56 protein-coding genes and 3 tRNA genes (1 of these 59 cut by a window edge) are annotated in these 54,100 nt (G+C 61.3%); 26 read left to right on the top strand and 33 right to left on the bottom strand.

Features of this window, described 5'->3' with window-relative positions; genetic code table 11:
- Window positions 1–868, top strand: partial view of a tRNA 2-selenouridine(34) synthase MnmH gene (gene mnmH, locus ACTJK9_RS25755; protein ID WP_440817125.1) — the 3' portion only. 236 nt of this gene lie to the left of the window's left edge; the window shows 868 of its 1,104 coding nt (coding positions 237–1,104); its start codon lies off the left edge, out of view; the stop codon is at window positions 866–868.
- 27 nt (window positions 869–895) lie between these two features.
- Here mnmH and ACTJK9_RS25750 read toward each other — a convergent pair whose 3' ends face one another.
- A complete protein-coding gene (locus ACTJK9_RS25750; protein WP_221397725.1) occupies window positions 896–1,570 on the bottom strand; it encodes a histidine phosphatase family protein in 675 nt (224 codons plus the stop codon).
- Window positions 1,571–1,865: 295 nt separating this feature from the next.
- Here ACTJK9_RS25750 and ACTJK9_RS25745 point away from each other — a divergent pair, with 295 nt between their 5' ends.
- Complete coding sequence (locus ACTJK9_RS25745; RefSeq protein WP_064597941.1) at window positions 1,866–2,564, top strand: glutathione S-transferase family protein; 699 nt, start codon at window positions 1,866–1,868, stop codon at window positions 2,562–2,564.
- Between the two features lie 142 nt (window positions 2,565–2,706).
- On the top strand, window positions 2,707–3,681 hold the full coding sequence (gene hemB / locus ACTJK9_RS25740; protein WP_085648205.1) for a porphobilinogen synthase: 975 nt from the start codon (window positions 2,707–2,709) through the stop codon (window positions 3,679–3,681).
- A gap of 4 nt (window positions 3,682–3,685) precedes the next feature.
- On the opposite strand, the gene ACTJK9_RS25735 is transcribed toward hemB, so the two are convergent.
- Window positions 3,686–5,221, bottom strand: coding sequence for an FAD-dependent oxidoreductase (locus ACTJK9_RS25735; protein WP_440817120.1), 1,536 nt, complete (start codon window positions 5,219–5,221; stop codon window positions 3,686–3,688).
- A 187-nt stretch (window positions 5,222–5,408) separates the two neighbouring features.
- Between ACTJK9_RS25735 and ACTJK9_RS25730 the strand changes: the two genes are divergently transcribed.
- A complete protein-coding gene (locus ACTJK9_RS25730; RefSeq protein WP_085612745.1) occupies window positions 5,409–6,497 on the top strand; it encodes a DUF1615 domain-containing protein in 1,089 nt (362 codons plus the stop codon).
- A gap of 78 nt (window positions 6,498–6,575) precedes the next feature.
- Here the strand turns inward: ACTJK9_RS25730 and ACTJK9_RS25725 are convergent, their stop codons facing one another.
- The 12 genes from ACTJK9_RS25725 to ACTJK9_RS25670 form a co-directional block, all read right to left on the bottom strand.
- Window positions 6,576–7,016 carry a hypothetical protein gene (locus ACTJK9_RS25725; protein WP_011335081.1) on the bottom strand — a complete coding sequence of 147 codons (441 nt, stop codon included), beginning with the start codon at window positions 7,014–7,016 and terminating at the stop codon, window positions 6,576–6,578.
- A 112-nt stretch (window positions 7,017–7,128) separates the two neighbouring features.
- Entirely contained in the window at window positions 7,129–7,824 is a 696-nt protein-coding gene (locus ACTJK9_RS25720; RefSeq protein WP_440817118.1) for an anti-sigma factor, read from the bottom strand.
- Complete coding sequence (locus ACTJK9_RS25715) at window positions 7,821–8,354, bottom strand: sigma-70 family RNA polymerase sigma factor (RefSeq protein ID WP_178076492.1); 534 nt, start codon at window positions 8,352–8,354, stop codon at window positions 7,821–7,823. The genes ACTJK9_RS25720 and ACTJK9_RS25715 overlap by 4 nt, the downstream gene beginning before the upstream one ends.
- 42 nt (window positions 8,355–8,396) lie before the next feature.
- Window positions 8,397–8,918, bottom strand: a complete 522-nt coding sequence (locus tag ACTJK9_RS25710; protein ID WP_085686629.1) for a DUF3455 domain-containing protein — start codon at window positions 8,916–8,918, stop codon at window positions 8,397–8,399.
- A gap of 118 nt (window positions 8,919–9,036) precedes the next feature.
- Complete coding sequence (locus ACTJK9_RS25705; RefSeq protein ID WP_440817114.1) at window positions 9,037–10,650, bottom strand: ABC transporter ATP-binding protein; 1,614 nt, start codon at window positions 10,648–10,650, stop codon at window positions 9,037–9,039.
- Between the two features lie 14 nt (window positions 10,651–10,664).
- On the bottom strand, window positions 10,665–11,687 hold the full coding sequence (locus tag ACTJK9_RS25700) for an ABC transporter permease (protein WP_221397722.1): 1,023 nt from the start codon (window positions 11,685–11,687) through the stop codon (window positions 10,665–10,667).
- Window positions 11,687–12,751, bottom strand: coding sequence for a microcin C ABC transporter permease YejB (locus ACTJK9_RS25695; RefSeq protein WP_085612740.1), 1,065 nt, complete (start codon window positions 12,749–12,751; stop codon window positions 11,687–11,689). The genes ACTJK9_RS25700 and ACTJK9_RS25695 overlap by 1 nt, the downstream gene beginning before the upstream one ends.
- A 1-nt stretch (window position 12,752) precedes the next feature.
- A complete protein-coding gene (locus ACTJK9_RS25690) occupies window positions 12,753–14,624 on the bottom strand; it encodes an extracellular solute-binding protein (RefSeq protein WP_440817111.1) in 1,872 nt (623 codons plus the stop codon).
- A gap of 110 nt (window positions 14,625–14,734) precedes the next feature.
- The gene (locus ACTJK9_RS25685) at window positions 14,735–17,440 is read right to left on the bottom strand and encodes a TonB-dependent receptor (RefSeq protein ID WP_440817109.1); all 2,706 of its coding nucleotides are present in this window, start codon (window positions 17,438–17,440) and stop codon (window positions 14,735–14,737) included.
- Between the two features lie 208 nt (window positions 17,441–17,648).
- A complete protein-coding gene (locus ACTJK9_RS25680) occupies window positions 17,649–18,050 on the bottom strand; it encodes an ExbD/TolR family protein (protein WP_011335072.1) in 402 nt (133 codons plus the stop codon).
- Window positions 18,050–18,754, bottom strand: coding sequence for a MotA/TolQ/ExbB proton channel family protein (locus tag ACTJK9_RS25675; protein WP_039770206.1), 705 nt, complete (start codon window positions 18,752–18,754; stop codon window positions 18,050–18,052). The genes ACTJK9_RS25680 and ACTJK9_RS25675 overlap by 1 nt, the downstream gene beginning before the upstream one ends.
- Before the next feature lie 49 nt (window positions 18,755–18,803).
- The gene (locus ACTJK9_RS25670; protein ID WP_440817107.1) at window positions 18,804–19,622 is read right to left on the bottom strand and encodes a TonB family protein; all 819 of its coding nucleotides are present in this window, start codon (window positions 19,620–19,622) and stop codon (window positions 18,804–18,806) included.
- A 1,090-nt stretch (window positions 19,623–20,712) separates the two neighbouring features.
- Between ACTJK9_RS25670 and ACTJK9_RS25665 the strand changes: the two genes are divergently transcribed.
- Window positions 20,713–21,336, top strand: coding sequence for a glutathione S-transferase N-terminal domain-containing protein (locus ACTJK9_RS25665; RefSeq protein WP_440817104.1), 624 nt, complete (start codon window positions 20,713–20,715; stop codon window positions 21,334–21,336).
- On the opposite strand, the gene ACTJK9_RS25660 is transcribed toward ACTJK9_RS25665, so the two are convergent.
- Complete coding sequence (locus ACTJK9_RS25660) at window positions 21,337–21,777, bottom strand: CBS domain-containing protein (RefSeq protein ID WP_011335068.1); 441 nt, start codon at window positions 21,775–21,777, stop codon at window positions 21,337–21,339.
- Window positions 21,778–21,966: 189 nt separating this feature from the next.
- On the opposite strand from ACTJK9_RS25660, the gene ACTJK9_RS25655 reads away from it, so the two are divergent.
- Complete coding sequence (locus tag ACTJK9_RS25655; protein ID WP_440817101.1) at window positions 21,967–24,327, top strand: DNA polymerase II; 2,361 nt, start codon at window positions 21,967–21,969, stop codon at window positions 24,325–24,327.
- On the opposite strand, the gene ACTJK9_RS25650 is transcribed toward ACTJK9_RS25655, so the two are convergent.
- From ACTJK9_RS25650 to ACTJK9_RS25640, 3 genes are all read right to left on the bottom strand, one after another.
- Window positions 24,292–24,762 carry a DUF1810 domain-containing protein gene (locus ACTJK9_RS25650; RefSeq protein WP_085612734.1) on the bottom strand — a complete coding sequence of 157 codons (471 nt, stop codon included), beginning with the start codon at window positions 24,760–24,762 and terminating at the stop codon, window positions 24,292–24,294. The genes ACTJK9_RS25655 and ACTJK9_RS25650 overlap by 36 nt on opposite strands.
- 29 nt (window positions 24,763–24,791) lie before the next feature.
- On the bottom strand, window positions 24,792–25,613 hold the full coding sequence (locus ACTJK9_RS25645; RefSeq protein WP_221397717.1) for an aldo/keto reductase: 822 nt from the start codon (window positions 25,611–25,613) through the stop codon (window positions 24,792–24,794).
- A gap of 90 nt (window positions 25,614–25,703) precedes the next feature.
- The gene (locus ACTJK9_RS25640) at window positions 25,704–26,852 is read right to left on the bottom strand and encodes an aldose epimerase family protein (protein WP_221397716.1); all 1,149 of its coding nucleotides are present in this window, start codon (window positions 26,850–26,852) and stop codon (window positions 25,704–25,706) included.
- A 247-nt stretch (window positions 26,853–27,099) separates the two neighbouring features.
- On the opposite strand from ACTJK9_RS25640, the gene ACTJK9_RS25635 reads away from it, so the two are divergent.
- From ACTJK9_RS25635 to ACTJK9_RS25625, 3 genes are all read left to right on the top strand, one after another.
- Window positions 27,100–27,849, top strand: a complete 750-nt coding sequence (locus ACTJK9_RS25635) for a hypothetical protein (protein ID WP_440817097.1) — start codon at window positions 27,100–27,102, stop codon at window positions 27,847–27,849.
- A 95-nt stretch (window positions 27,850–27,944) separates the two neighbouring features.
- Window positions 27,945–28,730, top strand: a complete 786-nt coding sequence (locus ACTJK9_RS25630) for a sulfite exporter TauE/SafE family protein (protein WP_011335062.1) — start codon at window positions 27,945–27,947, stop codon at window positions 28,728–28,730.
- A gap of 209 nt (window positions 28,731–28,939) precedes the next feature.
- On the top strand, window positions 28,940–29,506 hold the full coding sequence (locus tag ACTJK9_RS25625; protein ID WP_085612729.1) for a DUF4174 domain-containing protein: 567 nt from the start codon (window positions 28,940–28,942) through the stop codon (window positions 29,504–29,506).
- 170 nt (window positions 29,507–29,676) lie between these two features.
- On the opposite strand, the gene ACTJK9_RS25620 is transcribed toward ACTJK9_RS25625, so the two are convergent.
- Together ACTJK9_RS25620 and ACTJK9_RS25615 are read right to left on the bottom strand one after the other, a co-directional pair.
- Window positions 29,677–30,063 carry an AAA family ATPase gene (locus ACTJK9_RS25620; protein WP_440817094.1) on the bottom strand — a complete coding sequence of 129 codons (387 nt, stop codon included), beginning with the start codon at window positions 30,061–30,063 and terminating at the stop codon, window positions 29,677–29,679.
- A gap of 87 nt (window positions 30,064–30,150) precedes the next feature.
- The gene (locus ACTJK9_RS25615) at window positions 30,151–30,825 is read right to left on the bottom strand and encodes an AAA family ATPase (protein WP_440817091.1); all 675 of its coding nucleotides are present in this window, start codon (window positions 30,823–30,825) and stop codon (window positions 30,151–30,153) included.
- Window positions 30,826–31,306: 481 nt separating this feature from the next.
- Here ACTJK9_RS25615 and ACTJK9_RS25610 point away from each other — a divergent pair, with 481 nt between their 5' ends.
- Window positions 31,307–31,639 (top strand): hypothetical protein, encoded by a 333-nt coding sequence (locus tag ACTJK9_RS25610; RefSeq protein WP_371857745.1) that lies wholly within the window; start codon window positions 31,307–31,309, stop codon window positions 31,637–31,639.
- 61 nt (window positions 31,640–31,700) lie between these two features.
- On the opposite strand, the gene ampC is transcribed toward ACTJK9_RS25610, so the two are convergent.
- Complete coding sequence (gene ampC / locus ACTJK9_RS25605) at window positions 31,701–32,867, bottom strand: class C beta-lactamase (protein ID WP_221397714.1); 1,167 nt, start codon at window positions 32,865–32,867, stop codon at window positions 31,701–31,703.
- A gap of 160 nt (window positions 32,868–33,027) precedes the next feature.
- On the opposite strand from ampC, the gene ACTJK9_RS25600 reads away from it, so the two are divergent.
- Entirely contained in the window at window positions 33,028–33,903 is an 876-nt protein-coding gene (locus tag ACTJK9_RS25600; protein ID WP_085612726.1) for a LysR family transcriptional regulator, read from the top strand.
- Here the strand turns inward: ACTJK9_RS25600 and gudD are convergent.
- Window positions 33,900–35,243: a glucarate dehydratase gene (gene gudD, locus ACTJK9_RS25595; protein ID WP_085608310.1), complete on the bottom strand. Its 1,344-nt coding sequence runs from the start codon at window positions 35,241–35,243 to the stop codon at window positions 33,900–33,902. The genes ACTJK9_RS25600 and gudD overlap by 4 nt on opposite strands.
- Before the next feature lie 24 nt (window positions 35,244–35,267).
- The gene (locus ACTJK9_RS25590; protein ID WP_440817084.1) at window positions 35,268–36,614 is read right to left on the bottom strand and encodes an MFS transporter; all 1,347 of its coding nucleotides are present in this window, start codon (window positions 36,612–36,614) and stop codon (window positions 35,268–35,270) included.
- Window positions 36,615–36,978: 364 nt separating this feature from the next.
- Here ACTJK9_RS25590 and ACTJK9_RS25585 point away from each other — a divergent pair, with 364 nt between their 5' ends.
- Both ACTJK9_RS25585 and ACTJK9_RS25580 read left to right on the top strand, forming a co-directional pair.
- A complete protein-coding gene (locus ACTJK9_RS25585) occupies window positions 36,979–37,692 on the top strand; it encodes a FadR/GntR family transcriptional regulator (RefSeq protein ID WP_221397711.1) in 714 nt (237 codons plus the stop codon).
- 94 nt (window positions 37,693–37,786) lie between these two features.
- Window positions 37,787–38,017 carry a hypothetical protein gene (locus ACTJK9_RS25580; protein WP_064597887.1) on the top strand — a complete coding sequence of 77 codons (231 nt, stop codon included), beginning with the start codon at window positions 37,787–37,789 and terminating at the stop codon, window positions 38,015–38,017.
- Between the two features lie 37 nt (window positions 38,018–38,054).
- Here ACTJK9_RS25580 and trhP read toward each other — a convergent pair whose 3' ends face one another.
- On the bottom strand, window positions 38,055–39,383 hold the full coding sequence (gene trhP, locus ACTJK9_RS25575; RefSeq protein WP_064597885.1) for a prephenate-dependent tRNA uridine(34) hydroxylase TrhP: 1,329 nt from the start codon (window positions 39,381–39,383) through the stop codon (window positions 38,055–38,057).
- A 156-nt stretch (window positions 39,384–39,539) separates the two neighbouring features.
- Here trhP and ACTJK9_RS25570 point away from each other — a divergent pair, with 156 nt between their 5' ends.
- Complete coding sequence (locus tag ACTJK9_RS25570; RefSeq protein ID WP_039767635.1) at window positions 39,540–40,601, top strand: AI-2E family transporter; 1,062 nt, start codon at window positions 39,540–39,542, stop codon at window positions 40,599–40,601.
- On the opposite strand, the gene ACTJK9_RS25565 is transcribed toward ACTJK9_RS25570, so the two are convergent.
- From ACTJK9_RS25565 to ACTJK9_RS25555, 3 genes are all read right to left on the bottom strand, one after another.
- Complete coding sequence (locus ACTJK9_RS25565) at window positions 40,598–40,780, bottom strand: hypothetical protein (RefSeq protein ID WP_064597883.1); 183 nt, start codon at window positions 40,778–40,780, stop codon at window positions 40,598–40,600. The genes ACTJK9_RS25570 and ACTJK9_RS25565 overlap by 4 nt on opposite strands.
- 102 nt (window positions 40,781–40,882) lie before the next feature.
- A complete protein-coding gene (locus ACTJK9_RS25560) occupies window positions 40,883–41,077 on the bottom strand; it encodes a hypothetical protein (protein ID WP_007951579.1) in 195 nt (64 codons plus the stop codon).
- A 259-nt stretch (window positions 41,078–41,336) separates the two neighbouring features.
- Window positions 41,337–41,687 (bottom strand): hypothetical protein, encoded by a 351-nt coding sequence (locus tag ACTJK9_RS25555; RefSeq protein ID WP_007951578.1) that lies wholly within the window; start codon window positions 41,685–41,687, stop codon window positions 41,337–41,339.
- 254 nt (window positions 41,688–41,941) lie between these two features.
- On the opposite strand from ACTJK9_RS25555, the gene ACTJK9_RS25550 reads away from it, so the two are divergent.
- Together ACTJK9_RS25550 and ACTJK9_RS25545 are read left to right on the top strand one after the other, a co-directional pair.
- Window positions 41,942–42,760, top strand: coding sequence for a shikimate 5-dehydrogenase (locus ACTJK9_RS25550; protein ID WP_221397709.1), 819 nt, complete (start codon window positions 41,942–41,944; stop codon window positions 42,758–42,760).
- Between the two features lie 187 nt (window positions 42,761–42,947).
- Entirely contained in the window at window positions 42,948–43,466 is a 519-nt protein-coding gene (locus ACTJK9_RS25545; protein ID WP_085612723.1) for a cupin domain-containing protein, read from the top strand.
- A 17-nt stretch (window positions 43,467–43,483) separates the two neighbouring features.
- Here the strand turns inward: ACTJK9_RS25545 and ACTJK9_RS25540 are convergent, their stop codons facing one another.
- A complete protein-coding gene (locus ACTJK9_RS25540; protein WP_085612722.1) occupies window positions 43,484–44,134 on the bottom strand; it encodes a YceH family protein in 651 nt (216 codons plus the stop codon).
- Window positions 44,135–44,260: 126 nt separating this feature from the next.
- On the opposite strand from ACTJK9_RS25540, the gene ACTJK9_RS25535 reads away from it, so the two are divergent.
- Entirely contained in the window at window positions 44,261–44,770 is a 510-nt protein-coding gene (locus ACTJK9_RS25535; RefSeq protein ID WP_007951572.1) for a DUF1993 domain-containing protein, read from the top strand.
- 65 nt (window positions 44,771–44,835) lie between these two features.
- Here the strand turns inward: ACTJK9_RS25535 and sstT are convergent, their stop codons facing one another.
- Window positions 44,836–46,068 (bottom strand): serine/threonine transporter SstT, encoded by a 1,233-nt coding sequence (gene sstT / locus ACTJK9_RS25530; protein WP_064600897.1) that lies wholly within the window; start codon window positions 46,066–46,068, stop codon window positions 44,836–44,838.
- A 338-nt stretch (window positions 46,069–46,406) separates the two neighbouring features.
- Between sstT and ACTJK9_RS25525 the strand changes: the two genes are divergently transcribed.
- Entirely contained in the window at window positions 46,407–47,567 is a 1,161-nt protein-coding gene (locus ACTJK9_RS25525; RefSeq protein ID WP_440817075.1) for an MFS transporter, read from the top strand.
- Here the strand turns inward: ACTJK9_RS25525 and nhaR are convergent.
- Window positions 47,564–48,463 carry a transcriptional activator NhaR gene (gene nhaR / locus ACTJK9_RS25520; protein ID WP_064380824.1) on the bottom strand — a complete coding sequence of 300 codons (900 nt, stop codon included), beginning with the start codon at window positions 48,461–48,463 and terminating at the stop codon, window positions 47,564–47,566. The two genes, ACTJK9_RS25525 and nhaR, sit on opposite strands and share 4 nt — an antisense overlap.
- Window positions 48,464–48,609: 146 nt before the next feature.
- Between nhaR and ACTJK9_RS25515 the strand changes: the two genes are divergently transcribed.
- Together ACTJK9_RS25515 and ACTJK9_RS25510 are read left to right on the top strand one after the other, a co-directional pair.
- Window positions 48,610–48,849 (top strand): hypothetical protein, encoded by a 240-nt coding sequence (locus tag ACTJK9_RS25515; RefSeq protein ID WP_085608319.1) that lies wholly within the window; start codon window positions 48,610–48,612, stop codon window positions 48,847–48,849.
- Between the two features lie 29 nt (window positions 48,850–48,878).
- A complete protein-coding gene (locus tag ACTJK9_RS25510; RefSeq protein ID WP_039767626.1) occupies window positions 48,879–49,628 on the top strand; it encodes a TerC family protein in 750 nt (249 codons plus the stop codon).
- A gap of 74 nt (window positions 49,629–49,702) precedes the next feature.
- Here ACTJK9_RS25510 and ACTJK9_RS25505 read toward each other — a convergent pair whose 3' ends face one another.
- Entirely contained in the window at window positions 49,703–49,870 is a 168-nt protein-coding gene (locus tag ACTJK9_RS25505; RefSeq protein WP_178076488.1) for a hypothetical protein, read from the bottom strand.
- A gap of 231 nt (window positions 49,871–50,101) precedes the next feature.
- Here ACTJK9_RS25505 and ACTJK9_RS25500 point away from each other — a divergent pair, with 231 nt between their 5' ends.
- The 3 genes from ACTJK9_RS25500 (at window position 50,102) to ACTJK9_RS25490 (ending at window position 51,292) form a co-directional block, all read left to right on the top strand.
- The gene (locus ACTJK9_RS25500) at window positions 50,102–50,773 is read left to right on the top strand and encodes a peptidase C39 family protein (RefSeq protein ID WP_085612720.1); all 672 of its coding nucleotides are present in this window, start codon (window positions 50,102–50,104) and stop codon (window positions 50,771–50,773) included.
- Between the two features lie 93 nt (window positions 50,774–50,866).
- Window positions 50,867–51,073 (top strand): DUF6021 family protein, encoded by a 207-nt coding sequence (locus ACTJK9_RS25495; RefSeq protein WP_041475356.1) that lies wholly within the window; start codon window positions 50,867–50,869, stop codon window positions 51,071–51,073.
- A gap of 12 nt (window positions 51,074–51,085) precedes the next feature.
- Entirely contained in the window at window positions 51,086–51,292 is a 207-nt protein-coding gene (locus ACTJK9_RS25490) for a hypothetical protein (RefSeq protein WP_007951563.1), read from the top strand.
- Window positions 51,293–51,345: 53 nt separating this feature from the next.
- Here the strand turns inward: ACTJK9_RS25490 and pbpG are convergent, their stop codons facing one another.
- Together pbpG and folD are read right to left on the bottom strand one after the other, a co-directional pair.
- Complete coding sequence (gene pbpG, locus ACTJK9_RS25485) at window positions 51,346–52,284, bottom strand: D-alanyl-D-alanine endopeptidase (protein WP_011335039.1); 939 nt, start codon at window positions 52,282–52,284, stop codon at window positions 51,346–51,348.
- Window positions 52,285–52,513: 229 nt separating this feature from the next.
- Window positions 52,514–53,368 (bottom strand): bifunctional methylenetetrahydrofolate dehydrogenase/methenyltetrahydrofolate cyclohydrolase FolD, encoded by an 855-nt coding sequence (gene folD, locus ACTJK9_RS25480; RefSeq protein ID WP_011335038.1) that lies wholly within the window; start codon window positions 53,366–53,368, stop codon window positions 52,514–52,516.
- 274 nt (window positions 53,369–53,642) lie between these two features.
- On the opposite strand from folD, the gene ACTJK9_RS25475 reads away from it, so the two are divergent.
- From ACTJK9_RS25475 to ACTJK9_RS25465, 3 genes are all read left to right on the top strand, one after another.
- Window positions 53,643–53,719 (top strand) — tRNA-Arg (locus tag ACTJK9_RS25475).
- 32 nt (window positions 53,720–53,751) lie between these two features.
- Window positions 53,752–53,827, top strand: a tRNA-His gene (locus tag ACTJK9_RS25470).
- Between the two features lie 57 nt (window positions 53,828–53,884).
- Window positions 53,885–53,969, top strand: a tRNA-Leu gene (locus ACTJK9_RS25465).
- The last annotated feature ends 131 nt before the right edge of the window (window positions 53,970–54,100 follow it).

Genomic DNA, 54,100 nt, shown 5'->3' with positions numbered 1-54,100 from the left:
GGCTTGGGCGGCGTTTGCCCGGACGCATCCCGAGGGTTATCTGTATTGCTTTCGTGGCGGCCTGCGTTCGCAAATCGTGCAGCAGTGGCTGAAGTCGGAAGCCGGCATCGATTACCCGCGTATCGGCGGTGGCTACAAGGCGCTGCGGGGTTTTCTGATCGACACCCTCGAATCAACCTTGGCCGACTGTGATTTCGTACTGCTGGGCGGCATGACCGGCACCGGCAAGACCGAAGTGCTGGTGCAACTGCGCAACAGTGTGGATCTGGAAGGCCATGCCAATCACCGGGGCTCGAGTTTCGGCAAACGCGCCACCGGTCAGCCGTCGAACATCGATTTCGAGAACCGGCTGGCCATCGACTTCCTGAAAAAGCGTGCCGCCGGCATCGATCAATTTGTGCTGGAGGATGAGAGCCGGGTTGTGGGGAGCTGCGCGCTGCCCTTGCCGCTGTATCAGGGCATGCAGCAATACTCGATGGTCTGGCTGGAAGATCGTTTCGAGCAGCGCGTCGAGCGAATCCTGCGCGATTACGTGGTGGATTTGTCTGCCGAGTTTCAGGCTGTGCATGGCGACGAGGGTTTCGCGCGGTTTTCCGAGCGCTTGCTGGAAAGCCTCGACAACGTGCACAAGCGCTTGGGCGGCGAGCGGCATCGACGGATGCGGGGGTTGATGGAAGAGGCGCTGGCGGAGCAGGGCCGCAGCGGGGCGGTGGAGTTGCACCGCGCGTGGATCGAAGGTTTGCTGCGTGAGTATTACGACCCGATGTATGTGTTTCAGCGCGAGAAGAAGGGCGGGCGGATCGAGTTTGCGGGGGAGCGGCAGGCCGTTATCGAGTACCTGCGTGAGCGGGTCAAACCCAAGGCCTGACGGGACCCGAGCGGGCCCCGGACAAACTCAGGTCGGACAGCTTTCCTGGCCGTTATCCAGTCCCTGTTTGTAGCTGTGGCTCTGCAGGCTGGCCTTGCCGTTGTGCCAGGTCAGGGTCAGCACATACAGCGAGTCGTAATCGCTGGATTCCCAATCCTCTGTGATCTTCTGCTTCCCGCCGACCGCCTTGTCCGCCACCTTGTTGATCAGCTCCGGCAGGTAGCCATGGGACCACGCGGTGTAGATTGTCGAGTTGTGGTACTTGTCGTCGATCAGCTCCCGGGCCAGGTCACTGGTGTCGTTGGCCGAGAACTCGATGTTCACCGGCAGGCCGAGTTTGATCGCGGCGGGGCTGATGGTCATCAGCGGGCGGATGTAGCTGTAGGAGTTGTCCAGTTCGCCTTCCTCGACGTTGCGCGTCGGATTGGCGGCGAACACGTAGTCGGCCTTGCCGAATTTTTCCGGCAGCAGGGTCGACAGGTCGATGGCCCGGTTCAGGCCCTGGCAGTTGAGCTGGCCGAGACCACCGGCCGGTTTCTCCGCATGGCGCAGGAACACCAGGGTCTGGGTGCCGTCCACCGGTTGCGCACGGCTTTCGCTGGATTCCAGCGACAGGAACAGCGCGCTGACCGCCAGCAGGGTGGGCAGGGCCACATACGCGCGATGTTTGAAGCGTCTGGCGACTTTCATCAAGTTCGTCATGAGATAAGGGTTCTTCAGTCTGTTCGGTTAAGGCTGACAAACCTCTGCACCGGTAAATGCGCGCCGGCTGTTTTCCCTGTCATCACTGGCTTGCTTGGAGCCCCCTGAGGCCCGTTTGGTTCGATCCGCTTGAGTGCGCCGTACTTTACCGTTGAGGCTGTGCGGTTGGAGGGAAGGTTAACCACAGGATGTTGCGGATTTAAGTAAGCCGGCGGGCGAGGGTGTAAAGAACCCGAGCCAGAGCGCTGATCGTGGATTATGCTCAGGCCTTTCATTTTGTGACTGGATGCTACACATGACTGATCTGTCCGCGTTCCCGATCACCCAGAAATGGCCGGCGCAGTACCCTGACTGGATTCAGCTCTATTCCCTGCCGACCCCCAACGGCGTCAAGGTCTCGATCATGCTTGAAGAGATCGGCCTGCCCTACGAGCCGCACCGCGTGGGCTTCGACACCAATGACCAGATGTCTGCGGAGTTCCTGTCGCTGAACCCGAACAACAAGATTCCGGCGATCATCGACCCCCACGGTCCAGAGGACAAACCGCTGCCGTTGTTCGAGTCCGGCGCGATCCTGATCTACCTCGCCGACAAAAGCGGCCAGTTGCTGGCCCAGGAAGGCGCGCTGCGCTACGAAACTCTCCAGTGGCTGATGTTCCAGATGGGCGGGATCGGCCCGATGTTCGGCCAGCTCGGTTTCTTCAACAAATTCGCCGGCAAGGACTACGAAGACAAGCGTCCCCGTGACCGCTACGTCGAAGAAAGCCGCCGCCTGCTCAGCGTCCTGAACACCCGCCTGGAAGGGCGCGACTGGATCATGGGCGAGCGCTACACCATCGCCGACATCGCCACGTTTCCGTGGGTGCGCAACCTGATCGGCTTCTACGAGGCGGGCGATCTGGTCGGCATCGACAACTTCCCGAACGTCACCCGGGTGCTGGAGCGCTTCCTCGCGCGGCCGGCGGTTGTGCGCGGGCTGACCATTCCTTCCTGACCCGGCGGGAACCGGGTGCGCAGATTGTTGCGTGCCCGGTAACGCACTGTTGATTGATCCAGGTTTGTACCCCGATCCCCGCAAGGCATAAGCTTCGCCCCCTACGACTTTCGTCTCATCCGCTGTTTTCAGGAAAGGCCCCATGTCCAGTCAGTTCCCCGAAGCACGTCCACGCCGTCTGCGCCGCAATGCGAGCCTGCGCAGCCTGTTCCAGGAAACCGAGTTTTCCCTCAACGATCTGGTGCTGCCGATCTTCGTCGAAGAAGAGATCGACGATTTTGTGCCGATCAAGAGCATGCCCGGCGTGATGCGCATTCCCGAGCGCAAACTGGCCGGCGAAATCGAGCGTTACGCTCGGGCCGGAATCAAGTCGGTGATGACCTTCGGCGTGTCCCATCACCTGGACGCCAACGGCAGCGACACCTGGCGCGAAAACGGCCTGGTGTCGCGCATGTCGCGGATCGCCAAGGACGCCGTGCCGGAAATGATCGTGATGTCCGACACCTGCTTCTGCGAGTACACCGACCACGGCCATTGCGGCGTGATGCACAACCATGAAGTCGACAACGACCAGACCCTGATCAACCTCGGCAAACAAGCGGTGGCGGCAGCCCGTGCCGGCGCCGACGTGATCGCGCCGTCGGCGGCGATGGACGGCCAGGTGCGGGCGATTCGCCGGGCACTCGACGACGCCGGCTTCACGCAGATTCCGATCATGGCCTACTCGACCAAATTCGCCTCGGCGCTCTACGGCCCGTTCCGCGAGGCCGGTGGCAGCGCGCTGAAGGGCGATCGCAAAAGCTATCAGATGAACCCGATGAACCGCCGCGAAGCCCTGCGCGAATCGTTGCTCGACGAACAGGAAGGCGCCGACGCGCTGATGGTCAAACCGGCCGGCGCGTACCTGGACATCATCCGCGACATCCGCGAAGCCTCGAACCTGCCGCTGGCGGCGTATCAGGTCAGCGGCGAGTACGCGATGATCAAGTTCGGCGCCCAGGCCGGGGCCATCGACGAAGATCGCGTGGTGCGTGAAAGCCTCGGCGCGATCAAGCGCGCGGGTGCGGATCTGATCTTCACCTACTTTGCGATGGACCTGGCCCTGGCCGGGATCTGACCTTTCAGGGGCAATTGAAAAACGGCCGGATCCCGTGGTCACGGAAATACCGCTCGATCACCTTCGGATCCGCGCTGTTGTCGGCAATCGCCACGTAGGTATCGGGGCGCAGCAGGTAAAAGCCGTTGCGCCCCAGGCCCGCCGTTTCAAACGCCGGACGCCAGTCGAACACGTGCAGCGGCAAGTGATGTTCATTGCACCAGGCGATCATCTCGTCGCTGGTGTCGCCGTACACATGCACCTGCCAGCACGGCTGGCGCAACGGCTCGTAATTGTCCCCCTCGCCATCATGGGCCCACGGCAAGCGGTCGCCGCCGTGGACGTGCCCGGCCACGCCTTCGCTCAACGCCATGCCCCGATAGTTGAGGGTGATCTGCGACACCGTGCGAAACAGGAATTCGCGGCTGCTCTCGAATGAGGCCATTTTCGGAATCAGGAACGGCGCCAGCCGTGTGCGCAACAGGTCGGCCATGCGGCCTTCGGCGGTGACGAAGCTGAAGACCTTGTCGGTGGTCGACACCAGTCGCCGGGCGAAGGCGATGCGTTCGGTTTCGTAGCTGTCGAGCAGCCCGGGCGTGGCTGCGCCGCCGAGCACTGCCGCGAGTTTCCACGCCAGGTTGATCGCATCGCCGATGCCGGTGTTCATGCCCTGACCGCCGGCCGGGCTGTGCACGTGCGCCGCATCGCCGAGCAGAAACGCCCGGCCCTTGCGAAAGTGATCAGCCACCCGGTGATGCACGCGGTAGGTGGAGAACCAGTTGACGTCCTCGACGTGCACGTTCAAATGTTCGATGGCGCGATTGCTGACGTCGGAAAACTCGAGGGTTTCGGCACGATCCGCACGCTCGTCGCGCACCGTGCCAATCAACCGCGCGCGGCCTTCGCCGGCCAGCGGGAACACCGCGAGAAAGTCCGCCTCATCCAGGTCCAGATGCAACTCGCCATTGAGCGCCGGACCGCTGGCCCGCACATCGGCGACATAGAAAATCTGCTGATAGGTGCCGCCGGGAAAACCGGTGTCGAGGGTCTTGCGCACGATTGAACGAGCGCCGTCGCACCCGGCCAGATAGCAGGCCTGGCAGATTTCCTGCTCGCCATCCGGCAGGCGCAAGTGCGCGGTGAGGCCGTCACCGTTTTCGGTGAAACTCTCCAGCGTCGTGTTGCGCTCGACGGTCACGTCGTAGTCTTCGAGTCGGTCGATCAACAGCCGCTCGTGTTCGTCCTGCGGGTACATTTCCAGAAAGGCATAGGGCGTCAGGCCTTCGCCGATCCGGTTCAACGGCAACTGCGCCACCGGTTTGCCCTTGACCCAGAAATTCGCCGCGGCCACCCGATGACCGTTGCGCACCACCGTATCGGCCAGATCCAGTTGCCGGTACAGCTCAAGGGTCCGCGCCTGCACCGCCAGCGCCCGCGAGGTGGTGCCGGGGGCGGAGGTCTTGTCGATGATACGTACGCGCACGCCCAGTTTGCTCAGCCACAGGGCCAGCACCAGCCCGGTGGGGCCCGCGCCGATGATCAGAACATCACTGCGGTTCATGGTCTGTGCTCCTCGCGTGTCCTGATCCGAGACTTGCCACTGCAGCAGCAAGTATGGATCAGACGGCGAGGGCGGCCAGTCGGCCTGCCAAACGGGGCGATGGAACAGCGCCGCCGGCCCGCAGTCCTATCCTGCACCCTGCGATTGAGCGTAGGGTTAACCCGGCTCAACGGACTGGATGAAGCGTATGCACACCCCTCGATTATTCGTCAGCCTCGCCGCGCTGCTGGTGCTGGCCGGTTGCGCCGGTCAACGCAGCGAAGAACCGGCGCCGCGCCCGCCCGCCGAGGTCAAGGCGCAGATCGTGCGCCTGCTGCCGGCAAAAACCGCCGACCGTCAGGGCTGGGCCACTGACATCTACGCCGCGTTCGCCGCCCAGGGCATCAGCCCGACCACGCAGAATCTGTGTTCGGTGCTGGCCGTCGCCGAGCAGGAATCCACTTTCCAGGTCGATCCGCCGGTGCCTGGCCTGGGCAAAATTGCCCGTGACGAAATCGATCGCCGCGCCGCCAAGGTGCACATCCCAAGCCTGTTGGTCAGCGGCGCCTTGCAGGTGCGCTCGCCCAACGGCAAGACCTACAGCGAACGCCTGAGCGCCGCCCGCAGCGAAAAGGAATTGAGCGCGATTTTCGATGATTTCATCGGCTCGGTGCCGATGGGTCGTACGCTGTTCAGCGGTTTCAACCCGGTGCACACCGGCGGGCCGATGCAGGTCAGCATCGAATTCGCCGAGCAGCACGCCAAGGACTATCCGTACCCGGTGGACGGGACCATTCGTCGCGAGGTGTTCAGCCGTCGGGGCGGCATGTACTTCGGCATCGCCCATTTGCTCGGTTATCCGGTGAGTTATCGCGAACCGCTGTACCGCTTCGCCGACTTCAACGCCGGCTGGTACGCCAGTCGCAACGCAGCGTTTCAGAACGCGGTCAGCCGCGCGTCGGGGATTCCGCTGGCGCTGGATGGCGACCTGATCCGCCCGGGTGCGATCATGCCGGGCAGTACCGAACTGGCGGTGCGCACCCTCGGCAAATCCCTGGGCATGCGCAATCCGGTGATCCGCGATCAACTGGAGAAGGGCGATAGCCTGGCCTTCGAGGAGACCAAACTGTATCAACGGGTCTTCGAACTGGCGGAGCGTGCGGAAGGCAAGACATTGCCCCGTGCGGTGTTGCCGGGCATCGTGCTGCAGAGCCCGAAGATCACCCGCAAACTGACCACGGCGTGGTTTGCCAAACGGGTCGACGAGCGTTATCGGCGCTGCATGGCCAAGGGCTGAGGACGATCAAAAAGGTATAAAAAAACCCGGCTGACGGGAGCCGGGTTTTTTCTGGGTTGTTGCGGTCAAGCCATTCATTCAGGCAACGCGACGTTCAATCAGACGATCCGAACCACCTTCAGCAACGCGACGTTCAATCAGACGATCCGAACCACCTTCGGCAACGCGGCGTTCGATCAGTCGATCCGAACCACCTTCAGCAACACGGCGTTCGATCAGACGATCCGAGCCACCTTCGGCAACGCGACGTTCGATCAGACGATCCGAACCACCTTCAGCGACGCGGCGTTCAATCAGACGATCCGAACCACCTTCAGCAACGCGACGTTCAATCAGACGATCCGAACCACCTTCGGCAACACGGCGTTCGATCAGACGATCCGAGCCACCTTCGGCAACGCGGCGTTCAATCAGACGATCCGAACCGCCTTCGGCGATCATGGTGTGGGCCGGTTTGGCGGCAAATGCGTTGAAGGCCAGAACCGAAAGGGCAATGCTGAGGATGACTTGGCGTTTCATGATTTTTGCTCCGGGGGTGTTGTTTGTTTGGTATGGAGCGGATGTTACGCCCGGGATTTTTTAAGAGAACTTCATTGACGTGATGGTGAACATCGACGCCGATGATGGTTTGTCACAGCACCTTCACCGCGCGGCCAATCGCCTGGATCGGCCCGGTAGGTTTGCCGATCGGCGAACCGTTGGCGCCTTCCAGCGTCAGCTCGAACAACTGGTTGGGTTGCAGCGGCGGCAGCTTGTCCAGCGGGATCGATAGCGCCTGGCCCGGTTTGACCAGCCCCAGCGACACCGGCCCCTGCCAGCCGTCGGCCTTGGTCCAGAACTCCAGCGCCTTGTCAGCCGGCACTTCGACCACGCCCAGCGGAATCAACTGAATCTCCCGTGGATTGCTGGCCTGGATCACCCAGCCCGGCGCCTTGTCCTGCGGGGCGACCAGCACCACCAGAAAGCTCGGTTTCGGCGTGGTCTGGGTCAACAGGATCGAGCCCAGCAACAAGGTCGCGGCCAGCCCCGCAGCGCTCAAGCCGCGCCACAGTGACAGGCGGTTCCACCAGGAAATCTCGGGCGCCACTTTATGGGCGAGTTGCCCGACACTGCGCTCGATGCGTTGCCACAGCTGCGAAGAAGGTTGATGCGCCGGGGCGAGGTCGGTCAGTTCCAGCAGACGTCGCTCCCAGGCATCCACGGCCGCTTGCAGCTCGGGCTCGTTGGGCAAGCGTCGTTGCACTTCGGCGCGCGCTTCGGCCGAGAGGGTGCCGAGCACGTATTCGCTGGCCAGTTCATCGCGGTCCTGCGCCGATTCGGTGGTCATCCCATGCACTCCCGCAACGCATTGAGGCTGCGTTTGATCCAGGCTTTGACGGTGCCCAGCGGGGTGTCGAGGCGCTGGGCGATCTGCGCGTGGCTGTAACCGTCGACGTAGGCGTGAAGGATGCAGCGGCGGCGTTGCGGTTCCAGTTGATGCAGGCAGCGATGGATGCGGGTCGATTGCGCCAGCGCCTCGAACCCGTCATCAATCGCCGGAAATTCGTTGCTGTCGTTCAGCGGCGTTTCCTGATGGTGATTGCGCAGCACATTCAGCGCCAGATGCCGGGTCACGCTGAACATCCAGCCCCGGGCCGAACCGCGCGCCGGATCGAAACCCGCCGCGCCGGCCCAGATCTTCAGGAACGCATCGTGAACGATGTCTTCGGCCAGCGCCGTGTCACGCACCAGACGCCGGGCCACACCCAGCAGCCGCGGACTTTCCTGCACATACAATTCGCGCAGGGCCCCGCGCTCGCCGCGGGCACAGGCGGCGAGGCGGGCTTCGTAATCGAACGCGGTTTCGGGTAATGGCATGTCCTGCAATCTAGCAAGCATCGGCCAAACGTCCAGTCAGGCTCAGTTCGCCGCCCAGAAAATGTAGTCGGCCTGGTACTTCACCACTTCCTGTTTACCCTTGTTCGCCGCCGTGCATTCGCTACCCGGCGCCACGCCGCCCTTGAGCGCCACGCGCTGGATGTAGCTCACGCCGCTCATGGCGCCTTTGCCTTCGGCGGGGTTGGCCTTGACCAGTTGATAGGGCAGGTTGCCCGGGCTCGACGGCGCAACGGCCAGCTGTGTGCCGGTGACTTTCGAACCGTCCTGCGCCTGCCAGGTGGCGGGCGGGCCGAAGTAGGTGCCAACCTGTTTGCCGCTGCGATCGTTGAGCACCGCTTTCGGGCCGACGAACACCCACTCGGTCTGGCCGGCGACATTGGCCTTGTCCCGGCATTCGTAGGTGATCTCGCCGACCCCGGTGGTTTCCATCGCGATCTTGTGGCCGTCCGGCACCTTGATCGCGTCGGGATAACTGCTTTGGGCAAAGCTTGTCGAAGCGACGGCGAGCAAACCGGTGAGGCCAATCAGTTGGGTGATGTTCATCAGTGTTTCTCCGAAAAGGGTAAACCGCTGACAGCCGAAAGAGGGCTGTTACAGGGACTACCCGTGACGGAGGCATTTGGATGCAGTGGCCGGAAAATAAATCTGAGAGCACTGAAAGTCAGATTGTTGTAACCAGCTCTTTCCCGGTTTTTGCCAATGCCAGGCCGGAGGCTTTCAGCAGTTCCTGGGTATAGGCATGCTGCGGCGCCGCAAAAATCTGGCGCGAGGCTCCCTGTTCCACCACCTTGCCGTCCTTGATCACCATCAAGTCGTGCGCCAGCGCATGCACCACCGCCAGGTCATGGCTGATGAACAGGTACGTCAAGCCATGGCGGATCTGCAACTGCCGCAACAACTCCACCACCTGTTTCTGCACCGTGCGATCCAGTGCCGAGGTCGGTTCGTCGAGCAGAATCAGCGCCGGTTCCAGCACCAGCGCCCGGGCGATGGAAATGCGCTGGCGCTGGCCACCGGAGAACTCGTGGGGATAGCGATGGCGGCTCTGCGGGTCGAGGCCGACTTCCTCCAGCACGCGGATCACCGCTGCCTCACGTTCCTCAGCCGTGCCGATGCCGTGGGTCAGCAGGCCTTCGGCGATGATCTGCTGCACCGACATCCGTGGGCTGAGGCTGCCGAACGGGTCCTGGAACACCACCTGAATCTGCCGGCGCAACGGGCGCATCAAGCGCTGATTGAGCAGGCTCAAATGCTTGTTGCCGAAGCGAATATCGCCCTCGGATTCCACCAGCCGCAGAATCGCCTGGCCCAGCGTCGACTTGCCCGAGCCGGACTCGCCGACAATCCCCAGGGTCTTGCCCCGTTGCAGCCGGAAACTCACGCCGTCCACAGCCTTGATGTATTGCTGGGTGCGGCTGAACAACGCCTTGGGCAGCGGGAACCAGACTTTCAGATCGTCCACCTCCAGCAGGTTGTGATCGTAGCGACTCGGCACCGGTGCGCCCGACGGTTCCGCCTCGATCAGCAGGCGGCTGTAAGGATGCTGCGGGGCGCGGAACAGCGTTTCGCAATCGGCCTGTTCGACGATTTCCCCATGGCGCATCACGCACACCCGCTGGGCGATGCGCCGCACCAGATTGAGGTCGTGAGTGATCAGCAGCAGCGACATGCCGAGGCGTTGCTGCAGCTCGATCAGCAACTCCAGAATCTTCTGCTGCACGGTCACGTCCAGCGCCGTGGTCGGTTCGTCGGCGATCAGCAATTGCGGCTCGTTGGCCAGCGCCATGGCGATCATCACCCGTTGCCGCTGGCCGCCGGAGAGCTGGTGCGGATAAGCCTTCAAACGCTGCAACGGTTGGCGAATACCCACCAGCTCCAGCAGCTCCAGCGTGCGCTGGCGCGCGGCGCGGCCTTTGAGCCCCTTGTGGATCTCCAGCACTTCGCTGATCTGTTTTTCCACCGTGTGCAGCGGGTTCAGCGAAGTCATCGGCTCCTGGAAAATCATTGCGATGCGGTTGCCGCGCAAGCCGCGCATCTGCTGTTCGCTGGCATGGAGCAAGTCCACGCCGTTGTAGCGGATGCTGCCCGTGCTGCTGACGGTCTTGGCCGGCAGTAAACGCAGGATCGAGTGCGCTGTCACCGACTTGCCCGAGCCGGACTCGCCGACCAGTGCCAGGCATTCGCCACGGCGGATGTCGAGGTTCACGCCGTGCACCACTTCGTGCCCGGTGAAGGCGACGCGCAGGTCGCGGATTTCAATCAGGTTATCGGTCATTTCAGCTCCGGGGATCAGGATCGCGGATCGAACGCGTCACGGCAGGCTTCGCCGATAAACACCAGCAAGGACAGAATCAGCGCCAGGGCAAAAAACGCCGTCAGCCCCAGCCACGGCGCTTGCAGATTGCGCTTGGCCTGGCCGATCAGTTCCCCCAGCGACGCGGTGCCGGCGGGCATGCCGAAGCCGAGAAAATCCAGCGCGGTGAGGGTGGCGATGGCGCCGGTCAGAATGAACGGCAGGTAGGTCAGGGTGGAGGTCATGGCGTTGGGCAGAATGTGCCGGCGCATCAGCTCGCTGTCCGTCAGGCCCAGGGCCCGCGCGGCCTTGACGTATTCCAGGCTGCGCCCGCGCAGGAACTCGGCGCGCACCACGTCCACCAGTGCCAGCCAGGAAAACAGCGCCATGATCCCTAGCAGCCACCAGAAACTCGGCGAGACGAACCCCGACAGAATGATCAGCAGGTACAGCACCGGCAGCCCCGACCAGATCTCCAGCACCCGTTGCCCGAGCAAGTCGACCCAGCCGCCGTAATAACCCTGCAACGCTCCGGCGACGATGCCGATCAGCGCACTGACCGCGGTGAGAATCAGCGCGAACAGGATCGAAATCCGCGTGCCGAAAATCACCCGCGCCAATACGTCCCTGGCCTGATCGTCGGTGCCCAGCCAGTTGCTCGAGGACGGCGGGCTCGGTGCCGGTTCCGTGAGGTCGTAATTGACCGTGTCGTAGCTGAACGGGATCGGCGGGAACAGCATCCAGCCACCCTGATCCTCGATCAGTTTGTGCACGTACTGGCTGGCGTAATCCGGCTGGAACGGCAGTTCGCCGCCGAAATCGGTTTCCAGATAATCGCTGAGGATCGGGAAGTAGAAGGCGTGGTGATAGCGGATCACCAGCGGTTTGTCGTTGGCGATCAGTTCGCCGCCGAGGCAGATCAGGCACAGTCCGATGAACAGCCACAGCGACCAGCGCCCGCGACGGTTGGCCTTGAATTGGGCGATGCGCCGCCGGCCCAGAGGGGAGAGTGTGAACATCAGGCAGTCCTCGCCGAGAAGTCGATGCGCGGGTCGAGCAGGGTGTAGCAGAGGTCGCCGATCAGCTTGATCAACAGGCCGAACAGGGTGAACAGAAACAGCGTGCCGAACACCACCGGGTAGTCCCGAGACACCGCCGCTTCGTAGCTCATGCGCCCGAGGCCGTCGAGGTTGAAGATGGTTTCGATCAGCAGCGAGCCGGCGAAAAACACCTCGATCAATGCTGACGGCACACCGGCCACCACCAGCAGCATCGCGTTGCGAAACACATGGCCGTAGAGCACGCGCCTTTCGGTCAGGCCCTTGGCGCGCGCGGTGATCACGTACTGGCGGCTGATCTCGTTGAGGAAGCTGTTCTTGGTCAGGATCGTCAGCGTCGCAAAACCGCCGATCACCAGCGCCGTCACCGGCAACACCAGGTGCCAGAAGTAGTCGCCGACCTTGCCCCACAGGCTCAGGCTGTCGAAGTTGTCCGAGACCAGCCCCTGTACCGGAAACCAGTTGACGTAGCTGCCCCCGGCGAACACCACGATCAACAGGATCGCGAACAGAAACGCCGGCATCGCGTAACCGACGATGATCGCCGTGCTGCTCCAGACATCGAATGCGCTGCCGTTTTTGATCGCCTTGCGAATGCCCAGCGGGATCGAAATCAGGTAGGTGATCAAGGTCGCCCACAGGCCGAGGGACAGCGACACCGGCAGCTTCTGCACGATCAGATCGGTGACCTTGGCACCGCGAAAGAAACTGCTGCCCAGGTCCAGTTGCGCGTAATTCTTGAGCATCAACCACAGGCGTTCGTGCATCGGCTTGTCGAAACCGTAGTGGTGCTTGATCTCTTCGATCAGCGCCGGGTCCAGGCCACGGCTGCTGCGCCCGGCACCGCCGATCGCGGTGACCTCACTGGCGCCGCCCATGCTGTGCCCGCCGAAGCCTTGCAGGCGGGCGATGGCCTGTTCCACCGGGCCGCCGGGCGCGGCCTGCACGATGACGAAGTTGACCACCAGAATGCACAGCAGCGTCGGGATGATCAGCAACAGACGTCGACTCAGATAACGCCACATGTCACTGGCCCCCCGCGAGCTGGCGCAGGGCGCTCATCTGCTGGTTGGTCAGCGGCTTGGCCGAAACCTCCCACCAGGTATCGAGGCCTTCGCTGTAGATCGGCTGCACCGGCGGCCTGCCGAAGCGGTTCTGAAACACCGTCGGCGTGCCTTTGGAGTAGTAGTTGGGAATCATGTAGTCACCCCATTGCAGCACCCGGTCGAGGGCGCGGGCGTAACGCACCATGGCGTCGCGGGTATTGGCCTGAACCAGGCCGTCGATCAGCCGGTCCACCGCAGGGTCCGCCAGCACCATCGAATTGGAACTGCCGACCTGCGTGGCGCTCTGTGAGGCGTACAGGCTGTACAACTCGCGGCCCGGCGAGACGATCGGATCGCCGCTGCGCGGGAAACTGGTGACGATCATGTCGTAGTCCCGGGCGTTGAGCCGGTTGATGTACTGCGCCGAATCGATGCGCCGCAGATTGAGGGTGATGCCGATCTGCGCCAGGGTGCGTTTGTACGGCAGCAGCATGCGGTCGAAGCCGCCCTGGCCGTCGAGGAAGGTGAATTCGAAGGGCTCGCCGGCGGCGTTCACCAGTCGATTGTTCTTCGGCGTCCACCCGGCTTCGGCCAACAGCTTCAGGGCCTGCAACTGCTTGTCGCGGATGTAGCCGCTGCCATCGGTTTTCGGCGCCTGATAGACGCGGCTGAAAACCTCGTCCGGAATCTGTCCGCGCAACGGTTCGAGGATCGCCAGTTCTCCGGCGTCGGGCAGTGCGGTAGCGGCCATTTCACTCTTCGGCCAGTAGCTGTTCTGGCGCACGTAGAAGCCGCGCATCATCTGCTTGTTGATCCACTCGAAATCCCATAGCAGGCTCAGCGCCTGACGCACGCGGCGATCCTTGAACAGCGGATTCTGCAGGTTGAACACGAAACCCTGGGCGCATGTCGGTTTGTCCGGGGCGAGAATCGCCTGTTGCAGGCGACCGTCACGCAGGGCCGGGCTGTCGTAGCCGACCACATAACCGGACGAGGAAAACTCGCGGTTGTAGTCGAACGCGCCGGCCTGCAGCAGTTGCCGGGCGACGTCGGTGTCGCCGTAGAAATTCACGGTCAGGCTGTCGAAGTTGTACATCCCGCGACTGACCGGCAGGTCTTTGCCCCACCACTGCGGGTCACGCTGGAAACTGATGCTGCGTCCCGCATCGACCTTGCTCACCCGGTACGGGCCGCTGCCCAGCGGGGGTTCGAAACCGCCGCCGTTGGCGAAGTCGCGGGTTTTCCACCAGTGCTCGGGCACCGGTCGCAGCGACGCCAGATCCAGCGCCAGGGTGCGGTTGAGGTTGTTCTTGAAGGTGAAGCGAATCTGCCGCGGGCCTTCGATCAGCACGTCCTGCACGTCGGCGTATTGCTGGCGATAACTCAGGCTGCCCTTGGTCATCAACAGCTCGAAGGTGTAGCGCACATCCTCGGCGGTGATTGGCGTGCCGTCGGCGAAACGCGCCTCGGGATTCAGGTTGAAGCGCACCCACAGACCGTCGGGATCGCGCTCCATGGTTTGCGCCACCAGACCGTAGACGGTGTAGGGCTCGTCCAGCGAGCGGAACGCCAGCGGCGAATACACCCAGTCGTTGACCTGCACCACGGAAATGCCCTGATCGGCATACGGGGTGATGTAGTTGTACTGACCGATCTCCATCGAAGCGCGGCTGAGCGAGCCACCCTTGGGGGCGTCGGGATTGACGAAATCGAAGTGCCGGAAACCGGCGGCGTATTTCGGTGCTTCGCCGTACACCGTCATCGCGTAGCTGCCGCCGGCCAGCGCAGATGCCGCGTTGCACAGCAGCGCGCTGCCGAGCAGCAGGCCGGCCATGTTGCGCATGAATGTCATGAAGTCGTTCCTCTGAGCCGGAAAAACCCGAAGCGGCGGCAGGCCGCTGCGGGATGCGAATTCGCAAGGGGAAGGGGCCGGCCGGAGTCTTGCGCGGCCCCGACCGGGACTCAGAAGTGGTACGTCATGCGCGCAAACAGCGTGCGGCCCAGCGGATCGGTGTAGCGCGGGTCATAACCGCTCTGGAAGTTGTAGGCCTGGTTGGAGAACGGCGGATCGCGGTCGAACAGGTTCTTCACCCCGGCATCGACGTCCAGCACCTTGTCGAAGGTGTAGCCGGCCGACAGGTCCCACACCGAATACGACGCGACCCGCGCATTGGTCTCGCGATCGTAGTCGTTGTAGCCGGTGGTGAAGCGGTTGGTCAGTGCCGCACGGGCCGCGCCGAAGGTCCAGGAACCGGTCAGGTTGTGTTTCCAGCGGGCGATCACACCGTCACCCCGGAAGTCGCCGACCTTGTCGGTGAACGGGCCCTTGATGGTGCTCTGGAAGTCGTACTCGTCGACATAGGTGCCTTGCAGGCCCAGACCGAATTGACCGTACGGCGTGTTCGGGAAGCGATAGTCCAGCGATACATCGACGCCGTTGGTTTCAACGATGCCCAGGTTGGCGTTGCCGGTGACGATGTAGTTGAGCGTGCCGTCGGCGTTGCGCACGAAGCGGTCAGGGTAGCTGCCGGCCTGATCGAACACGGTGGATTCCGGAAACGGCTGGATCTGGTTGGAGATGTGAATCCACCAGAAATCCAGGCCCACGGACAGGTTGCTGACCGGCTGATAGACAAAGCCCAGCGTCACGTTGCGCGCCTTCTCCGGGGCCAGGTCTTCGTTGCCGCCGATCTGGTTGAGGAACTGCTGACCGCAATCGCGCCCGCCGTTGCCGCCCGGTTGCACCACGCCGCCGGTACACAGTACCGGGTCGTTGTAGTAGCCCTGGGTGTAGGTGATGCTGCGCGGCGAATACAGCTCATACAGCGACGGCGCGCGGAAGCCTTCACTGTAGGCGCCGCGCACCACCAGCTCCTTGAGCGGCTGATAACGGAACGAGTATTTCGGGTTGGTGGTGCTGCCGAAGTCGCTGTATTTGTCGTGACGCACGGCGGCGGACAATTCCAGGCTGTCGAGCACCGGCACGTTGATTTCCGCGTAGGCGGCTTTCACGCTGCGGTCGCCCTCGACGCTGCCGGCCGGGTCGATGCCCAGGCTCTGGATGTCGCCGGCAAAGGCTTCGAAGTCCTGGTGGAATTTCTCTTTGCGGTACTCGCCGCCCAGGGCCAGGCCGGACGGACCGGCACCAAACCAGTCACCGATTTCGCGGCTGATCCGCCCGTCGAAACCGGCGACCCGACCGACCGCCGTGGAATAGGCGCCGTGGTACGCGGCCTGATCGATGTACTGCTGACCGGCGCTGCTCTGCGGGCCGAACGGGTTGAGCAGACCGCTGGCCAGACCGTCGATCATCGCCTGATCGCTGACGTAGCCGCTGGTGACGCTGGAGACGATCTTGTTCTGGTTGTACGAGGCGCCGACGTTGTAGTCCCAGCCGCCGACCAGACCGTCGAAGCTCAGCAAAAAGCGTTGGCTGGTGTTCTGGTCTTTCGATTCACGCGGGCCGGCGGCGGTTTCGCGCCAGTTCACGTCCACCGGTTGCGTCGGGTCGAGGGCGAAACCGGTGGGCGCCGGGGTGATGCCGTTGCCAGGGTAGTAGGGCGAGGACGAATCCAGGCTCAGGCCGGTCAATGGCGCCGGGCCGACGGCGGTGGCGTTGTTGTTGCGCGACCAGAAGTATTCGAGGTTGACGTTGTGGTCGTCGGCCAGTTTGCCGGTGGTCTTGCCGAAGAACGACGTCTTCTCGGTCTGCGGCACCAGGTCGATGAATTCCCGGGTGCTGAAGCGGCAGAGGCCGTCGCGGGCCACCAGGTTGGGGCCGTTGCAATTGCTGTTGGCCAGCGGGTTGGTGGCATTGCCGTTCTGGCTGTAGTTGCCGGGGAACGCGGTGCCGGAGGTCTGGTCCAGACCTCGGCCGGGCACGTAGTCACGGGCGAAGGAGCGATCGTTGGCGTCGAGGTTCTGCTGCTTGTTGTAGTTGAACACGCCGAGCACGTTGAAGCGGTCCTGCTCCAGGTCGCCGTAGCCCCAGCTGGCGCTCATGTCCTTGGTCGCACCGCCGCCGCTGTGGGTCGGTGTTTCACCGCCGAGGGTGAGCTGGCCGTCGGTCATGGATTTCTTGGTGATGAAGTTGATCACGCCACCGATGGCGTCGGTGCCGTACAGGGCCGAGGCGCCGTCGCGCAGCACTTCCACGCGCTCGATCGCGGCAAACGGGATCATGTTCAGATCCACCGCGCCGCCGGCCGAGTTGGTGCCCGACAGGGCGTTGTTGGCCAGTCGGCGACCGTTGAGCAGCACCAGCGTCTTGTTCGCGCCGATGCCGCGCATGTCGGCGAACGAGGCGCCGCCGGTGGCCGCGCCGACCGAGCCTGCGCTGTTGTTGATCGACTGGCTGCCGGTGATGCGCTGCACCAGTTCGGCGGTGGTGGTCACGCCCTGTTTGCGCAGTTCATCGGCCTTGAGCACGGTGATCGGCACCGCGGTTTCCGCGTCGACCCGACGGATCGCCGAACCGGTCACTTCGACCCGTTGCAGTTGCGTGGTCGGCGCGACCACCGCCGCGGCGGCCGGGACGCTGTTGTCGTCCTCGGCGGCCTGAACCCCGGCGCCCATCCCCATGGCCACCAGGTACAACGGAACGAAACGGTGGCGGGAAATCGTCGCCACCAAGGGTTTGAGCGTGAAGCGTGGAGTGTTCATCAGCATGGTTGTTTCCGACTTTGTTAGACGTTTATCGAAATGGCCTTGTGAGCCCTCTTTGCACGGAGCACGGTGGTGCCGCGCCGCGAAAACCACTTTCTTCAAGCAAGCCGATCCCCTCCGAAGACGCGCTGCGTTTTTTCGGTCGGCCGATTGCGACGGGATTCAACGAACGGTGTCGGGCGCGTCCCTCACTGCGCGCCCGGCACCGCCGTCAGCGGGTGGTCATCACCGATATCTTGGTGATGCCCGAGCGCTCGATGGACGCCATGGCTTTGGCGACCTGGCCGTAATTCACGGCGGAGTCGGCCTGCAGCTGCACGCGCACGTCAGCATCCTTGGCCTTGACCTCCTTGAGGCTGGCCTCCAGTGATTCCGGCGCCAGCTCGGTCTTGGCCAGGAAGAACTTGCCGTCCTGATCGACGCTGACCACCACCGGATCCTTCTTTTCGGCGGGGGCGACGGCGTCGGTCTTCGGCAGGTTGACCTTGATCGCGTTGGTCATCAGCGGCGCGGTGACGATGAACACCACCAGCAGCACGAGCATCACGTCCACCAGCGGCGTGACGTTCATTTCGCTGAGCACTTCATCGCTGTCTTGAGTGGAAAAGGACATCAGCTGGCCTCCCGCACGGCGGCCGTGGTTTTGGCGATGGCCTGGCGGCTGATGGAGAAAGCGCTGCGCGAGGCGAGGGCGTCGAAGTCGTGGGCGAAGTCATCCATGTCCGCCGAGGCCAGCTTCAGGCGCCGCAGGAAGAAGTTGTAGATCAGCACTGCCGGCACCGCGACGGCAATCCCCACACCGGTGGCGATCAGCGCGTGGCCGATCGGCCCTGCCACGGTTTCCAGGCTGGCCGAACCGCTGGCGCCGATGCTTTGCAGGGCTTCCATGATTCCCCACACGGTGCCGAACAGACCAATGAACGGCGCGGTGCTGCCGATACTGGCGAGGATCGCCTGGCCGTTTTCCAGCGAGCGACGTTCCTTCTGGATCTGCTGGCGCAGGTTGCGTTCCAGGCGGTCGGCACGGTTGATGGTGTGCGCCAGTTGTTGGGTGGTGCGAGGGGATTCTTCCACCAGCAAGGCTTCGAAACCGCTGCTGGCGATCCGCGCCAGGGAGCCCGGATACTGGCTGGCGTGTTCGGCGGCGGTGAGCAGGTCCGGCGCGCCCCAGAAGGCTTTGCTGAACTGCTTGTTCTGGGTTTTCTGGCGCAGGTATTGCGCCGACTTGACCAGCAGGATCGCCCAACTGACCACGGAAAACAGCACCAGCCCCCAGAGCACGCCGGGGACAATCATCGAAGACAGGGAATCGTTCATGGCTACACCTCGCTTGCGTTAATCGGTTGTGAGTTCGGTTGTTGTGCCGTCATTGCGGCAATTTGAAATCGATGGTCTGGGTGGCGAAGCCGTCGATCGGTGTGTCGCCGCGTTTGGCCGGGATGAACTTCCAGGCCTTCACCGCCGCGACCGCCGCGTCATCCAGTTGCGGCTTGCCGCTGGACTTGGTCACCGTCACCGAGCCGGCGCGACCGTTGGCCAGCACCTGAATCCGCAGCACCACGCTGCCTTCCCAGTTGCGTCGCAGGGCCAGCGACGGGTATTCCGGCGGCGGGTTGCCGAGGCTGGCGAGGCCGGAAATTGCCGCCGACTCTTTCACCGGGCCCGGCGCCGCAGCAGGCGCCGGTGGCGCGCTCGGGGTGGCCGGGGCGGCAGGCGCTGCCGGTTGCGCAGGGGTGGGCGGCGCTTTCGGTGGCTCGGCCTTTTTCAACGGTTTGGGTTTCTCGACCGGTTTCGGTTTTTCGATCGGCTTGGGTTTCTCCACCGGTTTGGGTGGCGGCTTGACCGCGTCCTCGTCTTCCACCGGTTGTTCTGGTTCGGGCGGTGGCGGTGGCGGGGGCGGCGGTTCCGGTGTCGGCGGGGCCGGCGGTGTCGGGCTGGTCAGCTCGACGGTCATTTCCGGAATTTCCGGTGGCGTGGGCAGCGGCTCGGCCCGCGCCTGCTGGAAAAACCACCAGGCGCCGCCGTGTATCAACGCCGACACCGCCACCAGCAACAGCATCTGCTGTTTGTTCAGGCCGCCGGGCTGCGACGTGTTGGCCTTGTAGACGGGCCGACCCGCCACCGACGCAAGCGCTGCGTTCGGTACTGGCCCCGGCGGCGTTCTGTGCTTTACCGCATCGTTCATTAAAGCTCCCTCGAGTGGATGAAGGGCAATAAGGTGCCGTTCGAACAACACAGCGTTGTTCGAGTGAGTGGTCGCAACTTTCATACGGGTGTGCAGAAGCCGATAGTTGAACTATCTATTGAACAGGGCTTGTGCAGCTTATTGCTTCAGTAACGTCGACTTCGATAGTTCATTGATCCGGTCCGTGGCTGTTCTTTTATAAGTGATTGTGCAATTGAGCGGCGAACATCTTTCTTGCCCTCATGGTTGATGCAATAGCAACCGCTGTGCCAAACAGTAAAAAAATGTGTAGCGGTTATTTCACGGATGATACGTATGTCGCATTTATATAAGTTTCATTAAACAGGCCGGTTTTCCTGGGCGCATGTCGTCCCGAGGGCCCTGTTTGCAGGGCTTTTTTCAGGGCGAGACAGCTCTGGCGCGGTATCGCGCTGTTCAGCGAGATAGAGCGGCTGTTCTCGTGTCGGCCAGGGCGCGTGATGGTGCGTGGCGGACTGATTTGGTGCGGGTCAGGGTTTTAGCGGGTCACAGGCGATGTTCCTTGTTCTTGTTTAAGTAAAGTCGGTCGTTCCGCATGAACGATGTAATGACTGGAAGTGCAGTTTTGGTGCGCTTCGAGCATCAACTCCAAACAGCAAAAGTTGTACGGGTGTGCTGTCTGAAAGTTATTGTCGAACAATCTGTTCTGGCATTCATTAATGCAGCGCGCACGCAATGACTGCTTGCGTGCTATTTAAAAAATAAATAGTGAAGGTGTTCAGGTAATAAAAGGAATGCACGGACTGTTCGGCGGGCGAACGCGGCGCAGGTAAACGGGCACGGAGAGAAGAGGGTGGCGCAGCAGATGAAGATTCACGCGGTGAACTCCTTGTTGCCAGCTCGGATACGCGAACTTTTGGTTCGGTATCGCACCTTACAAGAACGCGGATAGCGTTCGCTGATTGCTCTTGGTGCGGGATGGGCACCGCCAGCGCTGTTTTGCGAGATCAGGGATTCGCAAGCTGCCGATGAATGCGCAATCCGTGCCAAATTCGATACAACGGCTATAAATAGGGCCAGGCGGGATGCCTTTCGCAGTGGAGGAGGGGATATGTATCAGCTCTACGGACACCGCAACTCAGGAGCAGCGGCCATCGAGGCGGCGCTCGAGCTGTGCCAGGTGGCTTACCGCTTCATCGATATCGAGGCCAGTGCGGAAGCGGCGCAGGAGCTGGCGCGGCTCAATCCGCTCAAACAGATCCCGACCCTGCAACTGCCGGACGGTAGTGTCATCACCGAAAGTGCGGCGATCCTGATTCATCTGGGGCAAAGCTTTGCGCAATCCGGCCTGCTGCCGGCCAACGGCGCTGACCGCGATCAGGCGATTCGGGGCCTGGTGTACATCGTCAGCAATTGTTATGCGGCCATCGGGATCATTGATTACCCGGAACGCTGGCTGGTGATGCCGGACGAGGCCTCGCGACAGAATCTGATGGTGGGTGCGCGGGAACGACTGCATTGGAGCTGGGAGGTGTTTGCCGATCAGTTCTCGGCCGAGCTGTACCTGGACGATGAAACACCGGGCGCACTGGATGTGCTGGCGGCGGTGGTCACGCGCTGGGCCGGTGCCCGCGAACACCTGCGCCAGGCCCGACCCGGTTTCCATGCGTGGCTGCAGCGCATCGACCGGCACCCGGTGCTGGCGCCGGTCTTTGCGCGGCATTGGCCCGGCTGATCACTCCCCGCGAATGTACTGCTCCAGCTGCTTGATCAGTTCGGCCTGTTCGGCAATCGCTTCCTTGACCAGGTCGCCGATCGACAGCAGGCCGATCAGCTTGCCGTTCTCCACCACCGGCAAGTGACGCAGGCGTTTGTCGGACATGATGCCAAGGCAAGTGTCGACGGTCTGATGGGTGTCCACCGTGATCACGTTCGCCACCATGATGTCGCGCACCGGCGTGCCCACCGAGGAGCGTCCGTGCAGCACCAGTTTGCGTGCGTAATCGCGCTCGCTGATGATGCCCACCACGTTGTCGTCTTCCACCACGAGCAAGGCGCCGACGTTCTTCTCGGCCATTTTCATCAGCGCTTCGAGCACCATGTGATCGGGTTTGATCTGGTGCACTTCCTGATTTTTCGGATCTTTGAGCTTGAGCAGCTGGGCGACGGTTTTCATGGCGGTTACTCAGGTGTTGTCGTTGTTCTCCAAGCATCGTAGACGCAGGCGCGCAGGGCAAGGCCGCAAAACGGCAGATAACACGCAAAAAACGTCATTTGACCGGGTTTTTCATGGCGAGGCCTTTGTCACGGGTGGCGGCAATGCCGCGTAGAATGCCCGTCTGAATCAATTCCTGAGGTTGCAGTGGTGGATTTACAGCAGGGCTTCGTCCTGACCCGGCATTGGCGCGACACCCCGGCCGGCACCGAAGTCGAGTTCTGGCTGGCGACCGACGCCGGGCCGCGCCGTGTGCGCCTGCCGCATCAGCCGTCGGTGGCGTTCATCCCGGCGGCGCAGCGCGAGCAGGCCGAGCGGGTGCTGGCGGACGAAAAGAACGTCGAACTGCGCCCCTTGGCCCTGCAGGATTTCGAGCATCGCCCGGTGCTTGGGCTGTATTGCCAGCAGCACGGTCAGTTGATGCGCCTCGAAACCGCGCTCAACCGGCACAGTGTCGATGTCTTCGAAGCCGACGTGCGACCGCCCGAGCGCTACCTGATGGAGCGTTTCATCACCGCGCCCGTCTGGTTCAGCGGCACGCCCGATGCCGACGGCGTGTTGCTCGACGCCCACCTCAAACCTTCACCTGACTATCGCCCGCAACTGCGGCTGGTCTCGCTGGACATCGAAACCACCGAGCAGGGCGAGTTGTACTCCATCGCCCTGGAAGGTTGCGGCGAGCGCCAGGTATACATGCTCGGCGCACCGAATGGCGATGCCAGCATCGTCGATTTCGATCTCGAGTACTGCGAGTCGCGCACCCTGATCCTGAAGAAGCTCAACGACTGGTTCGCCTGCCACGACCCAGACGCGATCATCGGCTGGAATCTCGTGCAGTTCGACCTGCGTATCCTCCACGAACACGCCCGGCGCCTCGGCGTGCCGCTCAAACTCGGGCGCGGCGGCGAGGAAATGCAGTGGCGCGAGCACGGTAGCCGCAATCATTACTTCGCGGCAGCGGCGGGGCGGTTGATCATCGATGGCATCGAATCCCTGCGTTCGGCGACCTGGAGCTTTCCCTCGTTCAGCCTGGAAAACGTCGCCCAGACCCTGCTTGGCGAAGGCAAGTCCATCGACAATCCGTACCAGCGCATGGACGAGATCAACCGCATGTTCGCCGAGGACAAACCGGCGCTGGCCAAGTACAACCTCAAGGACTGCGAACTGGTCACGCGGATCTTCGCCAAGACCGAGTTGCTGAAGTTTTTGCTCGAGCGCGCCAGCGTCACCGGCCTGCCGGCGGATCGCAGCGGCGGCTCGGTGGCGGCATTCACCCATTTGTACATGCCGCTGATGCACCGCCAGGGTTTTGTGGCGCCGAACCTTGGCACCAATCCACCGCAGGCCAGCCCCGGCGGGTTTGTCATGGACTCGCAACCGGGGCTGTACGAATCGGTGCTGGTGCTCGACTACAAGAGCCTTTATCCGTCGATCATCCGCACTTTTCTGATTGACCCGGTGGGGTTGATCGAAGGCTTGCAGCATCCCGATGACAGCGACTCGGTGCCGGGCTTTCGCGGTGCGCGCTTTTCCCGTACCCGGCATTGCCTGCCGTCCATCGTCGCTCGGGTCGCCGAGGGCCGCGAGACCGCCAAGCGCGAGCACAACGCGCCGTTGTCCCAGGCGCTGAAGATCATCATGAACGCCTTTTACGGTGTGCTCGGTTCCAGCGGCTGCCGGTTTTTCGATACGCGACTGGCGTCATCGATCACCCTGCGCGGCCACGAGATCATGCTGCGCACCCGGCAGTTGATCGAAGCCCAGGGCCACGCGGTGATTTATGGCGATACAGACTCGACGTTCGTCTGGCTGCGTCGCCGCCACGGTGAGGAAGAGGCGGCAACCATCGGCCGGGCGCTGGTGCAACACGTCAACGACTGGTGGCGCGAGCATGTGCGCGAGCAGTACGGGCTGGAAAGCGCCCTCGAATTGCAGTTCGAAACCCACTACAAACGCTTCCTGATGCCGACCATCCGTGGCGCCGAGGAGGGCAGCAAAAAGCGCTACGCCGGTCTGGTGACCCGCGCCGACGGCAGCGAGGAAATGGTCTACAAAGGCTTGGAAACCGTGCGCACCGACTGGTCACTGCTGGCCCGGCAATTTCAGCAGGAGCTGTACGAGCGGATCTTCCAGCGCAAGCCGTATCAGGATTACGTGCGCGAGTACGTGCGCAAGACCCTGGCCGGCGAGTTCGACGAGCGACTGGTCTACCGCAAGCGCCTGCGTCGCACCCTCGATGACTACGAACGCAACGTGCCGCCCCACGTCCGCGCCGCGCGGCTGGCGGACGATTACAACGCGCAGCACGGGCGCCCCCGCCAGTATCAGAACGGCGGCTGGATCAGCTACGTCATCACCCTGGCCGGCCCCGAACCGCTGGAAGTGCGCCGCGCGGCCATCGACTACGACCACTACATCACTCGCCAGCTGCAACCGGTGGCGGATGCGATCCTGCCGTTTGTCGACGACGATTTCTCAACCCTGATCGGGGGGCAACTGGGCCTGTTTTGAGTCCAGCAGTTGCAGGGTCCACTCGTCCTGAATGCCGTGGAAGAAACGCTCCAGCGCCTGATGCCAGAGGCTGTCGTCGTCAGCGAACTGGGCGAACAGGGTCATCGATGAGTGGAATTTCAGGTCGTCTGGATGGCCGAAGATTTCGGCAATTGAACGCTGCTGTGCGTTCAGCACCAGCTGCGTGCAGGTTCGCAGCCGGGCGCCGAGCAACGGGTGGTCGAGGTAGGCGCGGGTTTCCGGCGCCGAGTTGATCGCGAACCGCCGCGACATCTCGCTGCCGCCGAGCCCGGCCAACTGCGGGAACACGAACCACATCCAGTGGCTGCGTTTGCGGCCCTCGCGGAGCTCGCGCTGGACCCGTTCGAACACCGGGTCCTGGGCAAGCACGAAGCGTTGCAGGTTGAATGGATCGTCCTGATCAGTGCTTCTCATGGCGAAGCCCTCTGTCAGTCGGCGGTGGCTCAGACCATGGCCAGCCGCTGCTTGCGTTTTGGCGCCTGAAACACCTGGTCCAGCGCCGCCAGATCCCCGCCATCGAGTTGCAGCTGCGCCGCTTGTGCATTGAGCTGCACGTGTTCCGGGCGCACGGCCTTGGGAATTGCAATCAGCCCATCCTGACGCAGAATCCACGCCAGCGAAACCTGTGCCGGGGTCACGCCGTGACGAGCGGCAATCTGTTTCAACACCGGCTCGGCGAGCATCGCGCCGCCCTGGCCGATCGGGCAGTACGCCATCAGCGGCATGCGCTGTTGTTGGCACCACGGCAGCAGGTCGAATTCGATGCCGCGCTCTTCCAGGTTGTACAGCACCTGATTGGTCGCGCAGGCCGAACTCGACAGTTCCTCAAGATCATCGACGTCGAAATTCGACACGCCCCAGCGGCCGATCTTGCCGTCCTCGCGCAGACGCTCGAAAGCCTCGACGGTTTCTTCCAGCGAATACTGGCCGCGCCAATGCAGCAGATAGAGGTCGATGTAATCGGTGTCGAGCCGGCGCAGACTGCGCTCGCAGGCCTGGGGAATGCCCTTGCGACTGGCGTTGTGCGGGTAGACCTTGCTCACCAGGAACACTTGATCGCGCAGGCCGGCAATGGCTTCGCCGACCACGCTTTCGGCACCGCCCTCGGCGTACATTTCGGCGGTGTCGATCAGGGTCATGCCCAGCTCGATGCCGCTGCGCAGGGCCGCGACTTCACGCGTGTGCGCCGAGCGGTCTTCGCCCATGCGCCAGGTGCCCTGGCCAATCACCGGCACCTGCACGCCAGCCAATTCGAGGGTACGCATTCAAACCTCCATTCTGAAACGGTCGATACCTTGGGTGGGCAGCAGAATAGCCCACGGGTTCCGTCCGGTTCCAGAAAGGAGGTCAGGTGCTTACTTGGCGGAGAACTTCAACACCACGCTCTGGGTGTAGGTCTGGCCGGGATCGAGCCGGGTGCTCGGGAAGTTCGGCTGATTCGGCGAATCCGGGTAGTGCTGAGTCTCCAGGGTGAACGCGCCCCAGTGCGGATAGACCTTGCCACCCTTGCCCTTGACCGTGCCGTCGAGGAAGTTGCTGGTGTAGAACTGCACGCCTGGTTCGTTGGTGAACAGCTGCAAGTGGCGACCGGATTGCGGGTCACTGACTTCGGCGGCGAGTTTGCTGACGTCTCCCTTGGTGTCCAGCGCCCAGTTGAAATCGAAACCGCCGTGTTTTTCTTCGGCGAATTTCAACTGCGGATGGTCGGCCTTGATGTGCTGGCCGATGGCGGTCGGTTTGGTGAAGTCCATCGGCGTGCCGGCCACGGGCGCCAGTTCGCCGGTCGGAATCAGCTTGGCGGTGACCGGGGTGTAATGGCTGGCGTGCAGGGTGGCGACTTGCTTGAGGATATCGCCATTGCCGGCGCCGGCAAGGTTGAAGTAGCTGTGGTTGGTCAGGTTGAGCACAGTGGGTTTGTCGGTGCTGGCCTTGTAGTCGATGCGCAGTTCGTTGCTGTCGGTGAGGCGGTAGGTCACCTCGGTGGTGAGGTTGCCGGGGAAACCCATTTCACCATCCGCCGACAGATAGGTCAGGGTCACGCCGACCGAATCCTTGTCCTTGGTTTCCTTCGCCTTCCAGACCTTTTTGTCGAAGCCCTGAGTGCCGCCGTGCAAGGCGTTGGTCTTGTCGTTCTGCGGCACCTGGTAGCGTTTGCCGTCGAGCTCGAACGCACCGTCGGCCAGGCGATTGCCGAAGCGGCCGATGGTTGCGCCGAAGTACGCGGTGCCTTTCTGATAACCCTGCACATCATCGAAACCGAGGACGATGTCGTCGAGCTTGCCGTGCTTGTCCGGCACTTGCAGTGCCTGCAAGGTCGCGCCGTAGGTGATGACCGTGGCTTGCATGCCGTGGCTGTTGCGCAGGATGTATTGCTCGACGGGCGTGCCGTCATTGGTTTTGCCGAAGGCTTTGTGTTCGCTGGACAGGCCGGCGGCCTGGGCGGAGAGGGTGGCGATCATCAGGGACAGTCCGAGGCCGCAGAGTGAGTGTCGGGATTGAAGCATGGGTTGACCTTCCTTTTTGTTGTTGTTTTGAAAATCTTTAAATAGTCATGCTAATTAATGGATGAATGGGAATTTATAGCGGATTAAACGATTAATGCAAAAATAAAGTCGGACTAAATTGATTGAGCCAAGGGCGCCGAAGGTCGGGAATCCACGCCGGCACTGCACTTTTGCGAATTCCCCGGCTCTATCCATGGCCAGGGTGCGGTGACTTCCGCCGCACAGGAACGTGTCCGTCAAAGAATTCATGCCGAGAGTTTTGCACCCCATCGCTGCATTCATTCATCGCCCGTGCCTGCTGCTGGCCTGCCTGTCGACCCTGTTGTTCGGCGGTTGCAGCCATCAGGACGGCAACAATTTCATCACCCAGATGCGCGAGGGCAGGCCTCAGGAATTTCTCCAGACCAGCGTCGACCGCATGGCCACACTGGCGATGCGCGACAACCTCGACAGCCTCTACCGCTTGATGGGCAAGTTGTACCTGCGCAACCCGGACGAACTGCGCAAATCCGGTTTTCTCGACATTCGCACGGCGGTCAAACAGGTGCGGCTGGCCATCGAACAGCAGCAACCTTTGCCGACCCTCGGCGGCAGAAAGGATCTGGCAGCGCTGAGCTATGCCATGAGCCCCGAATTCCTCGGCGACCGGGTCGGCGCGTTCATCTATGCGATCGGCAGCATGCTGGTCACCGCTCACGGCAACCGCACCGAGTTCTACATGACCGATGCGATCAACCCGACCTTCGTCAACAACGCCGCGCGCAACATCGAGAAAGCCACGTGGATCCTCGCTCAGCGGCAGAACAAGGATGGCCAGCCGCTGCTGTTTTCCAACGAGATTTCCGAGGAGGGCAGCAACCTGAGCTTCGCCACGGAGTTCGGCAAAGTCGTGGCGCGTCTGGATCTGCTGACCCAGATGCTCGACGAGCGCTACCGGCGCATCGGTTTGAATTACGCCCAGAGCCTGTTGTTTTTGAATTTTTTGCCTGTGCAGTGAAATGGCATAACGATAGATCCGATCGATATAGGGCGTTATAAGAAAACTGGTTATGCTGCGGGCCGGATTTTCCTGTGGTTTGTCTGGACGTCTTAATGGAATTGGCAAATTTCGGCCTGGTGATTGCCGGGCTGGTGGTGGGGTTCATCGTCGGCATGACCGGTGTCGGCGGCGGTTCGTTGATGACGCCGATCCTGCTGTGGTTCGGCATCAATCCGGCCACGGCGGTGGGCACGGATCTGCTGTACGCGGCCATCACCAAATCCAGTGGCGTGCTGGTGCACAGGAAGAACAAGAACATCGACTGGGCCATCACCGGCTGGCTGACCCTGGGCAGTGTTCCGGCGGTGGCGATGACCTTGTGGTTCCTCAGCACCCTGCACACCGCGCCGGATGCGATGAACGCCATCATCAAGCAAGCGCTGGGCTTCGTGCTGTTCGCCACGGCGCTGGCGATTCTGTTCAAGAAGCGCCTGCTGGAATTCGCCCACAAACGCGCCGGCGGCAACTATAACCCCAGCGGCGCGCGCCTGAATGTCATGACCGTGATCACCGGTCTGATCCTCGGCACCATGGTCGCCCTGACCTCCATCGGCGCCGGCGCCCTTGGCACCGTCGCACTGTTCATCCTCTATCCGCTGCTGCCGACCCGCCGCCTGGTCGGCACCGAAATCGCCCACGCCGTCCCGCTGACCTTGGTCGCCGGCCTCGGCCACGCGAGCATGGGCAACATGGACTGGGGCGTGCTGGGCTTTCTGCTGGTCGGCTCGCTGCCGGGCATCTGGCTCGGCAGCCACCTGACCGGCCGCGTCTCCGATGAACTGCTGCGCCCGTGCCTGGCGACGATGCTGGTGTTGATCGGTTACAAGCTGGCGTTCTGATCGGCGAGCATCCATGACCCCGAAGGCTCGAGCGTCAGCTGACGCGGCATGAAAGGTAAACAAATGGGCGCAGGGTCGCGCCCAACCGGTTGCGCAAAATCGGTGCTGACCTAAGCTTTGGGCAAGGCGAAACACTTTTGCCGGGCAGCCCCCGGAACAATCGCCGCGATGCGCAATCATTAGAGCGTGGATATCAAAAGGAGATGCGCATGCTCATCAGGTCACTGACCCTGACACTCTTGCTGGCGATTGCCGGCCCCCTGTTCGCCGCCGACGGCGATTCCCCTCTGGACGTCGACAAGGGCATTAACCGCCCATTGATCGTGATCGCTTCCAGCACAGTCGATTCTTATTGGGTCAGCCTGAAAAAAGCGCTGGACGACCCGGCCAACAAACAAGGCATCGCCGACCGCAAGATCAAGGTTTACACCATCCTGAGCATGAGCGGTCAGGTCGATGGCAAAAGCCTCGAGCAGCAGCAAACCATGGCGCTGCTGCGCTCGCTGAAGCTGGGCGCCGGGGCGTATCCGAAAGTCTTCCTGGTGGGCAAGGATGGAGAGACCAAACTGACGGCTTCTGGAGAGGAAGCGGCGGCGGTCGATCTGAAGAAGATCTTCGACACCATTGATGCGTTGCCTGCCGCTGAAAAAGAAGCCACTTCCACCGTGGTCACGGCCCCGGCTGCTGCAGAACCGGCGCCGGCCAAGGGTGCGAAAGGGATAAAACCGGCGAAACCGACCAAACCGGCCAAGCCGCCGGAAATGCCGGATGATTGATTGAGGCAGGCTCTGAATAAAAATGGCGAACGTTATCAAGCGGTCGCCATTTTTTTGCCCACGGTGTTTTGATCTGAAGATGACCGCAGGCGGTCATGGAGGACAATCCAACACTGTTCTGCGATGCCGGTTCCTGTGGTTTTGATCCACATCTGATTGGCATCGAGTTTTTAAAGGTTGTTGCGCTCGTAAAGCTCGTCGTCATTCAGCACATAAACCAGTGCATCTTTTGCTTCGCTAACGACCAGGGGAGATTGGGTTGTCAGCACGAATTGGCAGTTTGGAAATGTTTTGCTCAATTGCTGGATAAGGTTGAGCTGCCATTCCGGATGCAGATGAAGGTCCACTTCATCGATGAGGACGACGCCTTCGCCGTGGAGCGGGTTGTCCAGTGACGGGTTCATCATGGCCAGTCGGCGGGCTATGTCGCCGACCAGCGCCAGCATCGACTTTTCGCCTTGCGACAATTGGGCGACATTGAAAGTGACGCCGTCCTTGTCGACCGCCATGTGCAGGCGAGGTTGTCGCTGTACTCGCAGGTTGGTGAAGCCCGGCATGAAGGCCGCGATGGCGCAGCGGACGGCCGTCAGTTGGGCGTCACGGGACGAAGCTTTTAGCTCGGATAACGTCTTCCAGGCTTCGCTCTAAGCACCAAGCTTTTGAGCTATTTCGTTCAATGCGGAATCGGAAATGCCGGACTCGTTTTCGCTGTCTTCACGCTCTCGAAACCATTCAAAGAAGCGGCGAAAGTCGGTGCTGTGTTTCAGTGAGTCGTCGTAGCCCGCCAGTTGATCGAAGGTTTGTCCGCTTTTGATTTTCAGCGGGATTTCGATAGCCGATCGCTCCACCGGATAGTAGGCGATCAGGGGGAGTGAGGCGTTGTCATCGGCTGTCAGCAGGACGCGATAGTGATCGGCGAGCAGATTTACGTCTTCCAGGGAGCTGCTCAGAGCCGTTTTCCCTTCCTGCTTGCTGTGTGACATACCCCATACGAATACATCGTCTTCTTCATCGGGATCAGAGTCGGGACTGACTCGCGGATGTGCAGGTTCTGCTACCGCGATCGAGACGATGGCAGCCGGGGTCTCTTTGCGAATGTCTTCCTCTGCGATATGGCTGCCATTGCCTTTTTGGGTGCGAATTCTTGCTATCAGCCAGCTCAGGCAGGTGGTGAGCGCTTTCAGCAGGGTGGTTTTACCGGCGCCGTTGATTCCCACGAAAACTGTGACGTTGGAATGGGATCCGGAGAGAGAAGCCAAATGAACGGTGATGTCATTGAACCGACCTACATTCGTGAGTTTGAGGCTGTCGATCTTCATTCATTCCCCTCTGTGTTTCAGTCGGTCAGGTGTTTGGCGAACGTCATTTCATCCGCGATAACCCGGCAATGCGGTGCAGTTTAGATGCATCTCTTTGAGCCGGTCACCTTTGAAAATCATTGCTGAATGTGCCCGGAAATTTACGCGGCAACACCCTTCAAACCCATCGGAAGTTTCCTTCAAAACGCGGCGGCGTTGGTGAACTGGTGGCTTGAGTCGTACGCCGATAACCTCATCGGGCCGCTGCAAAATCAGCGGTCGGATGTGGAAGTCCGGGGATAACAGGGAAGCGTATGTGCGCCTGTGACCACATGTTGGTATTTTTTATGCCACCATCGTTGTTTATGGCAGCTATGCGCAGGAGCACTCTCAAGTGCACCGGGTTTCTCTGGCCCCGGACTTCCACACCTGCGCAAAGCTGCCACCCTCTCGTGGAAGGGAGCTCGGCAGTTTTCTCCCTTAACGTCAGAGGTCTTCACACATGAAAAAAGCAGATCCGAGCAGGCCAGAAACTCCCACGAATTCAGATTCCCGCGAACAAATCGCTAATTCCAAACCCCGTTACATCCCCATCACCGGCATCGACTGCCAGATTCCCTGTCTCCTGATCGACCGAGAAGCCCCGTTAGACGTACTCCACGGCACCGCCGCCTACCGCTTGCGCAGCGTGACGCAGTTGCTGGAAACACTTTCATTGAGCGACGGCATCGGCCACGACGCCTTGCTGCTGCAGGACTTCGCCCGGGTGCTGGCAATCCCGCTGCGCGACAGTTGCGATCTGATGGATGTACTGGGCTGGAAGCTACAGGCGTAGTTTTCAAACCCTGAAATAAAAACGGGCGACCTTCTCAGGTCGCCCGTTTTTTATGGCGTGATTACCGGGTCAACTCACCCAGAATCCTGTGCGCAATCTTCACCCGCTCTCCATTCGGATAATTGCGGTTCGCCAGAATCACGATCCCGACTTTCTTCGACGGTACAAACGCGACATACGCACCGTAGCCAGCGGTGGAGCCAGTCTTGTTCAACAGCACGTTCGCCAGTTCTGGCTGCGGCGGATTCAGCCATTTGACCTTGTGCGGTTCCATGGCCATTGGCGTCGAGTTGCCGTCCAGCAGGCGGTCGAGGCTGATCGGGTAGGTGTAGCGTTCCCAGCCCAGGCCCTGGGTCATGTCGCCGACGGTGTAGTAGCCGGTGTGGGTGAGGGCGATGGCTTTTTGCAGGGGTGTTTCGAGTTTCGCGGTGTCAAGGTTGGCCTGGACGTATTGCAGCAGGTCGGCGGCGCTGGTTTTTACGCCGTAGGCTTCGGAATCGAGGGCGCCGGGGCTGACTCGGATCGGTTTGTTGTTCTTGTCATAGCCTTGGGCGTAGAGCTTTTGTTCAGACGCCGGCACCGACAGGAAGGTGTGCTTGAGCCCGAGTTTCGGCAGCAGGGTTTCGGTCATGACCTGATTGAACGGTTGACCGAGGCTTTTTGCGGCCAGGTAGCCGAACAGGCCGATGCTCGGGTTGGAATACAGGCGATGGCTGCCGGCCGGATACGTCGGTTTCCACTGTTGGTAATAGCCGAGCATCTTGTCGGAAGAATCTGCGGCATCCGGGAATTGCAGCGGCAGTCCCCCCGCGCTGTAGGTGCCCAGTTGCAGCAGGCTGATGTGGTCGAAGGCGCTGCCTTTGAGTTCGGGCCAGTGCTGGCTGGCCTTGTCGGAGAATTGCAGTTTGCCGCTGGCCTGGGCGTACGCGGCGAGGGTCGCGGTGAAGGTTTTGCTCACCGAACCGATTTCGAACAGGGTGTTTTCACTTACCGCTTGCCCGGTGCTTTTGTCGGCGACACCGTAATTAAAGTAATGCGCCTTGCCATCGACTGTCACGGCCACGGCGAGGCCTGCGATGTCCTGTTGCTGCATGACCGGGGTCACGGTGGCCTTGACCAGCGCCTGCAACTGATCGTCGGTTGGCGGGGCGGCCAAGCAAGTGGCGGTGCTGAAGAAAAGTCCGAAAGCGCTGTAGGACTTGAATTTGTTCAGGTTGATCGAAGGCATGCTTGAACCACTCTCCATGAGTGTTGATGGTGTTATCCCGCTACACTGCGAGCGTTTTCCGTCGGGCCGGCTGATCGGCGCCGCCAAATCTAGGCAGTCCGGCGTCTTTCGACAAACGATGAAAACTCGGACGAGCCATTAGAAAAATTTGGGACTTGGCATGATTCGACCTCAATTGCCTTTGAATGCACTGCGCGCCTTCGAAGCCTCTGCGCGTCACTTGAGCTTCACCCGCGCCGCCGTGGAGTTGTGCGTGACCCAGGCGGCCGTCAGCCATCAAGTGAAAAGCCTGGAGGCGCAACTCGGCGTGATCCTGTTCAAACGCCTGCCCCGTGGGCTGATGCTGACCGGCGAGGGCGAAACCCTGCTGCCGGTGCTGACCACGTCGTTTGATCATATCGCGCAGATGCTCGAGCGTCTGGCGGGCGGGCAATATCGGGAAATGCTCACGGTCGGCGCGGTGGGCACCTTTGCCGTTGGCTGGTTGTTGCCGAGGCTGGCGGACTTTCAGGCGAAACATCCGCTCATAGATTTGCGGCTGTCGACCAACAACAACCGGGTGGACGTCGCCGCCGAGGGGCTGGATTACGCGATCCGGTTTGGCGCCGGGGCGTGGCACGGCATTGAAGCGACCCGTTTGCTGGAGGCGCCATTGTCGGTGCTCTGCGTGCCGGAAATCGCCCGGCAACTGCACACGCCGGGGGATCTTCTGCAGCACCGTTTGCTGCGCTCCTATCGCACCGACGAGTGGCCGGAATGGTTTCACGCGGCCGGTCTGGCGACCCATGCTGCGCCGCCCCAGAGCATCGTGTTCGACTCGTCGCTGGCGATGATGGAAGCGGCGTTGCAGGGCGGCGGGGTGGCATTGGCGCCGCCGTTGATGTTTGCCCGGCAACTGGCGGCGGACCTGATCCGCCAACCCTTTGCCATCGAAATCAGCACCGGCAGCTATTGGCTGACGCGCTTGCAGTCTCGGCCGGAGACGTCAGCGATGGCGGCGTTCAAACACTGGTTGCTGGAGGCTGCGCAGGCTTAACGCACCAAACACGGCTTCTTGTTATCGAACGTCCAGCCCGGAATCAGAAACTGCATCGCCACGCTGTCATCCCGTGCGCCCAGCCCCATGCCTTTATAGAGTTCGTGGGCCTTGGCCACCTGATCCATGTCCAGTTCCACGCCCAGCCCCGGTTTTTTCGGCACCTGCACGCAGCCGTCGACGATTTGCAGCGGTGCCTTGGTCAGGCGCTGGCCGTCCTGCCAGATCCAGTGGGTGTCAATGGCGGTGATGTCGCCCGGTGCGGCGGCCGCGACGTGGGTGAACATCGCCAGGGAAATGTCGAAGTGGTTGTTGGAGTGCGAGCCCCAGGTCAGGCCCCATTCGTGGCACATTTGCGCCACGCGCACCGAACCCTGCATGGTCCAGAAGTGCGGGTCGGCCAGCGGAATGTCGACTGACTGCAACTGGATCGCGTGGCCCATTTCGCGCCAGTCGGTGGCGATCATGTTGGTGGCGGTTTTCAGCCCGGTGGCACGGCGGAATTCAGCCATCACTTCGCGGCCCGAATAACCATTCTCTGCACCGCACGGGTCTTCGGCGTAGGCCAGCACATGATGCTGGTCGCGGCACAAACGGATCGCTTCTTTCAATGACCACGCGCCGTTCGGATCGAGCGTGATGCGGGCATCCGGGAAGCGCTCGGCCAGTGCGGTCACCGCTTCGATTTCGGCATCGCCGCTGAGCACGCCGCCCTTGAGTTTGAAGTCCTTGAAGCCATAACGCGCGTGCGCAGCCTCGGCCAGACGCACCACGGCGTCGGCGGTCATGGCTTTCTCGTGACGCACGCGGAACCAGTCGTTGTCGGCATCCGGTTCGCTGCGGTAGGCGAGGTCGGTTTCCCGGCGGTCGCCCACGTAGAACAGGTAACCGAGCATCTTCACTTCATCACGCTGCTGGCCTTCGCCGAGCAATGCGGCCACTGGCACGTCGAGGTGCTGGCCGAGCAGGTCGAGCAGGGCGGCTTCCAGCCCGGTGACCGCGTGAATGGTGATGCGCAGGTCGAAGGTTTGCAGGCCACGGCCGCCGGCATCGCGGTCGGCGAAGGTCTGGCGGACCTGGTTGAGGATCTTCTGATAAGTACCGATCGGGCTGCCGACCACCAGGCTGCGAGCGTCTTCGAGGGTCTGGCGGATGCGTTCGCCGCCGGGCACTTCACCGACGCCGGTGTGGCCGGCGTTGTCCTTGAGGATGACGATGTTACGGGTGAAAAACGGCCCGTGGGCGCCGCTCAGGTTGAGCAGCATGCCGTCGTGGCCGGCCACCGGGATGACTTGCATTTCGGTGATGATCGGAGCTTTGGCGATGTCGTGTGCGGTCATTTGGCGTTGTCCTTTCAAGCGGATTCAGGCGTGTTTCGGCGCGGCATCGGCCACGGCGACGTCAGGTGCGGATTTGGGTGTCATACGGGCGGCGAATACGATGATCGCGGCAATGATCGAGGTCGCGGCCAGGCCATAGAGGCCGCCCTGGATCGAACCGGTGTGTTGCTCGAGCAAACCGAAAGTGGTGGGAGCGACGAAGCCGCCGAGGTTGCCCACTGAGTTGATCAACGCGATCACGGCAGCGGCGATCCGCGCATCGAGATAAGCCTGCGGAATCGGCCAGAACAGCGACGATGCGGATTTGAAACCCAGTGCGGCAAAGCAGATCGCGACAAAAGCGAAGATCGGCCCGCCGGTGGTGGACATGAACATCCCCGCAGCAGCGATCAGCAATGCAGTGGCAACCCACGCCTGCTGGTGTTTCCACTTCGCCGAGAACGAAGCGAACGCGTACATGCCAATGATGGACAGCAGCCACGGAATCGAGTTGAACAGGCCGACCTGGAAGTCGCTCATCTCGCCCATCTTCTTGATGATGCTCGGCAGCCAGAACGTTGCGGCGTAGATCGTCAATTGAATGAAGAAGTAGATCAGGCAGAACAGGATGATCTGGCGATCTTTGAGCAGTTTGCCCAGCGACGGCCGGATCGGGGTCGCGGCTTCGCGGGCCTTCTGCTCATCGTCGATGGCTTTGACCAGCGCATCCTGTTCGGCGCGGGTCAGCCATTTCGCATCGTGGGGTTTGGCGTCGAGCCAGAACCAGACGAATACGCACAGGCAGACCGAAAACATCCCCTCAATGAAATACATCCACTGCCAGCCATGCATGCCCAGACCTTCGATCTGCAGCAACAGGCCGGACAACGGGCCGGAAATCAGCGAGGCCACGGCCGAACCGCTCAAGAAAATCGCAATCGCCTTGCCGCGCTCGGCCCCCGGCAACCAGCGGGTGAAGTAGTAGATCACTCCGGGAAAGAACCCGGCTTCGGCCACGCCGAGCAGAAATCGCAGGATGTAGAAGTGGGTTTCGTTCTGGATGAACGCCATGCCGGCGGCCACCAGGCCCCAGGTGAGCATGATGCGGGTCAGCCAGATTCGCGCGCCGACCTTTTGCAGCAACATGTTGGAAGGGACTTCGAACAGCGCGTAACCGATGAAGAACAGACCGGCACCGAAACCGTAGGCCGCGGCACCGATGCCGAGGTCGTGTTCCATGTGGGTACGGACGAAACCGATGTTCACCCGGTCAATGTAATTGACGATGAACATGATGACGAACAGCGGCAGGACGTGGCGTTTGACTTTGGCAATGGCGGAGGACAGCACCGAATCGGCGCCCTCGTTCATCCCGGCAATGGACGATTTCACTTGGTTTTCTCCCACTCGTTATTTTTATGCGGGGTGTGGCTGGTGTTGCGTTGTTGATAGACATCATACAACTAGATTTTTTTGTCCTACAAGCGGGAGTGCTCAATCAAATTTGTCTACGGGAAAGGGTTTTTATGCTTTTTCAGATTTTATGCGCCGTGTTTGTTGGCTTTTGTAGGAGTTTTGGCACGCGTAGTAGAGCGTTTTGTTCCAGTGCAAGTGGGGCGACTGCTCGGCGCAGTGGAAGATTTTCTAGCTAAAATTGAGTGTTGTCATACAAGCTGGATCCCGGAATTCATAGGAGCTCATACAAGTCATTGCCGCCAGTGCTACGATCGGTTTGCCCCGATCACCGGAACCGACCATGCAAGACGACTTCGACGCCCCCGCCCGTAAACGCGCGCACAACCTGGCCCACGACCTGGTGGAAAAACTGACCCAGAGCATCCTGCTCGGTCAGATGCTGCCCGGTGACAAGTTGCCGTCGGAAAACTCGATCGTTCAGGAACACGGCGTCAGCCGCACCGTCGTGCGTGAGGCGATTTCCAAGTTGCAGGCGTCAGGGCTGGTGGAGACGCGGCACGGTATCGGCACCTTCGTGATCGAACGCGCAGCGGAGCAGGGGCTGCGGCTGAATGTCGACACCGCGCTGGGGGTGCGCAGCATTCTCGAGCTGCGCATGGGCCTGGAGACGCAAGCGGCGGCGCTGGCCGCGCAGCGCCGCACCGAGCAACAACTGGTGCAGATGCGTCAGGCGCTGGACGACTATCAGCGTCTATTGGCCAATAACGACAGCTGCGTCGAAGCCGACCGGCGCTTCCACTTGCTGATTGCCGAAGCCACCGGCAATGTCTGCTTCACCGAAATCATGCAACACCTTGGCAGCGCGATGATCCCGCGCACCCGGGTCAATGCGGCCGAGCGCGGGGCGGTGGATTTGAGCAAGCTCGGGCAACTGGCGAATCTTGAGCATGAGGCGATCTTCAACGCCATCAAACGTCAGGACGCGGACGCGGCGCGCGCAGCAATGTGGTTGCATCTGACCAACAGTCGAGACCGGTTTTCGGCCACGAGCTGAATGCCGCTGGTCTGTTCGATAGCACGCCCTGTGGGGCGGCACTTCCAACGAGTACGACCCGGATCTTCCGGGCCTCATGCTCTGAGGTGCAATCATGGCTGACGATACGCTGTTTCAGGGAGGCACGGCCCCAACCGACCCTACCCGCAAAGTCCCCGGTACGGATGAGCCGACTCTGGCCGATCACGAGATGCCGCCGGGCGTCATGCCCGGGCGCGACCCGTTGAGCGATGCCGACCGGCCGGAAGACTGGAAGGATCCGTCGTCCGATGAAGACATACCGCCGGCTGACGAGCCGACACCGCTGTCCGATGACAGGCGCTGAACAAAACCCGGCTGATTGCCGGGTTTTTTTGATGCTTTTAAACAGCGCCGAGATCGCGCATCAACAAGCCGAAGCGCAAATCCACCGCATCCGGAATCGGCAGATACACCGTGTGCCCGTCCCCCGGCGCCACGTCGATGGCTTCGCCCTTGAGGTTCTGCAGTTCATGCAGATCAAAATGGAAATTGCCCTTGGGCGTCATCAGTTCCAGATGATCGCCCAGCGCAAATCGGTTCTTAACCTTGACCTCGGCCAGACGATCCCGGCGCTCGCCGGTCAGTTCACCCACGAACTGCTGACGCTCCGACACCGAGCTGCCGTTCTGATAGTTCTGGTATTCGTCATGCACGTGCCGGCGCAGGAAGCCTTCGGTGTAGCCGCGCTGGGCGAGGGATTCCAGATCGGTCATCAGGCTGCGGTCGAATTCGCGGCCGGCCACCGCATCGTCAATGGCCCGGCGATAGACCTGGGTGGTGCGCGCGCAATAGAAGTGCGATTTGGTCCGGCCTTCGATCTTCAGTGAGTGCACGCCCATGCGGGTCAGGCGCTCGACGTGCTGCACCGCGCGCAGGTCCTTGGCATTCATGATGTAGGTGCCGTGCTCGTCTTCGAAGGCCGGCATCAGCTCGCCGGGTCGGTTGGCTTCCTGCAACAGGAACACCTGATCGGTGGGGGCGCCGAGGCCGAGGGTCGGTTGCGGTTCGAAGGTCTGCACGATTTCGCCGAGCTGGTTTTCGCTGGCCTCCTGCGCCGAGTATTTCCAGCGGCAGGCGTTGGTGCAGGTGCCCTGATTGGCGTCGCGTTTGTTCATGTAACCCGAGAGCAGGCAGCGGCCGGAATAGGCCATGCACAGCGCGCCGTGGACGAACACTTCCAGCTCCATGCCGGGCACTTGCTCGCGGATTTCGCCGATCTCTTCCAGCGACAATTCACGGGACAGGATGATCCGACTCAAGCCCTGCTGTTGCCAGAATTCGACACTCGCCCAGTTCACCGTGTTGGCCTGCACCGAGAGGTGGATCGGCATCTGCGGGAAGTGGCGGCGCACCAGCATGATCAGGCCGGGGTCGGACATGATCAGCGCGTCCGGCGCCATCTCGATCACCGGCGCCAGGTCCTTGAGGAAGGTCTTCAGTTTGGCGTTGTGCGGCGCGATGTTGACCACCACGTAGAAGCGCTTGCCCTGGGCCTGGGCTTCACGAATGCCAAGCGCCAGGTTGGCATGATCGAACTCGTTGTTGCGCACCCGCAGGCTGTAGCGTGGCTGGCCGGCGTACACCGCATCGGCCCCATAGGCGAAGGCGTAACGCATGTTTTTCAGGGTGCCGGCGGGGGCGAGCAGTTCGGGGGTGAAGGAGGTCGTCATGGCGGCGTCGGTCGCAAAAGCGCGGCAGGGTAGAGCAGTTGCGCCGAGGGTTTATTGATCTGGATCTATGCTCAATGAAGAAACAGGGCACTCGCGCTGACGCTGGCTGACTAAACGGGACGGGCGCGGGTGGCGCCTGACTGACCTGGACCGGACATGAACCAAAAGAGTCTGCAATTCAAATCCCTCACCGTGCTGTTGTTTCTGGTGACGGTCGCCTTCATCTGGATCCTGCTGCCGTTCTACGGTGCGGTGTTCTGGGCGGTGATCCTCGGCATCCTGTTCGCACCGATGCAGCGCCAGTTGCAACTGAAATTCGGCTGGCAACGCAACCTCACATCACTGTGTACCTTGAGCATCTGCCTGGTGATCGCGATTTTGCCGGTGATCGTCCTCAGTGTGCTGCTGGTGCAGGAAGGGGCGACGCTTTACGACAATATCGAAAGCGGCAAGCTCGATATCGGCGCTTATCTGGCGCAGTTCAAGCACAGCCTGCCGCCTTACTTTCAGCACTTGCTCGACCGCTTCGGCATGGGCGAACTCAATGCCTTGCGCGAAAAAATCGTCAAGACCGCCATGCAGGGCAGTCAGGCGCTGGCGAGCCAGGCGTTCAGTTTCGGCCAGGGCACATTCGAGTTCGTGGTGAGTTTTTTCATCATGCTGTACTTGCTGTTTTTCTTCCTGCGCGACGGCGCCGAACTGGCGCGCAAGGTGCGCACAGCGATACCGCTGGAGGAGCATCACAAGCGTCGCTTGCAGTTGAAATTCAATCGCGTGGTACGCGCCACGGTGAAGGGCAATCTGCTGGTGGCGATCACGCAGGGTGCGCTGGGCGGGGCGATTTTCTGGTTTCTCGACATTCCCAGTGCGTTGCTCTGGGCGGTATTGATGGCGTTTCTGTCGTTGCTGCCGGCGGTGGGCGCGGGGATTGTCTGGGTGCCGGTCGCGGTTTACTTCCTGCTCAGCGGGATGATCTGGCAGGGCGTGGTGCTGGGGCTGTTCGGGGTGTTCGTGATCGGTCTGGTGGACAACCTGCTGCGCCCGATCCTGGTGGGCAAGGACACACGGATGCCGGACTACATGATCCTGATCTCGACCCTGGGCGGATTGGCGGTGTTCGGGCTGAACGGCTTTGTGATCGGGCCGCTGATCGCGGCCCTGTTCATGTCGAGCTGGGCGCTGTTCATCGAAAGCAAACCGAAAGTGCAGCTGCCTTAAGCCTTGAACGGGCCGCTGAGCAGTTGTTGCGACAGCGCTTGAGCCGCCGGCAAGGACGTGAGCGGGCCGCTGACCGGCTCGCCGTCGCGCACCAGATACCAGCAGGCGAGCAGCCCCAGCTCTCTGAGCGATGCGGGAACGGCGCTGCCGACAACGGACATGATTTGAACCTGAGCCATGAAAAGTACCTCCATCAATCTGTGGAGCTACCTTAGGGAATTGGCCGTTTCAGGGACAATCAACGCTTTCGATAGTGGTCATTGACGCCGCTGAGGGCTGGCTCAATCCACCACTTGATCGAGCATGTGCACGATCTCGTGTTCGTTGAGAAAACCCTTACGCACCAGGTTTTCTGCCAGCAACGAGAGAAACTTCGCCGTGCGGTGGCCTTCCAGGTGCTTGAGTTCGGTCAGGGCGTTGTAGACCTTGCTCGAGGTGCATAAACCGACGATGCGGTGCGGATTCTGTGTAGGCATTCAAGTCGTCCTTGTTGTTATCAACCTGTTGTTTGCGGACGGATTCAGAGTGCGGTTCCGTCATGACAAATAGATGACCGTTTGTGTGTTGCCCCCGACGGTCGAGTCCATCATGCCGACTTTAACGGTTCAAACTGTCCCCACAGCGACCTTGGCGAGATTTTTTCAGACCTTGGCCGACGGACGGTTGGCTTTTCCGCCGGCAATAATATGCGCGCAATAAAAAGCCCCGCTAACAAGCGGGGCCCTTGTGTGCCGGTTACCAGCGCGGGCCACCGTAGTAGTGTGGCCGGCCGTAATAACCACGCGGCGGGCCGTAATACACCGGGGCCGGTTGGACGTAGACCGGTTGCTGCACATAGACCGGGGCCGGCTGGTAATAAACCGGTGGCGGCGGTTGCTGCACGTAGACCGGAGCCGGTTGAGCGTAAACAGGCTGTTGGACATACACCGGGCGATCCTGGTTGATGAGCGCCGAGCCGATGATGGCCGAGCCGACGATCGCACCAAATACCGCCGGGCCCTGCCAGCCACCGCCGTGGGCTTCTGCCTGACCCGTGATCGCGAATGCACCAATCAACAAGGCCACGATGGGGAGTTTACGAATCATGATAATTCCTCGGTTCTTCGACCCGGCGTCCGAACCTGCAACAGGCCCGGAATGGCGCGGGGATACTTCTAAGACAGCAACATTTTGAAAAACAGCACGGCCGCTGGGTAAATTTTGTGTAAGGTCTGTACCGGTTTGTTTACCGAGCTTGCGGCATCGACTGTGATGCCCGGAACAGACCGCCTAATCATCGTTCAGAACCCGATGGCCTGGCTAATCCCGTCCATCCGAAAGTGCATTCGAAGGAGCCTCCCATGCAGATGAACCCCAACAAAGACACCCAATTGTGCATGTCCCTGTCTGGGCGTCCCGGGAATTTCGGTCTGCGGTTTCATAACCATTTGTATGAACAACTGGGCCTGAATTTCTACTATAAGGCGTTCAGCAGCCAGGACCTTCCCGGTGCGGTCGGCGGGATCCGCGCGCTGGGGATTCGCGGTTGCGGCGTGTCGATGCCGTTCAAGGAAGCGAGCATTGCGCTGGTTGATGAACTGGACGCCTCGGCGGCGGCGATCCAGTCGATCAACACCATCGTCAACACCAACGGCCATCTCAAGGCCTACAACACCGATTACATCGCCATCGCCCAGTTGCTGGACACCCACGCGGTGCCGAAGGACTCGACTTTCGCCCTGCGCGGCAGCGGCGGCATGGCCAAGGCTGTGGCCAGTGCCTTGCGCGATGGCGGTTACAAAAACGGTTTGATCGTCGCCCGCAACGAACGCGCCGGGCGTGCGCTGGCGGACTCCCTGGGGTATCGCTGGCAGGCGGAACTGGGCGACGAGCGCCCGCAGATGCTGATCAACGTGACCCCTGTCGGCATGGACGGTGGCCCGGAAGCGGGTCAACTGTCGTTTGAGGTGGATGTGATCAAGTCTGCCGACACCGTGTTCGATGTGGTGGCGATCCCCTCGGAAACCCCGCTGATCGTGCGCGGTCGTGCCGAAGGTAAAAAGGTGATCACCGGGCTGGAAGTGATCGCGATCCAGGCGCTGGAGCAGTTCGTGCTGTACACCGGCGTGCGGCCGACGGTCGAGCAGTTCGATGCGGCGGTGGCGTTTGCCCGCAGCTAAAGAGCTTGGGTCGTGCGGTGCCTGACCGGGCCTTTTCGCGAGCAAGCCCGCTCCCACATTGAAATGNTCCCCTGTGGGAGCGGGCTTGCTCGCGAAGGCCGCGACATGGTTTTTGATCCGAACAGTTTGCCTATACTGCCGGCTCGGCAAGCACAGACTTGCCCATCACAAAAAAGCCGAGGCTTGCATGCATCCGCCCATTCTCAACCTGAATGACGTCGAACTCGAACCACTCCCCGAATCATTGGCCCCCGAGGGCGAAACTGCCGGGCGTTATCAGCAGAAGTTCGCCCGGGTCGGCCAGCAACTTGGCGCGCAGAAACTCGGTTATCGGCTGTATGCATTGCCGCCAGGCATGCGCGGCAGTCCGTTTCACAGTCATCGGGTCAATGAGGAAATGTTTTACGTGGTGGCCGGGGAAGGGGAAGTGCGCCTCGGCGCCGAACGTTTCCCGATCCGGGCCGGCGACGTGATCGCCTGCCCGCCGGGCGGCCCGGAAGCAGCGCACCAGATCATCAACAGCAGTGCTGCGGAACTGCGCTATCTGGCGGTCAGCACCCAGCAGCAACCGGAAATCTGCGAGTACCCGGATTCCAACAAATACGCGGTGATGGACAACTTCAGCGTCGATGCCGAAGGCAATGCCTCGGGCTTCGTGGCGGTGGCGCGGCAGGCGGACGGGGTGGATTACTGGGACGGCGAATAACACCGTCCCCGGTGCACTTATTCTTCGAGACGGGCCAGACGCTCTTCCAGCGCCGCAATCCGCGCTTCCAGCTCTTCGATGCGCTCCACTGACACACCGCTGGCAGCCCCGCGATCACTCGGGTTCTGCCGCGCCGCGATAATCGCCTCGATGTCCGCCGGATCGCCCAGCGCGTGGGTATAACGATCTTCGCGCTGGCCGGCCTGACGTGGAATCAACACCGCCAGCTCCCGGGCGATCAGGCGTTCCAGCTGATGCACCACTTGTTCGGCGTCTTCAAACTCATGCATGCGACCGCTGCGGGTCAGCAGTTCGTTGACGGTCTGCGGGCCGCGCAGGAACATCAGCCCGGTCAGGATCAATTGCGCCGGCACCAGCTCCAGTGCCTTGTCGACCTTGTGCTCCCAGCGGTCGGCGCGGCTGCCCATCACCAGTTTGGTGAAGCCGCGGCTTTCGAGGGCGCGCAGGCTCTGGCCGACCTGGCCCTGGGTCAGGTTCATCACTGGCTCCCGGCTGGTTTTCTGGTTGCAGGCCAGCACCAGTGCGTTGAGGGTCAACGGGTAGGTTTCCGGGCTGGTAGCCTGTTTCTCGATCAACGAGCCCAGAATGCGGATTTCCGTGGCGTTGAGCCGTGGTTCGTCGGAGCGGGTTTCAAATTCTGTGGTCATCGCGCGTTCCCTCTGCAGTCGAAGGCGCCTAGCCTAATCCTTGCTGGATAAAAGACAAGCCGCGCCGCCATGCGAGCATGGCTATAATCGCCCCCACGATTCACCCAGCCACCACGTGAGACTGCCATGACCATTTCCCTGTACGCCGCATCCGTCCCGGTTTTTCAACAAATGCTCAACGCCGTGAGCGATGTGCTGAAAAAGGCTGAAGCCCACGCCACCGAGAAAAACATCGACCCGAACGCCTTCCTGCAAGCGCGTCTGTACCCCGACATGTTCCCGCTGGTGCGTCAGGTGCAGATCGCCGTGGACTTCGCCAAAGGCGTTTCCTCGCGTCTGGCCGAAATCGAAATCCCGAAATATGACGACACCGAAACCACCTTCGCCGAGCTGCAAGCGCTGATCGCCAAGGTTCTGGCCTTCATCGGCGAGATCAAGCCAGAGCAGATCAATGGCAAGGAAGGCATCGAGATCGTGACTCGCCCGGGCACCCCGAAAGAGAAGCGCTTCAGCGGCCAGGCTTATCTGCTGAGCTACGGTCTGCCGCAGTTCTTCTTCCACGTCACCACCACCTACGCACTGCTGCGTCACAACGGTGTGGAAGTGGGCAAGCGCGATTACATGGGCGCGTTCTAAAACGTTCTGCAACAAAAAGCCCGCCAAGGTTTACGCCTTGGCGGGCTTTTTGTTGCGCCGGTTTTTTACGCCGGGCGCTGGGCTTTCTGCTCTTCGCCCAGGCACGCGGCGGCGGTGAACAGCACGTCGGTGGAGGAGTTCAGCGCCGTTTCGGCCGAATCCTGCAGCACGCCGATGATGAAACCGACGGCCACCACCTGCATGGCGATTTCGCTCGGGATGCCGAACAGGCTGCACGCCAGCGGGATCAACAGCAGCGAACCACCGGCCACGCCCGAGGCACCGCAGGCGCAGATCGCAGCGACGACGCTGAGCAGGATCGCGGTCGGGATGTCCACGGCAATGCCCAAGGTGTGCACGGCGGCGAGGGTCAGCACGGTGATGGTGATCGCCGCGCCGGCCATGTTGATGGTGGCGCCGAGCGGGATCGATACCGAGTAGGTGTCTTCATGCAGGCCCAGGCGCTTGCTCAGTTCCAGATTGACCGGAATGTTCGCCGCCGAGCTGCGGGTGAAAAACGCAGTGATGCCGCTTTCACGCAGGCACTGGAGCGTCAGCGGGTACGGGTTGCGGCGCAGCTTCCAGAACACGATCAGCGGGTTCATCACCAGCGCCACGAACAGCATGCAGCCGAGCAGTACCGCCAGCAGGTGCGCATAACCGATCAATGCGCCAAACCCGGAGGTGGCCAGGGTCGACGCTACCAGACCGAAAATGCCCAGCGGTGCGAAGCGAATCACGACCCGGACAATCAGCGTCACGCCGTTGGACAGATCACCCAGCACTTCGCGGGTGGTGTCGCCGGCGTGCCGGATCGCCACGCCCATGCCGATGGCCCAGGCCAGAATGCCGATGAAGTTGGCGTTCATCAGTGCGCTCACCGGGTTGTCGACCACGCTCAGCAACAGGCTTTGCAGCACTTCACTGATGCCGCCCGGCGCGCTTACGGCGATGTTGTCGGTGGACAGCACCAGATGCGACGGGAACATCATGCTGGCAATCACCGCGACCACGGCAGCGGCGAAGGTGCCAAGCAGGTAAAGGAACAGGATCGGCCGGATGTGGGTTTCCTGGCCGTGCTTGTGGTTGGCGATCGAGGCCATGACCAGCACGAACACCAGGATCGGCGCCACGGCTTTCAGGGCCGAGACGAATACTTTGCCGATGAAGGCCGTGCCTTTGGCCGCTTCCGGCGCGAACAGCGCGAGGGCGATGCCGGCAATCAGGCCGATCAGGATCTGGGTGACCAGGCTGAGGCTTTTAAGACGTTGCAATAGAGAAGGGGATGAAGCGGTCATGAACGGCATCTCTGTTTTTTTATAGGGTGCAAGGTTGCGTGATCCGGGCGATTGATCGGGGGCAGGCCACGGACACAAACCGAAAGGACTGACGCGCCAGCCACACCGTTAAACGGGTGGTTGAACAGGGTGTACGTTTTGCAGGGCGCGGACTTTATCACAGGGTCGTCCGATTCCTTCAGGCCTGTGACGATCTGCCACCGGATCCCTCTACAACTTAGACAGGTTTGTGCAAGTCACTCGGGAAACACTCTGTTAAGATTGCGCATCCTTATTTTCAAGTTCTGCCAGCGGGCCCTCGGGTCAACGCTGGTGTCGTCGTTTTGCTGGAGTTCCTCATGCTGTTGCCCATCCTTCTGTTGTCCGCCGCCGGGTTTACGGTGCTGACCACGGAGTTCGTCATCGTCGGCCTGCTGCCGGCGATTGCCCGCGACCTGGCCGTCACCATCCCGCAAGCCGGGTTGCTGGTGACGCTGTTCGCTTTCACCGTAGCGATGTTCGGTCCTTTTCTGACCGCGTATTTCGCCCGCTTCGAGCGCCGCAAACTGTTCATCACCATCCTGATCATGTTCGGTCTGGCCAATACCGTGGCGGCGTTGGCGCCGAACATCTGGGTCATGGCGATTGCCCGGCTGATCCCGGCGCTGGGGCTGCCGGTGTTCTGGGCGCTGGCCAGTGAAACGGCGGTGGACATCGTCGGCCCGGACTTCGCCGGTCGCGCGATCGCCAAGATCGGCTTCGGCATTGTCTGCGCCACCGTGTTCGGCATTCCGGTCGGTACGCTGATTTCCGATGCGTTCGGCTGGCGCAGCGCGTTCGCCATTCTGGCGGTGATCGCGTTTGCCAAGGCGCTGCTGCTGTTTGTCTATCTGCCGAAAACCAGCCTGCACCAGCATCAGGTCAGTTTCGCCTCGCAGTTCAAGATCCTGCGCAGCCCGTTGATGCTCGGCCATGTGTTGCTGTCGATCCTGGTGTTCAGCGGCATGTTCACCGCCTACACCTATCTGGCGGATATTCTCGAAAGGCTGGCCGGCTTCAATGGCACCGTGGTCGGCTGGTGCCTGATGGGCTTTGGCGCGGTCGGTCTGATCGGCAACTCGCTGGGCGGTCGTGCGGTGGATCGTCATCCGCTGATGGCTTCGGTGATGTTCTGCGCGTTCATGATTCCGGGGATGGTGGCGCTGGTGCCGAACATCAATTCGTCGCTGGGTCTGGCGGCGGCGATGGGCATCTGGGGCGTGACCCAGGCGGCGCTGTTTCTGGTCAGCCACGTGCGCTTGATGAAAGCGGCTCCTGAAGCGCCGGCCTTCGCCGCGTCGCTGAACATTGCCGGGGCCAACCTCGGGATCGGCCTGGGCGCGATCATTGGTGGTCGGGTGATCGACAGCGCCGGTCTGGGCTTTGTGGGTTTCGCCGCCGCCGGGTTCATCCTGCTGTCGATTTTCCTCGCCATGGTGCTGATGGTGCTCAAGCCGCGCGACGTCTGCGCGCCGTCTTAAAAGGCTGTAAACAGCTCGCGTCGGGCACCTTCGGTAATCGCTTTGATGCCGGGGTGCTTGACCTTGCGCTCCACCGAGATCGCGTAGAACGACTCGCTCACCGCATCGGTCTGGCCGATCAACTCGACGCCGTACTGGCGCTTCACCTCATCGGCAATCACGCTCGGGCCGATGAAAATCCCGCTGCCGGACTGGCCGAACGCCTGCATCAGGGCGCTGTCATCGAACTCCCCGACAATCCTCGGCTGAATCTGCTGCTCGGCGAACCAGCGCTGTAAACGGCTGCGCACCACGGTTTCCGCGCCGGGGATCAACAGCGGCGCACCGTGCAGGCTGCGGGGAAAATCCTGACCGTATTGCGCGGCCAGTTCGGCGGTGGCAAAGAAACTGATCCCGCATTCGCCTAGCTTCTGGCTGTAGCCCTTGATGTCCAGGTGCGAGGGCATCGGGCTGTCGGAGATCACCAGGTCCAGGCGCTGGATTGCCAGATCCGCCAGCAGGCGTTCGAGCTTGTCTTCGCGGCAGGTGATGCGTAGCGGTTCGCTCAACTCCATGGTCGGCGCGATCAGGCGATAGACGATGGATTTGGGCACCACGTCCGCCACGCCGACCCGAAACAGGATCTGCTGTTCATTGGGCTGGGCGCGCAGCATCAGCTCCAGCTCGCCGCCGAGCTGGAACATCTGCTCGGCGTAGGGCAGGGTCTGACGCCCGGCCTCGGTGAGTTCCAATTGCCGTCCGACCCGTTGAAACAATTCGATGCCATAGGTCTGTTCGAGCAAGGAAATCTGCCCGCTGATGGTCTGCGGCGTCAGGTTCAGTTGCTCGCAGGCGCGCACGATGCTGCCGGTCTTGGCCACCACCCAGAAGTAGTGCAGTTGTCGGTAATTGAGCATGGGGTTCGGTCCGTCCAATACAGTTCGTATAAATCGAAGTATAGCCGCTAAAAATACGAATTTTCCTGAAGTGTTTGTCTCCCTAGAATGCCCAGCCATCGACGGCTGGCCTGTACGGCGCTGTCTGTTCTATCGAGGGAAGCATCATGAAACTAAAAACTACGGGGCTGTTGATCGCGTCTTTACTGGTACTGGCCGGTTGCGACCAGGCCGAAAAGAGCGCCCAGCAACTGATGGGGCAGGCGGCCGAGGCGGCCAAACAAGCCATCGACGACACGCATAAAGCTGCCGAAGAGGCGCTCAGCGATGCCACCGGCAATCTGATCAGCAAGAAAGAACCGAAAGACGACGAAGAAAAATCCGAATCGTCCTCCCAGGAAATCTAAACCGTCTTACACAGAGTCAGGACTGACCCATGGAATACCTGTTAGAACTCGCTTCCAGCCCGACCGCATGGATTGCTTTGGCCACACTCGTGGTGATGGAAATCGTGCTCGGCATCGATAACCTGATCTTCATCTCGATCCTGACCAACAAACTGCCCGAGCAGTACCGGCAGAAGGCCCGTCGTCTGGGGATCGGCATGGCGCTGATCATGCGTCTGGCCCTGTTGAGCACCATCGCGTTCATCGTTCAGCTGACCGCGCCGGTCATCGAGATCCTCGGCCACGCGTTCTCCTGGAAGGACATGATCCTGATCGCCGGCGGCCTGTTCCTGTTGTGGAAGGCGACGACCGAGATCCATCACAGCATGGACCCGGCACCGGAAGATCCGAAGACCGCGACGTCGAAGGTGACCCTGGGCTTCGCCGCCGCCATCGGGCAGATCCTGATGCTGGACATGGTGTTCTCGATCGACAGCATCATTACCGCTGTCGGCATGACCGAACACTTGCCGATCATGGTGATTGCGGTTGTGGTCTCGGTGCTGGTGATGCTGTTTGCGGCTGATCCGCTGGCCAAGTTCATCAACGACAACCCGACGGTGGTCATGCTGGCTCTGGGCTTCCTGATCATGATCGGCATGACGCTGATCGCCGAAGGCTTTGGCGCCCACGTACCGAAAGGTTATGTGTATGCCGCCATGGCGTTCTCGGCTGCGATTGAAGTGCTGAACATGATGTCGCGCCGCGCCAAGCAGAAGAAACTGACTGCCGAAGCGTAAACGCTGGAAAACCAAAGGCCGCCTGAACTTGCGAGAGTCCAGGCGGCCTTTTTGTTGGAGTCGGTTACGGAAAATCAGTGCGCGGTGGCGTGACGGGCATCGTTTTGCTCGATCTTCCTGGTCGGTGCGGGTTGTACCGGGTGGTGATGGCGGCGGGAAATCCGCAACACGCCCCACAGCATGGCGGCGGCAACGGCCAGCCAGCCGGCAATCAGCATTACGATGGTCATGGTCAGGCTCATCTGTGCCTCCTCTTTGCCCTGCGTCGGGCGCGCTTTCTTTGGCTCTTGTCTGAATGACAGTCTAGTCGCTGGTGTGTTTCAGGCTATTGACCAAAGGTCGGTGGTGACCAATCAGTTCGCTCTATGCAGCCGACGCATCTGCCGCTTTGGGCTATACCGCAGCGTGGCGCCGTCCTATGATCCTCGACCAAGCCGGAACACGATGACCGGTAACTGATCAAGAGAGTGATGATGGTGCAGCTATTTTCCCGGATCCGCGCGGCGCTGCTGGTGGCCGGTTGCGTGACAGCATTGGTGGGGTGTGCGGGCAGTGTGGCGCCGGAGGTCAAGCGCCTGCCGGAGCGGGTCGAGCTTAGCGGTACGTTCTATCGCGGGGAGGCCTATCAAAGCGGGCCGCAAGTGCTGGCCAGCCTGCTGTCGCAGCAGGGCATCGTGATCACGCCGGGTCTGCTGGAAAAACCGCTGCGCTTGCCGGGCGCCGAGGACAAATTGCAACAGAATCTGCAGAACCTTGCCCGTGAATACGGCATGGTCGTGTATCCGCTGGACAGCAACTTGCCGGCGCTGCTGACTCAGGTGGCGGCCGGGTATCCGGTGATGGTGCGTTTCAGCGAAGGTTCGGCGTTTTGGGCGGAGCCGCGTTACGCGATCCTGTCCGGCTACGATCGCTTGAAGCAGAAGGTGCTGCTGCGCGCCGGGATGAATCGCCGTGAATTGATGAGCTTCAGCTCGTTCGAGTCGGCCCTGGAAAAATCCGGCGGCTGGGCAGTGTTGATCCAGAAGCCGACGCAGATTCCGGCGGCGGTCGATCAACAGCGCTGGCTCAAGGCTGCCGACGCACTGGCGCAAGCCGGGCAGGAGCGGGAAGCGGCGCAGGCGAGGAAGGCGCTGGCGGCGCATTGAGGTTCCGTTCGTCGCCTGTCGGGCACCCTGGCGGAGGATGCGCTTCTGAACTGTAGCGTCCCGTGTTTTACGGGCCAGTTTCAGGAGGCGAATATGGCAATTCCAACTTCACCCAGCGGGCCGCATTCTTCCGAGCATGGGAGCGGCGACGACCTGGGCTTCGATCCGGACTCGCCTGATCTGGACGATCCGCAAGTCGATCCCATTGGCCCGGCGAAGGCGCCGAAGGATGTGCAGCCGGGCGACGATCCCAAGCGTCCGGCCAAGCCTTACGATCCCTTGGCTGATCTCAAGCCTTGAAGCGAGGTGCGTATGAGTACCGATTCGAGTTTCGACGACCACAAGCCTGACAGTGTGCCCACCACGCCTGAGCCGGAAGTTGATCCGGTGCTGGATCCTGAGAGCCCTCTGCGCGATCCGTTGGCGCGTCCGGCGGTGGTGACGCCGGAGCATTCCCGCGACCCGAGCGCTGGTGACGGCATTCCCGATGACGACAAGATGCCGTTGCCCAACGACTGAGTGCATAAATGAAATAGCCCCGACGATTCGGGGCTTTTTCATGGGGGGACGGATTACTTGGACGCTTCGATCACGCCGCTCTGGCGACTCTTGAGGTTTTTGTCGGCCTTGTATTGCTGAGCCACGGCGGGGACGTTGGCACTCTTGCCGGTTTCCACCCAACTGCGGATGCGGCTGGCATCGGCGAAGTGAGTGTATTTGCCGAACGCGTCGAGAATCACCAGGGCGACCGGGCGGTTGGCCATGCGGGTCACCAACACCAGACAGTGACCGGCAGGGTTGGTGAAACCGGTCTTGGTGATGCGGATATCCCAGTCGGCCTTGTTGACCAGGTGATCGGTGTTACGGAAGCCCAAGGTGTAATTGGGTTTGCGGAACGAGACGGTCTTTTCCTTGGTGGTGGTCAGCTCGATGAGCAGCGGCTGTTTGTGCGCGGCCACCAGTAACTTGCTCAGGTCGCGGGCGGTGGAGACGTTGCGCTCGGACAGGCCGGTGGGCTCCACAAAATGTGTGCTGGTCATGCCCAGCGCCTTGGCCTTGGCGTTCATCGCGGCGATGAACGCCGCGTAACCGCCCGGATAGTGGTGAGCCAGGCTGGCGGCGGCGCGGTTTTCCGAGGACATCAGGGCAATCAGCAGCATCTCCCGGCGGGGCAGTTCGCTGCGCAGCTTGACGCGGGAAAACACGCCTTTCATTTCCGGCGTGTGGCTGATGTCGACGTCAATCCATTCGTCCATGTTCTGGTGCGCTTCGACCACTACCAAACCGGTCATCAATTTGCTCACGGAAGCGATGGGCACCACCACGTCCGGGTTGCTGGAATAAATGACTTTGTTGGTCTGCAGATCCATCAGCAGGGCGCTGCCGGAGGCAATCTTCAATTGCGAAGCATCTCGAGGGGCGGCGGTGGTTTCGGCGGCGTTGACCGTTGGCGTGAGGAGCGTGCCTGAAAATGCAAAAACCAGGCTCAGGATGGACAGACGAATATTCACGCGGGCGAACTCATGAAGGTTGGAAATGCCGTTCTTTGTAACGGCCTGTGTCGTAAAAACGACGCATTTTAGGAGTATGGTTGAAGAACTGTCGATGGTTGTCCGCAAGGCATGAAAAAGTCGTGAAAAGCCCTGTAAAAATAGGGGTTTCCGGCGAACGGTAAAGGTTTTTTCGAGGGCATGAAAAACCCCGCACAAGGCGGGGTTCTCGGAGCGCGGAAAACGCGACTCAGGCGTGCAGGGTTTCTGCCGCGTAGAGGGTGTTTTCCAGCAGGCAGGCACGGGTCATCGGGCCGACGCCGCCGGGTACCGGAGTGATCCAGCCGGCGCGGGGCAGGGCGGTCTCGTAGACCACATCACCCACCAGTTTGCCGTCTTCCTGGCGGTTGATGCCGACGTCGATCACGATCGCGCCTTCCTTGATCCACTCGCCCTTGACCAGGCCCGGCTTGCCGGCGGCCACGACCACCAGGTCTGCGCGGCCGACGTGTCCGGCCAGATCCTTGGTGAAGCGGTGGGTAACGGTCACGGTGCAACCGGCCAGCAACAGTTCCATTGCCATCGGGCGACCGACGATGTTGGACGCGCCGACAACGACTGCGTCCATCCCGTACAGATCGGCACCGGTGCTTTCCAGCAGGGTCATGATGCCCTTCGGGGTGCAGGGGCGCAGCAGCGGAATACGCTGGGCCAGACGACCGACGTTATAAGGATGGAAACCGTCGACGTCCTTGTCCGGGCGGATGCGTTCCAGCAATTTGGAGGCGTCCAGGTGCTCTGGCAGAGGAAGTTGAAGCAGAACGCCGTCGATTGCCGGGTCGTCGTTCAGTCGATCGATCAGATCGGTCAGCGCTTCTTGAGTGGTTTCGGAAGGCAGGTCGTACGCTTGAGAGAGGAAGCCGACCTCTTCACAGTCTTTACGCTTGTGCGAGACATAAACCTGAGAGGCAGGATCGCTGCCGACCAGGATCACCGCGAGGCCTGGCGTGCGCAGACCTTGCTGGCGACGTTCGGCAACCCGTTGGGCGATCTGCTGGCGCAGGCTGGCGGCGATCGATTTGCCGTCGATTAGTTGTGCAGTCATTGCGCGTGATTAACCATCGAGAGGGGAAAAAAAGAGAACGCATTCTCGCATGTCAAACGGTGAGGGCAAAGGCGCTTGGTCAGCAAATTCCCCTAAGCCCTTTAATTAAATGAATTTTTTTCAAAAAGGATTTGACGACCTTCAGGTCGCTCTATACTATTCGTCGCACTTGTCGGGCACAGCCTAGCACTGGTTAAGAAGGTCGAGCGAAATCAACGTTTTGCGAGACTGGAAAGCACTTAGTTTGTAGTCCTCCAAGGGTACAGCTAACAAGGCGCCCGTAGCTCAGCTGGATAGAGCATCCGCCTTCTAAGCGGATGGTCGCAGGTTCGAGTCCTGCCGGGTGCGCCATTAGGCAGCATTGGCACAAGTAGCGCGATATGGTGGGCGTAGCTCAGTTGGTAGAGCACGGGATTGTGACTCCCGTTGTCGTGGGTTCGATCCCCATCGTCCACCCCATATTTCGAAAGGCGCCAGATGTAACAGTCTGGCGCCTTTGCTTTAAAAGCTTCATCTGCGGATGTGGTGGAATTGGTAGACACACTGGATTTAGGTTCCAGCGCCGCGAGGCGTAAGAGTTCGAGTCTCTTCATCCGCACCAATCAAAGCTTCATTCATGCCATTGGCCGGGTGAAGTTCTACAAAGAAGTTGTTTGGCTTCTTTGGCACGCAATATGGTGGGCGTAGCTCAGTTGGTAGAGCACGGGATTGTGACTCCCGTTGTCGTGGGTT

The sequence above is a fragment of the Pseudomonas sp. 22082 genome (assembly GCF_052046055.1).
Taxonomy (GTDB): domain Bacteria; phylum Pseudomonadota; class Gammaproteobacteria; order Pseudomonadales; family Pseudomonadaceae; genus Aquipseudomonas; species Aquipseudomonas pharyngis.
This window is presented reverse-complemented; position numbering and strand designations above follow the sequence as displayed.

Bases quoted from the DNA above. Each gene is read 5' to 3' on its own strand.
- ACTJK9_RS25725 (WP_011335081.1), bottom strand. From the start codon at position 7,016: ATGAAACGCCAAGTCATCCTCAGCATTGCCCTTTCGGTTCTGGCCTTC.
- ACTJK9_RS25715 (WP_178076492.1), bottom strand. From the start codon at position 8,354: ATGCCATTACCCGAAACCGCGTTCGATTACGAAGCCCGCCTCGCCGCC.
- sstT (WP_064600897.1), bottom strand. From the start codon at position 46,068: ATGACCGCTTCATCCCCTTCTCTATTGCAACGTCTTAAAAGCCTCAGC.
- ampC (WP_221397714.1), bottom strand. From the start codon at position 32,867: ATGCCTTCGATCAACCTGAACAAATTCAAGTCCTACAGCGCTTTCGGA.
- ACTJK9_RS25545 (WP_085612723.1), top strand. From the start codon at position 42,948: ATGCATCCGCCCATTCTCAACCTGAATGACGTCGAACTCGAACCACTC.
- ACTJK9_RS25735 (WP_440817120.1), bottom strand. From the start codon at position 5,221: ATGAACCGCAGTGATGTTCTGATCATCGGCGCGGGCCCCACCGGGCTG.
- gudD (WP_085608310.1), bottom strand. From the start codon at position 35,243: ATGACCGCACACGACATCGCCAAAGCTCCGATCATCACCGAAATGCAA.
- ACTJK9_RS25665 (WP_440817104.1), top strand. From the start codon at position 20,713: ATGTATCAGCTCTACGGACACCGCAACTCAGGAGCAGCGGCCATCGAG.
- trhP (WP_064597885.1), bottom strand. From the start codon at position 39,383: ATGACGACCTCCTTCACCCCCGAACTGCTCGCCCCCGCCGGCACCCTG.
- ACTJK9_RS25680 (WP_011335072.1), bottom strand. From the start codon at position 18,050: ATGTCCTTTTCCACTCAAGACAGCGATGAAGTGCTCAGCGAAATGAAC.
- ACTJK9_RS25645 (WP_221397717.1), bottom strand. From the start codon at position 25,613: ATGCGTACCCTCGAATTGGCTGGCGTGCAGGTGCCGGTGATTGGCCAG.
- hemB (WP_085648205.1), top strand. From the start codon at position 2,707: ATGTCCAGTCAGTTCCCCGAAGCACGTCCACGCCGTCTGCGCCGCAAT.
- ACTJK9_RS25585 (WP_221397711.1), top strand. From the start codon at position 36,979: ATGCAAGACGACTTCGACGCCCCCGCCCGTAAACGCGCGCACAACCTG.
- folD (WP_011335038.1), bottom strand. From the start codon at position 53,368: ATGACTGCACAACTAATCGACGGCAAATCGATCGCCGCCAGCCTGCGC.
- ACTJK9_RS25640 (WP_221397716.1), bottom strand. From the start codon at position 26,852: ATGCTTCAATCCCGACACTCACTCTGCGGCCTCGGACTGTCCCTGATG.
- ACTJK9_RS25690 (WP_440817111.1), bottom strand. From the start codon at position 14,624: ATGACATTCATGCGCAACATGGCCGGCCTGCTGCTCGGCAGCGCGCTG.
- ACTJK9_RS25565 (WP_064597883.1), bottom strand. From the start codon at position 40,780: ATGGCTCAGGTTCAAATCATGTCCGTTGTCGGCAGCGCCGTTCCCGCA.
- ACTJK9_RS25495 (WP_041475356.1), top strand. From the start codon at position 50,867: ATGGCAATTCCAACTTCACCCAGCGGGCCGCATTCTTCCGAGCATGGG.
- ACTJK9_RS25620 (WP_440817094.1), bottom strand. From the start codon at position 30,063: ATGCCGGGCTTCACCAACCTGCGAGTACAGCGACAACCTCGCCTGCAC.
- ACTJK9_RS25505 (WP_178076488.1), bottom strand. From the start codon at position 49,870: ATGAGCCTGACCATGACCATCGTAATGCTGATTGCCGGCTGGCTGGCC.
- ACTJK9_RS25630 (WP_011335062.1), top strand. From the start codon at position 27,945: ATGGAATTGGCAAATTTCGGCCTGGTGATTGCCGGGCTGGTGGTGGGG.
- ACTJK9_RS25540 (WP_085612722.1), bottom strand. From the start codon at position 44,134: ATGACCACAGAATTTGAAACCCGCTCCGACGAACCACGGCTCAACGCC.
- ACTJK9_RS25615 (WP_440817091.1), bottom strand. From the start codon at position 30,825: ATGAAGATCGACAGCCTCAAACTCACGAATGTAGGTCGGTTCAATGAC.
- ACTJK9_RS25510 (WP_039767626.1), top strand. From the start codon at position 48,879: ATGGAATACCTGTTAGAACTCGCTTCCAGCCCGACCGCATGGATTGCT.
- ACTJK9_RS25650 (WP_085612734.1), bottom strand. From the start codon at position 24,762: ATGAGAAGCACTGATCAGGACGATCCATTCAACCTGCAACGCTTCGTG.
- ACTJK9_RS25570 (WP_039767635.1), top strand. From the start codon at position 39,540: ATGAACCAAAAGAGTCTGCAATTCAAATCCCTCACCGTGCTGTTGTTT.
- nhaR (WP_064380824.1), bottom strand. From the start codon at position 48,463: ATGCTCAATTACCGACAACTGCACTACTTCTGGGTGGTGGCCAAGACC.
- ACTJK9_RS25720 (WP_440817118.1), bottom strand. From the start codon at position 7,824: ATGACCACCGAATCGGCGCAGGACCGCGATGAACTGGCCAGCGAATAC.
- ACTJK9_RS25675 (WP_039770206.1), bottom strand. From the start codon at position 18,754: ATGAACGATTCCCTGTCTTCGATGATTGTCCCCGGCGTGCTCTGGGGG.
- ACTJK9_RS25730 (WP_085612745.1), top strand. From the start codon at position 5,409: ATGCACACCCCTCGATTATTCGTCAGCCTCGCCGCGCTGCTGGTGCTG.
- ACTJK9_RS25500 (WP_085612720.1), top strand. From the start codon at position 50,102: ATGGTGCAGCTATTTTCCCGGATCCGCGCGGCGCTGCTGGTGGCCGGT.
- ACTJK9_RS25600 (WP_085612726.1), top strand. From the start codon at position 33,028: ATGATTCGACCTCAATTGCCTTTGAATGCACTGCGCGCCTTCGAAGCC.
- ACTJK9_RS25560 (WP_007951579.1), bottom strand. From the start codon at position 41,077: ATGCCTACACAGAATCCGCACCGCATCGTCGGTTTATGCACCTCGAGC.
- ACTJK9_RS25635 (WP_440817097.1), top strand. From the start codon at position 27,100: ATGCCGAGAGTTTTGCACCCCATCGCTGCATTCATTCATCGCCCGTGC.
- ACTJK9_RS25670 (WP_440817107.1), bottom strand. From the start codon at position 19,622: ATGAACGATGCGGTAAAGCACAGAACGCCGCCGGGGCCAGTACCGAAC.
- ACTJK9_RS25695 (WP_085612740.1), bottom strand. From the start codon at position 12,751: ATGTGGCGTTATCTGAGTCGACGTCTGTTGCTGATCATCCCGACGCTG.
- ACTJK9_RS25610 (WP_371857745.1), top strand. From the start codon at position 31,307: ATGAAAAAAGCAGATCCGAGCAGGCCAGAAACTCCCACGAATTCAGAT.
- ACTJK9_RS25525 (WP_440817075.1), top strand. From the start codon at position 46,407: ATGCTGTTGCCCATCCTTCTGTTGTCCGCCGCCGGGTTTACGGTGCTG.
- ACTJK9_RS25710 (WP_085686629.1), bottom strand. From the start codon at position 8,918: ATGAACATCACCCAACTGATTGGCCTCACCGGTTTGCTCGCCGTCGCT.
- ACTJK9_RS25550 (WP_221397709.1), top strand. From the start codon at position 41,942: ATGCAGATGAACCCCAACAAAGACACCCAATTGTGCATGTCCCTGTCT.
- ACTJK9_RS25745 (WP_064597941.1), top strand. From the start codon at position 1,866: ATGACTGATCTGTCCGCGTTCCCGATCACCCAGAAATGGCCGGCGCAG.
- ACTJK9_RS25535 (WP_007951572.1), top strand. From the start codon at position 44,261: ATGACCATTTCCCTGTACGCCGCATCCGTCCCGGTTTTTCAACAAATG.
- ACTJK9_RS25580 (WP_064597887.1), top strand. From the start codon at position 37,787: ATGGCTGACGATACGCTGTTTCAGGGAGGCACGGCCCCAACCGACCCT.
- ACTJK9_RS25555 (WP_007951578.1), bottom strand. From the start codon at position 41,687: ATGATTCGTAAACTCCCCATCGTGGCCTTGTTGATTGGTGCATTCGCG.
- ACTJK9_RS25685 (WP_440817109.1), bottom strand. From the start codon at position 17,440: ATGCTGATGAACACTCCACGCTTCACGCTCAAACCCTTGGTGGCGACG.
- ACTJK9_RS25515 (WP_085608319.1), top strand. From the start codon at position 48,610: ATGAAACTAAAAACTACGGGGCTGTTGATCGCGTCTTTACTGGTACTG.
- ACTJK9_RS25625 (WP_085612729.1), top strand. From the start codon at position 28,940: ATGCTCATCAGGTCACTGACCCTGACACTCTTGCTGGCGATTGCCGGC.
- ACTJK9_RS25705 (WP_440817114.1), bottom strand. From the start codon at position 10,650: ATGACCGATAACCTGATTGAAATCCGCGACCTGCGCGTCGCCTTCACC.
- ACTJK9_RS25660 (WP_011335068.1), bottom strand. From the start codon at position 21,777: ATGAAAACCGTCGCCCAGCTGCTCAAGCTCAAAGATCCGAAAAATCAG.
- ACTJK9_RS25490 (WP_007951563.1), top strand. From the start codon at position 51,086: ATGAGTACCGATTCGAGTTTCGACGACCACAAGCCTGACAGTGTGCCC.
- ACTJK9_RS25750 (WP_221397725.1), bottom strand. From the start codon at position 1,570: ATGACGAACTTGATGAAAGTCGCCAGACGCTTCAAACATCGCGCGTAT.
- ACTJK9_RS25700 (WP_221397722.1), bottom strand. From the start codon at position 11,687: ATGTTCACACTCTCCCCTCTGGGCCGGCGGCGCATCGCCCAATTCAAG.